Source organism: Aeromonas sp. 5HA1 (assembly GCF_029237245.1).
GTDB classification, from domain to species: Bacteria; Pseudomonadota; Gammaproteobacteria; order Enterobacterales; family Aeromonadaceae; genus Aeromonas; species Aeromonas salmonicida.
In genome coordinates this window covers 1-57,671 of the sequence record NZ_JAACFW010000029.1, presented here as the reverse complement: position 1 = coordinate 57,671, position 57,671 = coordinate 1, and the positions used below count along the sequence as shown (strand labels likewise).

Annotated in this window: 43 protein-coding genes (1 of these 43 running past the window's edge); 29 read left to right on the top strand and 14 right to left on the bottom strand. The window is 61.1% G+C overall.

Annotated features, from left to right (window positions below; translation table 11 throughout):
- The 3 genes in view from GWQ27_RS20170 to GWQ27_RS20160 are tightly spaced (at most 59 nt apart) and all read left to right on the top strand, a layout consistent with a single transcriptional unit that may run on beyond the window.
- Window positions 1-921, top strand: the 3' portion of a protein-coding gene (locus GWQ27_RS20170) for a tripartite tricarboxylate transporter substrate-binding protein (protein WP_021138259.1). It extends 45 nt beyond the left edge of the window; the window shows 921 of its 966 coding nt (coding positions 46-966); its start codon lies off the left edge, out of view; it ends in the stop codon at window positions 919-921.
- A gap of 59 nt (window positions 922-980) precedes the next feature.
- Window positions 981-1,442 (top strand): tripartite tricarboxylate transporter TctB family protein, encoded by a 462-nt coding sequence (locus tag GWQ27_RS20165; RefSeq protein ID WP_059113412.1) that lies wholly within the window; start codon window positions 981-983, stop codon window positions 1,440-1,442.
- A 9-nt stretch (window positions 1,443-1,451) separates the two neighbouring features.
- Window positions 1,452-2,984: a tripartite tricarboxylate transporter permease gene (locus GWQ27_RS20160; RefSeq protein WP_021138257.1), complete on the top strand. Its 1,533-nt coding sequence runs from the start codon at window positions 1,452-1,454 to the stop codon at window positions 2,982-2,984.
- A gap of 81 nt (window positions 2,985-3,065) precedes the next feature.
- On the opposite strand, the gene GWQ27_RS20155 is transcribed toward GWQ27_RS20160, so the two are convergent.
- The 4 genes from GWQ27_RS20155 to GWQ27_RS20140 form a co-directional block, all read right to left on the bottom strand.
- A complete protein-coding gene (locus tag GWQ27_RS20155) occupies window positions 3,066-3,731 on the bottom strand; it encodes a response regulator (RefSeq protein WP_021138256.1) in 666 nt (221 codons plus the stop codon).
- The gene (locus GWQ27_RS20150) at window positions 3,732-5,315 is read right to left on the bottom strand and encodes a sensor histidine kinase (RefSeq protein ID WP_275908177.1); all 1,584 of its coding nucleotides are present in this window, start codon (window positions 5,313-5,315) and stop codon (window positions 3,732-3,734) included.
- The gene (locus GWQ27_RS20145; RefSeq protein ID WP_275908176.1) at window positions 5,312-6,523 is read right to left on the bottom strand and encodes an ROK family transcriptional regulator; all 1,212 of its coding nucleotides are present in this window, start codon (window positions 6,521-6,523) and stop codon (window positions 5,312-5,314) included. Before GWQ27_RS20145 ends, GWQ27_RS20150 begins: the two co-directional genes overlap by 4 nt.
- A gap of 105 nt (window positions 6,524-6,628) precedes the next feature.
- Window positions 6,629-8,296, bottom strand: a complete 1,668-nt coding sequence (locus tag GWQ27_RS20140; RefSeq protein WP_021138253.1) for a methyl-accepting chemotaxis protein — start codon at window positions 8,294-8,296, stop codon at window positions 6,629-6,631.
- 130 nt (window positions 8,297-8,426) lie between these two features.
- Here GWQ27_RS20140 and GWQ27_RS20135 point away from each other — a divergent pair, with 130 nt between their 5' ends.
- The 13 genes from GWQ27_RS20135 (at window position 8,427) to pbpG (ending at window position 23,678) form a co-directional block, all read left to right on the top strand.
- On the top strand, window positions 8,427-8,882 hold the full coding sequence (locus GWQ27_RS20135; RefSeq protein ID WP_234579066.1) for a YchJ family protein: 456 nt from the start codon (window positions 8,427-8,429) through the stop codon (window positions 8,880-8,882).
- Window positions 8,883-9,092: 210 nt separating this feature from the next.
- A complete protein-coding gene (gene glpA / locus GWQ27_RS20130; protein WP_275908175.1) occupies window positions 9,093-10,787 on the top strand; it encodes an anaerobic glycerol-3-phosphate dehydrogenase subunit A in 1,695 nt (564 codons plus the stop codon).
- Window positions 10,784-12,064, top strand: a complete 1,281-nt coding sequence (glpB, locus tag GWQ27_RS20125; protein ID WP_059113407.1) for a glycerol-3-phosphate dehydrogenase subunit GlpB — start codon at window positions 10,784-10,786, stop codon at window positions 12,062-12,064. Before glpA ends, glpB begins: the two co-directional genes overlap by 4 nt.
- 51 nt (window positions 12,065-12,115) lie before the next feature.
- Complete coding sequence (gene glpC, locus GWQ27_RS20120; RefSeq protein ID WP_275908174.1) at window positions 12,116-13,318, top strand: anaerobic glycerol-3-phosphate dehydrogenase subunit GlpC; 1,203 nt, start codon at window positions 12,116-12,118, stop codon at window positions 13,316-13,318.
- Between the two features lie 667 nt (window positions 13,319-13,985).
- Window positions 13,986-15,428 (top strand): ammonia-forming nitrite reductase cytochrome c552 subunit, encoded by a 1,443-nt coding sequence (gene nrfA / locus GWQ27_RS20115; RefSeq protein WP_275908173.1) that lies wholly within the window; start codon window positions 13,986-13,988, stop codon window positions 15,426-15,428.
- Window positions 15,429-15,481: 53 nt separating this feature from the next.
- Window positions 15,482-16,078 (top strand): cytochrome c nitrite reductase pentaheme subunit, encoded by a 597-nt coding sequence (gene nrfB / locus GWQ27_RS20110; protein WP_275908172.1) that lies wholly within the window; start codon window positions 15,482-15,484, stop codon window positions 16,076-16,078.
- The gene (nrfC, locus tag GWQ27_RS20105; protein ID WP_275908171.1) at window positions 16,075-16,767 is read left to right on the top strand and encodes a cytochrome c nitrite reductase Fe-S protein; all 693 of its coding nucleotides are present in this window, start codon (window positions 16,075-16,077) and stop codon (window positions 16,765-16,767) included. The genes nrfB and nrfC overlap by 4 nt, the downstream gene beginning before the upstream one ends.
- Before the next feature lie 36 nt (window positions 16,768-16,803).
- Complete coding sequence (gene nrfD, locus GWQ27_RS20100) at window positions 16,804-17,754, top strand: cytochrome c nitrite reductase subunit NrfD (RefSeq protein WP_275908170.1); 951 nt, start codon at window positions 16,804-16,806, stop codon at window positions 17,752-17,754.
- 292 nt (window positions 17,755-18,046) lie between these two features.
- Window positions 18,047-19,996, top strand: coding sequence for a heme lyase NrfEFG subunit NrfE (nrfE, locus tag GWQ27_RS20095; protein WP_099993502.1), 1,950 nt, complete (start codon window positions 18,047-18,049; stop codon window positions 19,994-19,996).
- On the top strand, window positions 19,993-20,562 hold the full coding sequence (locus GWQ27_RS20090) for a DsbE family thiol:disulfide interchange protein (RefSeq protein ID WP_099993504.1): 570 nt from the start codon (window positions 19,993-19,995) through the stop codon (window positions 20,560-20,562). The genes nrfE and GWQ27_RS20090 overlap by 4 nt, the downstream gene beginning before the upstream one ends.
- Complete coding sequence (gene nrfF, locus GWQ27_RS20085; RefSeq protein WP_275908169.1) at window positions 20,559-21,749, top strand: heme lyase NrfEFG subunit NrfF; 1,191 nt, start codon at window positions 20,559-20,561, stop codon at window positions 21,747-21,749. Before GWQ27_RS20090 ends, nrfF begins: the two co-directional genes overlap by 4 nt.
- Before the next feature lie 123 nt (window positions 21,750-21,872).
- Window positions 21,873-22,328 (top strand): NUDIX domain-containing protein, encoded by a 456-nt coding sequence (locus GWQ27_RS20080; RefSeq protein ID WP_275908168.1) that lies wholly within the window; start codon window positions 21,873-21,875, stop codon window positions 22,326-22,328.
- Between the two features lie 429 nt (window positions 22,329-22,757).
- On the top strand, window positions 22,758-23,678 hold the full coding sequence (gene pbpG, locus GWQ27_RS20075; RefSeq protein WP_059113390.1) for a D-alanyl-D-alanine endopeptidase: 921 nt from the start codon (window positions 22,758-22,760) through the stop codon (window positions 23,676-23,678).
- Between the two features lie 97 nt (window positions 23,679-23,775).
- On the opposite strand, the gene GWQ27_RS20070 is transcribed toward pbpG, so the two are convergent.
- Window positions 23,776-25,161 carry a tryptophanase gene (locus GWQ27_RS20070; protein WP_275908167.1) on the bottom strand — a complete coding sequence of 462 codons (1,386 nt, stop codon included), beginning with the start codon at window positions 25,159-25,161 and terminating at the stop codon, window positions 23,776-23,778.
- A 454-nt stretch (window positions 25,162-25,615) separates the two neighbouring features.
- Between GWQ27_RS20070 and GWQ27_RS20065 the strand changes: the two genes are divergently transcribed.
- From GWQ27_RS20065 to GWQ27_RS20055, 3 genes are all read left to right on the top strand, one after another.
- Entirely contained in the window at window positions 25,616-25,759 is a 144-nt protein-coding gene (locus GWQ27_RS20065; protein WP_017412211.1) for a DUF2256 domain-containing protein, read from the top strand.
- Window positions 25,759-27,279, top strand: a complete 1,521-nt coding sequence (locus tag GWQ27_RS20060; protein ID WP_275908166.1) for a cryptochrome/photolyase family protein — start codon at window positions 25,759-25,761, stop codon at window positions 27,277-27,279. Before GWQ27_RS20065 ends, GWQ27_RS20060 begins: the two co-directional genes overlap by 1 nt.
- 150 nt (window positions 27,280-27,429) lie before the next feature.
- Window positions 27,430-28,683 carry a D-amino acid dehydrogenase gene (locus GWQ27_RS20055; RefSeq protein ID WP_042467647.1) on the top strand — a complete coding sequence of 418 codons (1,254 nt, stop codon included), beginning with the start codon at window positions 27,430-27,432 and terminating at the stop codon, window positions 28,681-28,683.
- Between the two features lie 79 nt (window positions 28,684-28,762).
- On the opposite strand, the gene GWQ27_RS20050 is transcribed toward GWQ27_RS20055, so the two are convergent.
- Complete coding sequence (locus GWQ27_RS20050) at window positions 28,763-29,443, bottom strand: TetR/AcrR family transcriptional regulator (RefSeq protein ID WP_275908165.1); 681 nt, start codon at window positions 29,441-29,443, stop codon at window positions 28,763-28,765.
- A gap of 179 nt (window positions 29,444-29,622) precedes the next feature.
- Here GWQ27_RS20050 and GWQ27_RS20045 point away from each other — a divergent pair, with 179 nt between their 5' ends.
- Both GWQ27_RS20045 and GWQ27_RS20040 read left to right on the top strand, forming a co-directional pair.
- A complete protein-coding gene (locus tag GWQ27_RS20045) occupies window positions 29,623-31,554 on the top strand; it encodes an amidohydrolase family protein (RefSeq protein WP_275908164.1) in 1,932 nt (643 codons plus the stop codon).
- A 215-nt stretch (window positions 31,555-31,769) separates the two neighbouring features.
- Complete coding sequence (locus tag GWQ27_RS20040) at window positions 31,770-32,936, top strand: glycosyltransferase family 9 protein (RefSeq protein ID WP_275908163.1); 1,167 nt, start codon at window positions 31,770-31,772, stop codon at window positions 32,934-32,936.
- Window positions 32,937-33,001: 65 nt separating this feature from the next.
- Here the strand turns inward: GWQ27_RS20040 and GWQ27_RS20035 are convergent, their stop codons facing one another.
- Both GWQ27_RS20035 and metE read right to left on the bottom strand, forming a co-directional pair.
- Window positions 33,002-33,667 carry a transporter substrate-binding domain-containing protein gene (locus GWQ27_RS20035; RefSeq protein WP_275908162.1) on the bottom strand — a complete coding sequence of 222 codons (666 nt, stop codon included), beginning with the start codon at window positions 33,665-33,667 and terminating at the stop codon, window positions 33,002-33,004.
- A 303-nt stretch (window positions 33,668-33,970) separates the two neighbouring features.
- Window positions 33,971-36,235 carry a 5-methyltetrahydropteroyltriglutamate--homocysteine S-methyltransferase gene (gene metE, locus GWQ27_RS20030; protein ID WP_275908161.1) on the bottom strand — a complete coding sequence of 755 codons (2,265 nt, stop codon included), beginning with the start codon at window positions 36,233-36,235 and terminating at the stop codon, window positions 33,971-33,973.
- 230 nt (window positions 36,236-36,465) lie between these two features.
- On the opposite strand from metE, the gene GWQ27_RS20025 reads away from it, so the two are divergent.
- A complete protein-coding gene (locus GWQ27_RS20025; RefSeq protein ID WP_275908160.1) occupies window positions 36,466-37,386 on the top strand; it encodes a LysR substrate-binding domain-containing protein in 921 nt (306 codons plus the stop codon).
- Between the two features lie 47 nt (window positions 37,387-37,433).
- On the opposite strand, the gene GWQ27_RS20020 is transcribed toward GWQ27_RS20025, so the two are convergent.
- From GWQ27_RS20020 to GWQ27_RS20010, 3 genes are all read right to left on the bottom strand, one after another.
- Entirely contained in the window at window positions 37,434-38,204 is a 771-nt protein-coding gene (locus GWQ27_RS20020) for a siderophore ferric iron reductase (protein WP_099993522.1), read from the bottom strand.
- Between the two features lie 89 nt (window positions 38,205-38,293).
- Window positions 38,294-40,429, bottom strand: a complete 2,136-nt coding sequence (locus GWQ27_RS20015) for a TonB-dependent siderophore receptor (RefSeq protein ID WP_275908159.1) — start codon at window positions 40,427-40,429, stop codon at window positions 38,294-38,296.
- Between the two features lie 292 nt (window positions 40,430-40,721).
- Window positions 40,722-41,633 (bottom strand): AraC family transcriptional regulator, encoded by a 912-nt coding sequence (locus GWQ27_RS20010; RefSeq protein WP_192873215.1) that lies wholly within the window; start codon window positions 41,631-41,633, stop codon window positions 40,722-40,724.
- A 291-nt stretch (window positions 41,634-41,924) separates the two neighbouring features.
- On the opposite strand from GWQ27_RS20010, the gene GWQ27_RS20005 reads away from it, so the two are divergent.
- Entirely contained in the window at window positions 41,925-42,665 is a 741-nt protein-coding gene (locus GWQ27_RS20005; RefSeq protein WP_275908158.1) for an SDR family oxidoreductase, read from the top strand.
- 85 nt (window positions 42,666-42,750) lie between these two features.
- Here the strand turns inward: GWQ27_RS20005 and GWQ27_RS20000 are convergent, their stop codons facing one another.
- Window positions 42,751-43,656, bottom strand: coding sequence for a LysR family transcriptional regulator (locus GWQ27_RS20000; protein ID WP_021138227.1), 906 nt, complete (start codon window positions 43,654-43,656; stop codon window positions 42,751-42,753).
- A gap of 101 nt (window positions 43,657-43,757) precedes the next feature.
- On the opposite strand from GWQ27_RS20000, the gene GWQ27_RS19995 reads away from it, so the two are divergent.
- The 3 genes from GWQ27_RS19995 (at window position 43,758) to GWQ27_RS19985 (ending at window position 47,174) form a co-directional block, all read left to right on the top strand.
- Window positions 43,758-44,396 carry an NAD(P)-dependent oxidoreductase gene (locus GWQ27_RS19995; protein ID WP_169046227.1) on the top strand — a complete coding sequence of 213 codons (639 nt, stop codon included), beginning with the start codon at window positions 43,758-43,760 and terminating at the stop codon, window positions 44,394-44,396.
- A gap of 447 nt (window positions 44,397-44,843) precedes the next feature.
- On the top strand, window positions 44,844-45,914 hold the full coding sequence (locus tag GWQ27_RS19990; protein WP_275908157.1) for a 2-oxoglutarate and iron-dependent oxygenase domain-containing protein: 1,071 nt from the start codon (window positions 44,844-44,846) through the stop codon (window positions 45,912-45,914).
- A gap of 96 nt (window positions 45,915-46,010) precedes the next feature.
- Window positions 46,011-47,174 (top strand): PLP-dependent aspartate aminotransferase family protein, encoded by a 1,164-nt coding sequence (locus GWQ27_RS19985; RefSeq protein WP_275908156.1) that lies wholly within the window; start codon window positions 46,011-46,013, stop codon window positions 47,172-47,174.
- Window positions 47,175-47,313: 139 nt separating this feature from the next.
- Here the strand turns inward: GWQ27_RS19985 and GWQ27_RS19980 are convergent, their stop codons facing one another.
- Window positions 47,314-50,094: a pitrilysin family protein gene (locus GWQ27_RS19980; RefSeq protein ID WP_275908155.1), complete on the bottom strand. Its 2,781-nt coding sequence runs from the start codon at window positions 50,092-50,094 to the stop codon at window positions 47,314-47,316.
- Window positions 50,095-50,695: 601 nt separating this feature from the next.
- Window positions 50,696-51,811, bottom strand: a complete 1,116-nt coding sequence (asd, locus tag GWQ27_RS19975; RefSeq protein ID WP_125602200.1) for an aspartate-semialdehyde dehydrogenase — start codon at window positions 51,809-51,811, stop codon at window positions 50,696-50,698.
- Window positions 51,812-52,175: 364 nt separating this feature from the next.
- On the opposite strand from asd, the gene ycaO reads away from it, so the two are divergent.
- The 3 genes from ycaO to pflB all read left to right on the top strand — a co-directional run bounded on the left by ycaO (window position 52,176) and on the right by pflB (window position 57,494).
- Window positions 52,176-53,936 (top strand): 30S ribosomal protein S12 methylthiotransferase accessory factor YcaO, encoded by a 1,761-nt coding sequence (gene ycaO / locus GWQ27_RS19970; RefSeq protein WP_275908154.1) that lies wholly within the window; start codon window positions 52,176-52,178, stop codon window positions 53,934-53,936.
- Between the two features lie 381 nt (window positions 53,937-54,317).
- A complete protein-coding gene (gene focA, locus GWQ27_RS19965) occupies window positions 54,318-55,166 on the top strand; it encodes a formate transporter FocA (RefSeq protein ID WP_005310913.1) in 849 nt (282 codons plus the stop codon).
- Window positions 55,167-55,211: 45 nt separating this feature from the next.
- Window positions 55,212-57,494 carry a formate C-acetyltransferase gene (pflB, locus tag GWQ27_RS19960; RefSeq protein ID WP_005310911.1) on the top strand — a complete coding sequence of 761 codons (2,283 nt, stop codon included), beginning with the start codon at window positions 55,212-55,214 and terminating at the stop codon, window positions 57,492-57,494.
- Window positions 57,495-57,671 lie beyond the last annotated feature (177 nt).

Sequence of the window (57,671 nt, the reverse complement as noted above, 5' to 3'; positions counted from 1 at the left end):
GGCGCCAGCCTCGGCGTACAGGCCAAAATAGATGACATCCACTTTCTGATCCCCGGCGGTGCCGGCGGTGGTTGGGACAACACGGCCCGCGGCACCGGCGAGGCGCTGACCAAATCCGGCCTCATCACCACCGCCTCTTACCAGAACATCTCGGCCGGTGGCGGCGCCAAAGCCATCGCCCATTTGATCGAAACGTCGGCCCAGTCCGACAAGACACTGATGGTCAACTCCACCCCCATCATCGTCAAATCCCTCTCCAAGGAGTTGCCACAATCCTTCCGGGATCTCACCCCGGTCGCCGCCATCATCGCCGATTATCAGGCGCTGGCCGTACCGCTGGACTCCCCCTACCAGGATTGGTCCCAACTGTTGGCGGCCTATGAGGCCAACCCGGCCAAGGTGAAGATAGCCGGCGGCTCCGCCCGTGGCAGCCTGGACCATCTGGTGGCCGCCATGACCTTCAAGAATGGGGGAGCCGATGCCAGCAAGCTGCGCTATGTGGCCTATGATGCGGGCGGCAGCGCCATGGCCGCAGTACTGGCAGGAGAAACCCAGGTGCTCTCCACCGGGTTTGGCGAGGCGATGGAGGCGGTCAAATCGGGCCAGATGCGGATCCTGGGCGTGACTGCCGCCGAGCGGATGCCGGGGGCCAATCAGGTGCCCACCTTCAGTGAGCAAGGCAACCCAACCGTGTTTGCCAACTGGCGCGGTTACTTCGCCTCTCCCGACATCAGCCCGGAGAAATCCGCCGAGTTTGCCGCCCTGCTTAAGCAGATGTATGACAAGCCGGAGTGGGAAGTGGTTCGCGCCCGCAACAGCTGGACCAATCTCTATCAGTCCGGCCCCGACTTTACCGCCTTCCTCAACAGCCAGGAGCAGCAGATCGGCGGCTTGATGCGCGAGCTCGGCTTCATCAAGTAATCCTCGTTGTCACATCACAGGCGGGCCTGGCGCCCGCCGTCCATGCTGGAGAGACAGACATGAATATCACCAAGGAGCGACTGGGAGGCCTGCTGTTTTTGCTGCTCTCCCTCGCCTATGGCTATTACGCCACCAAGATCCCCGGTTACCCCGGTGACGAATATGAACCCTTCACCGCCAGCACCCTGCCCTATGCCCTGGCCGGGCTGGGTGCCCTGTTCTCCCTGCTGCTGGTTCTCTCCCCGGGCGGCGAGCCACTGCGCAGGGAATCCGGTGACTGGCGCCGGGTCTTCATCCTGCTCGGACTCATGGTCATCTATGGCCTGGGATTGACCTGGTTTGGCTTCGTGCTCTCCACCATCGCCTTCCTGACCGTGGGCATACGGGTATTGGGTGAGCCCAGCCTGCGCTATGGCCTGATGATCAGCGTCCCCTTTTCCATCGGTTTCTGGGCACTGCTCACCAAGGGACTCAATGTCTATCTGGAGCCGGGTCGTCTGTTTACCCTGCTCGGGTTTTAAGGAATCACCATGTTAGACGGAATCTTGCAAGGACTCGGCACAGCACTGCTGCCAGTCAACCTCATGATGGTGGTGCTCGGCTGCTTCGTCGGCACCTTTATCGGCATGCTGCCGGGTCTGGGCCCGGTCACTGCCATCGCCCTGATGATCCCCATCACCTACGGGCTGGATCCAGCCTCCGGCATCATATTGATGGCCGGCGTCTATTACGGCGCCATCTTTGGCGGCTCTACCTCCTCCATCCTGATCAACGCCCCCGGCTGCTCGGCCACAGTGGTGACCGCCTTTGACGGCTACCCCCTGGCGTGCAAGGGCCAGGCGGGCAAAGCGCTGGCCATCGCCGCCTACGCCTCCTTCACTGGTGGCACTCTGTCGGCCATCATGCTGATGGTGGCGGCGCCGCTGCTCGCCAAGGTCTCCCTCTCCTTCCAGTCGGCGGACTATTTCGCCCTCATGGTGCTGGGTCTGTCGGCCGTGGCCGCCTTTGCCGGCAAGGGACAGGTACTCAAAGCGCTGATCATGGCGTTGTTTGGCATCATGATCTCCACCATCGGCATCGACCGCAGCGTCGGGGTGGACAGATTCACCTTCGGCCTGCCGGATTTGCGCGATGGCTTCTCCTTCCTGCTGCTGGCCATGGCCACCTTCGCCCTGGCGGAGATACTGATGACGGTCCTGCGTCCGGGCAAGGACAATAGCGAGGAAGAGGCTAGGCAGATGAAGCATCTGGGCAGCCTCAAGCTGAGTCGGGAAGAGATACGCGAGATAGCACCGCCCATTGCCCGCTCCTCCGTACTTGGTTTTCTGATCGGCGTCTTGCCGGGGGCCGGTGCCACCATAGCGGCCTTCATGGCCTATGGTGCCGAGCGCAACATCGCCGGCAAGCAACATCAGGATCAGTTCGGCAAGGGCAGTCTGCGCGGCCTGGCCGCACCGGAAGCCGCCAACAATGCCGCCTCCACCGGCTCCTTCGTGCCACTGCTGACCCTGGGGATCCCGGGGTCCGGTACCACGGCGCTGATCCTGGGCGCCCTGGTTGCCTACGGCATCCAGCCGGGCCCTCGCCTTTTCATGGAACACCCAGAGGTGTTCTGGTCGGTGATCATCTCCATGTATCTGGGCAACGTGGTCCTGCTGGTGCTCAACCTGCCGCTTATTCCTTACCTGGCAAGGGTACTGGCAGTGCCGCGCCCCGTGCTCATTCCCATGGTACTGCTGTTCTCTCTGACCGGCGTCTATCTGGTCTCCTTCAATACCATGGACATTCATGTGATGGCACTGGTGGCGCTGATCGCCATCGGCCTGCGCCTGCTCAACTTCCCCATGGCCCCCATGCTGCTCGGCTTCATTCTGGGTGGCATGCTGGAAGACAACCTGCGCCGCGCCCTGGTCATCAACGACGGCTCCTTGAGTTTTCTGTGGGAGCGCCCCATCACCCTCGGCTTCACGCTGGTGACCCTGATGATGCTGCTGTTGCCGGTGTGGCGGTGGTGGCAAGCGCGCAGGGCGCCTGTGGAGACGCTGCACTCGGAGCTGACCTGATCCCCATGAACCCGCAATGAAAGAGAGCGCCAAAAGGCGCTCTCTTTATGACATCAAGGACGAACACAAGATATTGGCGCGTCAGCATTGACGGTAGCGCCGCTCCGGCCGACCAACTGTGCCGTATTCCAGCTCAGGGCTCGCCAATTGCTGGCCCACCAGAAACTCCAGATAACGGCGCGCCGTGGTACGGCTCACCCCCACCCGGTTGCCTATCTCCTCGGCACTGGCTCCCACCCCCGTCAGCGCCGCCAATACCCGTTGCAGGGTGAGTGCATCTATCCCCTTGGGCAGGCCGCCGGCCGCCACCTGTTGCAGCGGAGTACCGAACAGGGCATCCACCGCCTGCTGATCGATGTCAGCCAGCGCCGCCAGCGCGGCGCGGCTCTGACAATAGTTATCAAGGGTATCGCGCAGCCGTTCGAACACCACGGGTTTGAGGATGAAGTCAACCACCCCGAGCCGCATCGCCTCCTGCAAGGCGTTGGCCTCACGGGCGGCAGTGAGCAGGATGACATCCAGGCTTGCCCCGGCCTGACGCAGCTCACGCAGCAGGGTAAAGCCCTCACCATCGGGCAGCCACACATCCAGCAGCACCAGATCGGGTTTGAGAATGTCTATCTGCTCTCTGGCATCAAACAGGGTGAGCGCCACCCCCAGCACCTCGAAGCCCGCCAGCCGCTGCACAAAGCGACGGTGGATCTCGGCGATGGCCGGATCATCTTCGACGATCAGGATCTTGATCACTCACACCTCCTTGGGAATGTAACAAACGACGCAACTTCCCTGCGTCGTGGCTTCGATGGTAATGGTCCCCTGCAGGGCATCCAGCGTCTTGCGCACCAGCGCCAGCCCGATACCGTGACCGGGCTCGACCTTGCTGCTGACCCCGCGCTCGAACAATCTGTCCGCCAGGGCAGGGTCTATACCACCCGCCCCATCCTCCACCTCCAGGATGAGATCCTGGCCAAGATCGCTCAACGAGACCCGGATCGGCTGGTAAGGCGCGCCGTGGCGACGGGTCGCCTCGAAGGCATTGTCGATGAGATTGCCCAGCAGTGTCACCAGCTGGGAGCCGCTCACACGAAGGGGTATGTCGTGCAGACGGGCGTCTGGGTCCACCACCAATACCAGCCCCAGCTCATGGGCCCTGTGATACTTGCCAAGCAGTAGCCCTGCCACCTTGGGCTTGGCAATGGCCCCCATCAGGAAGCTGAGCAAGGTTTGTTCAGTAGCGGCTTCCCGCCCGATGAAGGCGAGCGCCTCCTGGGTAGCACCCAGTTCTATCATGCCGGCTATGGTACCGAGCTGGTTGTTGTGTTCGTGGGTCTGTACCCGCAACAGGTCACTGTATGCCTGCACCTGGGAGAGCTGGGCGCTGAGCTCGGCCAGCTCATCCTTGCGCCGAAAGCTCGACACGGCGCCGATCAGTTTGCCATCCCGCACCAGCGGCAGCCGGTTGACGATGAGCTGCTGGCCATTGAGCACTATCTCTTCGTCATACTGGGGGCGCGGATCCTGAATGAGGGAGAGCATGCGGCTTTCAGGCAACAGTTGGGTGACGGGTTGGCCGAGGGCCGCCCTCGCCGCCTGCTCATCGAGGCGCAGCAGCCGGATGCCGTTCGGGTTGAGGGAGGTAAGTCGGCCTTGCTCATCTATGGTGAGGATCCCCTCGCGTACCGTGCGCAGGGTGCAATCCAGCTCGGCATAGAGGCGCCCGATCTGCTCGGGTTCGAACCCGAGAATCGCCCGCTTGTAGCGCCGCGCCAGCCAGGCGGCAGCAGCGCTGTTGAGCAAGACGATAATCAGGGTCATTCCCAGACCGAAGCGCAGAAAATCCTGCAGGTCTGCATCTATGTCGCGCACCAGATAACCGACCGACACCACGCCGATGACCTGTCCCATCTCGTTGCGGATCGGCCCCTTGCCGCGCACCGAGACACCGAGCGACCCCTGGGCACGGGAAATATAGGCCTCTCCTTGCAGGGCTCGGGCAGGATCGTCCCCCACCATGGGCTTGCCGATACGTTCCGCATTGGGGTGCACCAGCCGCCGCGCCTCGCTGTCACCGATGACAATGTAACTGGCGCCGACCTCGGCGCGGATCTGCTCAACCAGCACATTGAGCCGGGCTGTGTCGCCCCGCTTCACCCCGGCAATGACGCCGGGCTCACGGGCCACCAGTCGCGCCACGTCAAGGGCCTGATCGCCTACCTCCTGGTAGCGCTGCTCGGAGACGTAGTAGTAACTGGCCCCGCTCAGCAACACCAGTTGCAGCAGACTGACCAGACAGAGCATAAGCAGGAAGCGTCCTTGCAACCCGAGCGTCATGTCTCCTTGTCGCCTCGCAACAAGTCCAGCAGCAGACTGCCATCGCGCAGGGCCTTGTGCACCTGTACCGAGGTGGGCTTGGTGGGATCTTCGTAGAAATGGGTGGATTCGATTTGCAGCCGCACCAGGTATTCGGCTGGCAACTGGCTGGCCAGGGACTGGTGCAGCATGGGGAACAACAAGCGATCGGCGCGGGTTATTTCCCCCCCCAGCAGCAGCTTGCCCGGATTGAGCAGACAGATGAGGTTGGAGAGCACCCGGGAGAGACGACCGGCCGCCTGATGGAGAATGTCCTGACACAGGCTGTTACCCGCCAGCGCCAGCTCGCACAACTCGCGGATGGTGACACTTTCCGGCAAGTCATACTCCTGCATGCGCTCGCGCAGCTCCCGATATTGCGCCTCCAGCGCCTGATTGGTCACCAGGGTACAGGCGCAGCCAAAGCCGCCGCAGTAGCAGCGCTGACCATAGGGTTCGAGCTGCAAGTGGCTGAGATCGCCGAGCAGAGCCGACTCACTCTCGATGAGCTGACCATTGACCACCATGCCGACCCCTATGTCGTTGTGGACGAACACCAGCACGGCATCGGCACAATTTTTCGCCGCGCCCCATTCGCGCTCGGCCTGGATCCAGGTCCGCACATCGCCACTGACCAGCACGGGCACCGCGAACGCCTGCTGCAGGGTCGGGCCAAGGGGCCAGTTGCGCAGATCATAGAAAGGGAAGTGTTTCACCATGCCGGAGTGGCGCTCCACCTGCCCGGGCAGACAGAGGGCGATACAGGCAAGGCGCAACGCCTTCTTTGGCAGGAAACCCTCAATGGCTCGCACCAGGCTGGCCAGCAGATCGGCGCGTTCCGCTTCGCTGAAAGTATGACGATGACGGGCGAGAGAGCGACCGGCCAGATCGAACAGGGCCATGTCCACATAGCCACGGCCGAGGCGCATGGAGAGAAACTGGAAGCGGCGTTCGTTGATGCGCAGCAGGGTCTGACGGCGACCACGTCCCACCGAGCTTTCACCACAGGTCACCACCAGACCGCCATCAAGCAGTTCACGGGTGATCTTGGTGATGCTGGCCGGAGAGAGGCCGGTCAAACGGGACAGATCGGTACGGGACAGCTCCTTGTGCTCCTCCAGGCTGGCGTAGACCAGGCCATAGTTGAGCTGACGGATCAAATCGATACTGCCTTTCACGATCTCATTCATAGGGTACGGGTTAACGAAAGGAACGGATGGCGGCAATTTTCCCACATTCTCTGCCGATCCCCAAATTTGCCGTCTGGAAATGACGTCCAGACGGCAAAAATGCGATCAATAACGGAATTGGGAGACGAGTTTACGCAATTTGTCACCCGTGCTGGCCAGGTCGCGGGTGGTGCTGTTGGACTCCACCGCTGCATCGGTCAGCTCGCTGACGATCTGCTGGATGGCCACCAGGTTCTTGTTGATCTCCTCCGACACCGCATGCTGCTCCTCAGCGGCGGTGGCAATCTGGATATTCATGTCGTTGATGGTGCTGACCGCCATCACCATGCTGTCGAGTGAGGTGGCGATATGGCTTGCCTCCTGTACCGTCTCCTGACTGCGCTCCTCACTGGCCTGCATCACGTCTACCGCCTGTTTGACGCCACTTTGCAGCCGTTGAAGCATCTCGTTGATCTCCTTGGTACTCTGCTGGGTTCGGCCCGCCAGGGAGCGCACCTCGTCCGCAACGACCGCAAAGCCGCGCCCCTGCTCACCGGCCCGGGCTGCTTCGATGGCGGCGTTGAGCGCCAGCAGGTTGGTCTGCTCTGCAATGCCGCGAATGACCTCCACCACAGAGCCAATCTTGCCGGTTTCATGGGCCAGCTGCTCGATGACCCCGGAGGCGGTATGCACCTCCCCCACCAGCCGGTTGATGCTGTTGATGGCGGTGCCCACCACGCCACGGGCGGCGTCGGACTCCCGTGCCGCATCGCTGGTGGCCGTCGCCGCGTTGGAGGCACTGGCCGCCACTTCCTGCGCGGTGGAGCTCATCTCGGTCACGGCGGTGACCACCTGATCCGTCTCTCTGCTGTGGCCCTGCATCTGATGATCATAGTGTTCGCTCAAGCTGTGCAACTTCTCCACGGCACTGAACAGATGGTTGCTGGTTTCCCCCACCTGGCTCACCACCGACTGGATCCGCTCGACGAAGCGGTTGAACGCCGTGGCCAGCTGGCCAATTTCATCATTGCTCTGCACCTTGAGGCGCTGGGTCAAATCCCCCTCACCGTCTGCGATGTCATTAAGTGCCTGAACCGCATCTGCCAGCGGCCGGGTAACCCGGTTGCCTATCACCACTGTCGCCACCAGTGTGATGCCCAGTATCACCAGGATCAGCAGCACACTGCTCTGCAGGGAGTTGTGCATGTTGTTCTCGCGCTCGGTGCGCAGCGCCGCCAGCTCGTTGTCGATGTCGTCGATATAAAAGCCGGTGCCGATAATCCACTCATATTTGTCGAGCACCAGGTTGAAGGAGAGCTTGGGCGCATCCCGCCCGATAGAAGGCTTGGCGGTCCAGTATTCGGAGAAACCATCTCCCTGACGGGCGGCTTTGACGATCTCCTGGATAAGCAGCTTGCCCTTGGCATCCTTGTCCTGCCAACGGTTCTTGCCCTCCATCTCGGGACGGGTCGGCAACAAGACGGTATTGCCCTGAAAGTCGTAAACGAAGAAATAGCCATCGCTGCTGTAGCGCAGCGGCCGCAATATTTCGGCTACCTGCTTGCGCACTTCCGGGGTATCTGGCTGGTTGTAGACAGTGTCGACAGCCGTCTTGGCTAGCATCAGATAGCTGCTGAGCAGCGCCTTGCGCTCCTTGATCGCATTCTCCCGCGCAACGATCAGATCGGCTTCGAGATCGCTCTTGGAGATCATGTAATTGCTGAGGTTGACTACCAGAGCCATCAGGAGCACGGGGACGGCTCCCAACAACAGAATTTTCTGTTTTAGCGTCATTTTTCACATCCTTGCTGCTGTTTTTATTGGTGTTCCGTTCCTACCTGACCAGTATAGGACGCTGGTCGACGGGGACCCGCTTTCGCTACAATCCCCGCACCTTTATCTATCGACCCTGATGGGCTGACACATGAACAAATGTCCTTGCGGTTCCACTCTTTCTCTCGAACTGTGCTGTGGATCACTGCACCAGGGGGCCGAGGCCCAAACACCGGAGCAGCTGATGCGCTCCCGTTACAGTGCCTTCGTGCTGGGGCTGGGCGACTATCTGGTACACAGCTGGCACCCTGATCATCTGGGTGGGTTGACGGCAGATCAACTCTCCCAGACCGACACCCGCTGGGACGGGTTGGATATCCTCGCCGCTCAGGGTGGTCCGCTGGACGACACCGGCATGGTGGAATTCAAGGCCTGGTTCCGGGAGGGAGATGAACGCCACTGCCTGCATGAGCGTTCCCGCTTCGTGCGCCATCAGGGGCGCTGGGTCTATGCCAATGGCGAGCAGGATCCGGCACCGCTGCAGGCAGGGCGCAACGACCCCTGCCCCTGTGGCAGCGGCACAAAGTTCAAGAAGTGCTGCGGTTAAAGGCTCGACCATCCAGCTTTTGGGGCGCTCGGCGCCCTTTTTCTTTGTTCGCCGGTGACGCCTGCGGCTGTCTCTTGTGACTCCCGTCACATAATGCTCATATCCTTGTCACTTATGCGCGTTTACGAACATTAATTTGGCCCATATCAAACATTTCATCCCATGAGTAAGGGACACTGTTCCCATCTGGAAGAGATGAGACGGGCAAGAATGAAAAGAATAACCACACAAGTCGTCATCATAGGGGGTGGCGCAACCGGAGCCGGCATCATGCGCGATTGCGCACTACGCGGCATCGACTGCATCCTGCTGGAGCGCGATGACATCGCCGCCGGCACCACGGGCCGCAACCACGGTTTGCTCCACTCTGGCGCCCGCTATGCGGTGACGGATCCGGAATCCGCCCGCGAGTGCATTCAGGAAAACCGCATCCTCAAGCGGATAGCCAGCCACTGCGTCGAGGACACGGGCGGCCTCTTCGTCACCCTGCCGGAAGATGACATCCATTTTCAAAAAACCTTTATGGATGCCTGCGCCCTGGCGGGTATAGATACACGCCAGCTGGATCCGGCCGATGCGCTGCGCCTCGAGCCCAACGTCAACCCGGCCCTGATAGGGGCTATTCAAGTACCGGACGGCACTGTGGATCCTTTCCGCCTCGCCGCCGCCAACGTACTGGATGCCAAGGAACACGGCGCGCGCATTTTCACCCACAGCAAGGTGCTGGGGCTGCTGCGCAATCAGGACAGAGTCTATGGCGTCAAGGCCATCAACACCCGCACCGGTGAAGCCTTCGAAGTGGAGGCCCAGGAGGTGGTGAACGCTGCCGGGATCTGGGGCCAACAGATCTGCGAGTACGCCGATCTCGGCATCCGCATGTTCCCGGCCAAGGGTTCGTTGCTCATCATGGATTACCGCATCAACCAGATGGTGCTCAACCGCGCTCGCAAACCTGCGGATGCGGACATACTGGTGCCTGGCGATACCATCTCCCTCATCGGCACCACCTCAAGCCGCATCGACTATCACAAGATTGATCAGCTCACAGTGGATCCGGACGAGGTGGAGGTGCTGCTGCGTGAGGGGATCAAGCTCGCCCCCATCATGGCCCGCACCCGTCTGCTGCGCGCCTACGCCGGGGTTCGCCCCCTGGTGGCGGTGGATGGCGACGAGACCGGCCGCAACATCAGCCGCGGCATAGTGCTGCTGGATCATGCCGAGCGCGACGGGCTACAGGGCTTCAATACCATCACCGGCGGTAAGCTGATGACCTACCGGCTGATGGCCGAGTGGGCCACCGACCTTATCGCCAGGAAGATAGGCAACACCAAGCCGTGCCGCACCGCCGAACTCAGCCTGCCCGGCTCGCGGGATCCGGAGAAAGTCTCCGCCCCCGGTCTGTCGGCCCCGACGGTCGGTTCGGCCCAGTATCGCCACGGCGAGCGGGTCATCGCCTTCTTTCGTGACAACCCCAAGGCCAACGCCCTCATCTGCGAATGCGAGATGGTGACAGCCGGCGAAATCGAATACGCCCTGCGGGAGCTGGACGTGGACAACCTGGTGGATCTGCGCCGCCGCACGCGCCTCGGCATGGGCCCCTGTCAGGGAGAGCTGTGCGCCTACCGGGCCGCCGGTCTGATGCAGGAGTATGGCAAGGCCGATGGCCGCGAAGCCTGTGTCATGTTGCGCCAGTTCCTGGAGGAGCGTTACAAGGGCACCCGTCCCGTGCTGTGGGGCGATGCCCTGCGCGAGGCGGAGTTTACCTACTGGATCTACGAAGGGCTGTTTGGTCTGGGAGAGTGGACGGCGCCCCACCTGGTGGCCGAGCCCCCCTTTCCCCTCGACCCCGTGAGCAGGACAGAAGACCACAGCCAGGCCCCATTGACTCAAGGAGTGCAGTCATGAAATTTGACAGTATCGTGATAGGTGGCGGCATGGCGGGCCTCTCGGCGGCGCTGCGCCTCGCCGAAGCGGGTCAGAAGACGCTGCTGATGGCCTCGGGCCAGAGCGCCTTGCACTTCTCCTCCGGCTCCATCGATCTGCTGGAGAGCGAGGGCGATCCCCGCGCCGCCCTGCCCGCCTTCATGGCCGAGCACCCGGATCACCCCTACAGCAAGGTGGGCCTGACCAACATAGAGGCGAGCCTCGCGGATCTGCAGCGCCACTGCCACGAGCAGGGGCTGCCTCTGTTTCGCCAGGAGACCAACCACCAGCGGCTGACCCCCATAGGCACCCTGAAATCCACCTGGCTGTCGCCCCATACCTGCGCCTGCCAGACAGATGCACCCGCCCCCGATGCCATCCTGCTGGCTACCCTGGAAGGGTTTCGCGACTTTCACCCGGCGCTCGCGGCCGCCAACCTGGCGACCCATCCGCGCTTCGCCCACTGCCGCATCATGACGGGTGAAATTCGCCTGCCCCAGCTCGCCGAGTTCAGCCGTAATCCCCACGAGTTTCGCTCCGCCGATATCGCCCGCCTGTTTGACAAACAAAAGGGCGACCAGCCCGATCTGCTGGCAGATCTGGCCCGCGAAATCTGCCGCATGGTGCACGAGAGCAGCGATCCCGGCTGCCGCCATGTGGTGCTGCCCGCCTGCCTGTCACTGGGGCTGGTCGGCCCCCGTCTGGCGGAACTGGAAAAACGCACCGGCTGCACCATCAAGGAGGTGGCGACCATGCCGCCCTCACTCATCGGCATGCGGATGCAAGAGGCGCTCAAGCGTCGCTTCCAGGCCCTGGGCGGTACCTTCCTCACCAGCGAGCGGGTGCTTGGCGCCCGTTACGAGGGGGACAAGGTGCTCGGTGTGCACAGCCAGAACGGCGACGATCAGCTGTTTGAAGCAGATCATTTCGTGCTCGCCTCCGGCAGCTTCTTCAGCCGCGGCCTCGAATCCCGTCTGCGCGGCATTCGCGAGCCCATCTTCGACGCCGATGTGCTGAGTCTGGAGGAGCGCGATGCCTGGGCCGGTCGCCGCCTGTTCGACCACCACCCCTTCATGGGCTTCGGGGTCAAGACCGACGACAAGCTCAGAGTGATGCGCGGCGGCAAACCGCTCACCAACCTCTATGGCGCAGGCAGCGTGCTGGCTCACTATGACCCCATCAAAGAGGGCTCCGGCTCCGGTGTCGCCGTTGCCACCGGCTGGCAAGCCGCCGGCCATATTCTGGGCGCGGCCCAATGATTACTTCGTCCCATATCCCGTGTCTTCATCATCGCCGGGAGGAGAACTGACATGCTACTGGATCACGCCAACCAAACTTTCGATCAGTGCATCAAATGCACCGTCTGCACCGCCTACTGCCCTGTGGCCAAGGCCAACCCCGCCTACCCTGGCCCCAAACAGGCGGGCCCGGATGGCGAGCGGCTGCGCATCAAGAGCCCGGAACTGTTCGACAGCGCCCTCAAATACTGTACCAACTGCAAGCGCTGTGAAGTCGCCTGCCCAAGCGGAGTGCGCATCGGCGACATCATCGCCAAGGCCAAAGACAAGTACAGCGGCTTCAAACCCGGGATCCGCGAGTTCGTGCTCTCCCACACCGACCTGATGGGCAGCATGTCCACCCTGATGGCCCCCGTGGTCAACTTCACCACCGGCCTCAAGCCCATGAAGCTGGTGCTGGACAAGGCGCTGGGGGTCTCCTCCCACCGCGATCTGCCCAAATATTCCCAGGGCACCTTCCGCGGCTGGTACAAGAAGCAGAAGGCCACGCAGGCCCAATATGAGCGCCAGATAGCCTATTTTCACGGCTGCTACGTCAACTACAACCACCCGCAGCTCGGCAAGGAGCTGGTGCAGGTGCTCAACGCCATGAACATAGGCGTGCAACTGCTGGAGCGGGAGAAGTGCTGCGGCGTGCCGCTGATTGCCAACGGCTTCATGGACAAGGCCAAGCAGCAGGCGGCCTTCAACATCAAACAGCTTGAGAACACGCTGCTGGGCAACGAGATGCCGCTGCTGGCCACCTCCTCCACCTGTGGTTTCACCCTGCGGGACGAATATCCTCACCTGCTGGAGCAGGACAATCACAAGGTGCGGGATCGCATCTCGCTGGTGACCCGCTTCCTGTGGAACGAGTTTTACAAGGGCAACAAACCAGCCATGAAGCCGCTCAATCTGCACATCGCCTACCATACCCCTTGCCACATGGAGAAGATGGGGGGCGTCATCTATACCCTCGAATTGCTGCGCGCCATTCCCGGGGTCAAGGTGACGGTACTGGAGTCCCAGTGCTGCGGCATCGCCGGCACCTATGGCTTCAAGTCCGAGAACTACGAAACCAGCCAGGCCATAGGTGAAGGGTTGTTTGATCAGATAAACCGCCTCAAGCCTGATCTGGTCATCACCGACTGCGAGACCTGCAAGTGGCAGATCGAGATGAGCACAGAGTTTCGCTGTGAACATCCCATCCACTTGCTTGCCCAAGCGCTGGCATAAGAGAGCACAGTGACAGGTGGATATAGAGATGAGCACTCCGATTTCCCGCTGTGAACATCCCATCCATCTGCTTGCCCAGGCCCTGGTCTGATCACAGATCACCCAGACAGACACGCAACGAGCCGGCCCATGCCGGCTCTTTCATTTCAGCAAGTCCATCAAACGTCCCGGTGCGAATAAACTGCCGCGAATGACAGGCAGAGGCGAGATGATTGAATCTGGTTCTCCTGTGCCTCTCACCGGGTTCAAAACCCACCCAAATACAGAATAAATATTCACCGACGAATCTATACCCATAAATAGATAAGTCACATGCTCGATTTCAAGCCAACCCTTGCCACATCAGGCATACCAGCCAACATTGCCAACAGGGCGCAACGACATGCTGGCAAAGCGCGTCAATAAGTTGAGTTTTCTCATTATTTAACCGGGATCTCATTTCCGGCACTTGCTCCCCCGGGCAATTGATCTAGCGCAAGCTCAGTCCTGATAAATCATCATCCATTTTACCCATTTGGTAATATCCAACCCGAGCAATCGCATAATTACATGGGTTTTATTCACTAATAACAATTAATCGGCCTGCCTGCTCCTGCCTAGTGCGGGGGCTGATGCCCACATCCAGGATGGAACGGTCAGGCTTGGCAATGAGATCGATTCGGGAGTGATGATCGTGAGTTCACACAACAGACTGACCAGACTGGGCCTCACCGCCCTGCTGCTGACCACCTGCTTTGGCGCCAGCGGCTTGGCACAGGCCGATGAGGCAACCCCCAAGGGCAAGATAGAGGCACGCAGCGAGCTGTTCGCCAAGGATCACGTCGACCAGTTCAGCAGCTGGAAAGAGACCAGCGAGAGCAAGGAGCGCACCGATGCCCTGGCCGAAGATCCGCAGATGGTGGTGCTCTGGGGGGGTTATCCCTTCTCCAAGGATTACAACAAGCCCCGCGGCCATTTCTATGCCCTGACCGACGTACGGGAAACCCTGCGCACCGGCGCTCCCAAGACCGCCGAGGATGGCCCCCTGCCCATGGCCTGCTGGAGCTGCAAAGGCCCGGATGTGGCCCGCGTCATCGATGAAAAAGGCGAAGATGGCTACTTCAAGGGCATGTGGGCCAAGGGTGGCCCGGAAATAGTCAACACCATAGGCTGCGCCGACTGCCACGACACGGCGTCGAAAGAGTTCAAGGAGGGTAAACCCGCCCTGCACCTCTCCCGTCCCTATGCCGACCGCGCCATGACCGCCATCGGCAAGCCGTTCAAGGAGCAGGGTCGTTTCGATCAGCAATCCCAGGTGTGTGGCCAGTGCCACGTGGAGTACTACTTCAGCGGCCCCACCAAGGCGGTGAAATTTCCCTGGGACAAGGGCACCACGGTTGAGCAGATGGAGCAGTACTACGACGAGAACGGTTTCGCCGACTGGACCCACGCTCTCTCCAAGACCCCCATGCTCAAGGCACAGCACCCTGAATACGAGACCTGGCGCGCCGGCATTCACGGCCAGAACAATGTCGCCTGTGTCGACTGCCACATGCCCAAGGTGCAAAACGAGCAGGGCAAGGTCTACACGGATCACAAGGTCGGCAACCCCTTCGATCGCTTCGAGCAGACCTGCCGCAACTGCCATACCCAGAGCAAGGAGATGCTGCAAGGCATAGTCCAGCAGCGCAAGGATGCGGTGACCGAGATCAAGCTCAAAGTCGAGAAGCAGCTGGTGCACGCCCACTTCGAGGCCAAGGCGGCCTGGGATGCAGGCGCCACCGAGGCGCAGATGAAAGACATACTGCAAGACATCCGTCACGCCCAATGGCGCTGGGACTTCTCCATCGCTTCCCACGGGGTGCAGATGCACGCCCCGGAAGTGGCACTGCGCATGCTGGGTACAGCTCTGGATAAAGCCGCCGATGCCCGCACCAAGCTGGCACGCCTCTTGGCGACCAAGGGGATAAGCCACGAGATCGCCCTGCCGGACATCTCCACCAAGGAGAAGGCGCAAGCCGCCCTTGGCATGGACATGAAACAGATGAACTCAGACAAGGCCCAGTTCCTCAAGACCACAGTTCCCGCCTGGGATGCCGAGGCCAAGGCGGCCGGACGGCTGGCACAGTAACGGCGACTGCGGGCCCGGCCCCAAGTCGGGCCCGCAGCTGATGGAGGCTTCCTATGGGTGATTTAACAATGGATTTTTTACGACTGATGCTGATGGCAGCCATGCTGCTCACCAGCCTGCAGGGACAGACGGGCGACGCCGCGAGCGCGCCCGCCGCCATGCCCGCGACGCATGAAGTGGAATTTTTACGCAGCCCCGACAAGGCCTGCACCGACTGCCACAAAGAGCAGGCAAGCGGCATGCACGGCAAACATGGCCAGGCAACCAACCCCAACAACCTGGCGCCGGTCACCTGCACCAACTGCCACGGCCAGCCCTCCCCCCAGCACAGGGAAGGGGTCAAGGATGTGATGCGCTTCAGTGACAGCTTCAACCCTCCGCAAGGCAAGGAAGCTTACCCCATCGCCGAGCAGAACGGGGTATGCATGAGCTGCCACGAACCCAAGCCATTGCGCGAGGCGCTTTGGGCCCACGACGTACACGCCACCAGGCTCACCTGCACCAGCTGCCATGCGCTGCACCCGGTCAAGGAGCCCATGGTGGGCATACCGGAAAAGTCCCGCATCAAGCTCTGCGTCGATTGCCACAGCAAGCAGCATGAGGCCAAGGCAACCGCTCAGCAGGCGAGCGTGAGCAAGGAGGCACAATGAGCTGCTCTCGTCGTGACTTTATGGCGGGCATGGGAGCAGGGGCCCTCATCATGATGACGGGGACTGTTCGTGCCAACACCCGCGCCGGGGCAGCCACCCTAGCCCACAGCCAGACCATAGACGGGGTACGCTACGGCATGATCCATGACGAGGCGGCCTGCATCGGCTGTACCGCCTGCATGGATGCCTGCCGGGAGGTGAACCAGGTGCCGGAAGGGGTCTCGCGGCTCGAGATCATCCGCTCCGGCCCCATAGGCACATTCCCCGATGCCGAGTACCACTTCTTTCGCAAGTCCTGCCAGCACTGCGACAACGCACCCTGCGTGCATGTCTGCCCGACCGGTGCCTCCCATATCCGCAAGGAGGATGGCATCGTCGATGTGGACCCGGACTTGTGCGTCGGCTGCATGTACTGTCTGGCCGCCTGCCCCTATCAGGTGCGCTTTATCAACCCTGTGACCAAGGTCGCGGACAAGTGCGACTTTTGCCGCAAGACCAATCTGGCGGCGGGCAAGGAGCCGGCGTGTGTAGAGTCCTGCCCCACCAAGGCGCTGGTATTCGGCAATCTGGATGACCCAAATAGCCCCATCGCCAAACGACTGGTGAAGGAGACCACCTATCGCTACAAGCAGGCGCTCGGCACCTCGCCCAAGATGTACCGTGTGCCCAAAGGGGAGATAACGTCATGACCATGCAAGCGGCAGTAACCCAGGGAGGGAATGACCATGTGGCATGACGCATTTCATTTTCCTTCCCTTGTCTGGGACTGGCCCATCGCCATCTACCTCTTTCTGCTCGGCATCTCCGCCGGGGCCACCAGCCTCTCGGTGTTGTTGCGCCGCAAAGGGGCTGGCAGCGAGAGCGGCATCATCAAGGCGACCGCCATTCTGGCACCGCTAAGCGTGATATTGGGGCTCTTGATCCTCATCTTCCACCTAGCCCGTCCCTGGACCTTCTGGAAGCTGATGTTCCACTACCAGTTCGACTCAGTGATGTCGATGGGGGTCATGCTGTTTCAAGTCTATATGGCGGTGCTGTTTGCCTGGCTGGCAGTGGTGTTCAGAGCCGACATTGAGGCGGTGCGCCGTCGCCTGCTCAAGGAGAGGTTCGCCTTTGTGGATGGGCTGATTGCTTGGCTTGCCCGCTTCGAGACACTGTTGGCGCCACTGCTGTTGCTGCTCGCCGTGCTGCTGGGGGCCTACACCGGCTTTTTGCTCTCGGCGCTCAAGACCTATCCGCTGCTCAACAACCCTGTGCTGCCGGTGCTGTTTCTGGTCTCCGGCATCAGTTCAGGCATTGCCTCCACCATCCTGCTGGCTGTCACCCTGTTCAAAGAGAACCACCACAGCCAGGGGGTGAGCTTTGTGCACGGCTTCGAGCGACCCGTGCTGGTGGTGGAGGTGCTGCTGCTGGTCTGCTTCTTTACCGGTCTCTATTTCGGTGGCGGCCAGAAGGAGGTGGCCATGTGGGCGGCCATCGGCAGCGGCTTCTGGGCCCAGGTGTTCTGGCTTGGTGTGGTGGGCATCGGCATGCTGCTGCCCCAGTTGCTCTCCCTGCTACCAGCACAAATACGCCAGCGCAACGGTCATCTGGTGCTGGTGTGCTGCCTGACCCTGATGGGCATACTGCTGCTGCGTTACTTCGTGCTTTATGCCGGACAGATGACGGTCGTATAACAACCCGTTCACGCTCCTGCTGCGAGGCCGTGATCAAGGCTCATGTGCTGCTCGGAATCCTCATGTATTCACATACACTCCGGTTCCTGCGCTGCTCTTTACCTTGCTGACAACCTCTCGCGACGGATCGTGGACAGGTTATAAAAATGGGGGACAAGCGCCAGCCGCCCTCGGGCTACTGGCGCTTATTTGTTGCGATGAGTTGTTGCTAGCAATGTGGATGTTATCCCACAGCGCCAGTACGGTGCAGACGCTGCGGTATAACATAGACGAATGATTGACTGGAGGTTGTGTGCTGGCGGAGTTCGGCTATCTCTCACTGTTGCTGGCAACGGCGCTCTCTCTGGCGCAAGGCACCCTGCCCTGGCTGGGCCTGAGGCTGGCATCGCCCCCTCTGCTGGGCTGTGCCAAGCCGCTGGCACTGCTCAATGCCGCCCTGCTGGGGGCTGCCCTGCTGCTGCTCGCCAGCTGCTTTGCCCGGGATGATTTTACCGTCAGCTATGTGGCCCAGCACGCCAACAGCGCCCTGCCCATGGGCTTCAAGCTGGCGGCGGTCTGGGGCGGCCATGAAGGCTCCATGCTCTTCTTCGTGTTTGCGCTGGCGCTCTGGGGCGCCCTGGTGGCGCTCTGCTCGCAGCGGGTCGACTCGCTGATCCGTGCCCGTGTGCTCGCCATCATGGGGCTGATAGTGGGGCTGTTTGGACTCTATACCCTTGTCTTCTCCAGCCCGTTTGACCGGCAGTTCCCTGGGCCCCAGGAGGGACGCGATCTCAATCCCATGTTGCAGGACATAGGCCTCATCATTCACCCGCCCCTGCTCTATCTCGGCTACGTGGGCTTTGCAGTCAACTTCGCCTTCGCCATGGCGGCGCTGCACTCGGGCAGGCTGGACGGCGCCGTGGCCCACTGGAGCCGCCCCTGGGCACTGGGCTCCTGGGTGTTTCTCACCGCCGGTATCCTGCTCGGCTCCTGGTGGGCCTATTACGAGCTCGGCTGGGGTGGCTGGTGGTTCTGGGATCCGGTGGAAAACGCCTCCCTGCTGCCCTGGCTGCTCGGCACCGCCCTGCTGCATGCCCTTATCGTCTGCGAGAAGCGCGGCGCTTACGGCCACGGCGTGCTGCTGCTCTCCATCTTCACCTTCGCCCTGAGCCTGCTCGGCACCTTCGTGGTGCGCTCCGGCGTGCTCACCTCGGTGCACGCCTTCGCGGTGGATCCCAATCGCGGCCTCACCCTCTTGCTGCTGCTCGGCCTGTTATTGACCACGGCGCTCACCCTGTTTGCGCTGCGGGCCGATACCCGCGCCCCCTACGCCCGCTTCAGCTTCTGGTCAAAAGAGGGACTCTTGGGCGCCGCCATACTGCTGCTCAGCGTGGCCTGCGCCTGCGTGTTGCTCGGCACCTTCTACCCCATGGTGTTCCAGTCCCTGCACCTGGGCTCGCTCTCGGTCGGTGCGCCTTATTTCAACGCTGTTTTCGTGCCGCTGGCCCTGGTGCTGATGGCACTGATGACCCAGATCCCGCGCCTGCGCTGGCAATGTCTTGCGGCCAGCCCCCCCATCAAGCGGAGAGTGCCGCCTCTGCTCGGCCTGCTCGGGGGCGGCCTGCTCAGCCTGGGGTATCGCGATCTTGGCGCCCTCAGTTGGGTTGGCCTTGTCGCCAACGTGCTGAGTCTCTGGCTGGTGGCAAGCCTGCTGCTCAATTTCTCATTCAAGACCCATGGCCTGAGTGCCAACCGGCTGGGGAGTGTGCTCGCCCACCTGGGAGTCGCCATATGTGCCCTTGGCATCAATCAGGTGAGCCACTACAGCCAGGAGGGGGGCACAGTATTAAAAGCGGGCAGCCCCTACCAGCTTGGCGCCTATACCTTTCGCTATGAGGGGAACGAGCCCCTCCTCGGCCCCAACTACACTGCCGAGCGCATTACGCTGAGCGTGCACAAAGGCGCCAAGGAGGTGGCGCGGCTGATGCCGGAGCGGCGCCACTACAGCGTGCGCACCATGAACATGAATGAACCGGGCATCGCGTGGGGGCTGTTTGGGGATCTCTACGTGGTGCTCGGCGAGAAGATGGGGCCGGACGCCTACGCCATGCGCCTTCACTACAAGCCACTGGTGCGCTGGATCTGGCTGGGGGGCATGCTGATGATGGCGGGAGGTGCCCTGCGTTTGCTGGGGCGCAAGCCGTTGCTGGCATCCCGTCCAGCCAAGATCCCGCAGCCCCTGCGCGAACAGGAGGCACCATGAGCCCGCGCCTGCGCCTTTTTATCCCCTTGCTGCTGACCCTGGGCCTCGGCACCCTGCTTTGGCTGGGGCTTGCCAACAATCCCTACCGCCAGGACGAGGCGACCCTGGGGCGTACCCTGCCCCAGTGGCAGAGCGAAAACCTGCTGGATGGGGGGCTTGTCCACACCGATCAACTCAAGGGTGAGCCCTTTGTGCTCAACGTCTGGGCTAGCTGGTGCCCCAACTGCCGCGCCGAGCACCCGCTGCTCGCCGAGCTGGCCAAGACAGTGCCCCTCTACGGCCTCAACTACAGAGACAAGGGCGAAGCGGCACGTGCCTGGCTTGAGGAGGCAGGCAACCCCTATCGCGCCGTGCTGGCGGACTCGGACGGCAAGCTGGCGCTGGAGCTCGGCGTCTACGGCACGCCGGAGACTTATCTGTTTGCCGCCGACGGCACCCTGCTCACCCGCCACACGGGCGAGCTGACTGCCGATATCTGGCAGCGCCAGTTTGTGCCAAAGCTCAAGGCCGCCCGCGCCACGACCCTGACATCCTCAACGACCACCCGGCAGGAGGGCAAACCATGAAGACCCCTGTCATCCTCTGCACCCTGCTGCTTGTACTCGGTATGAGCGTGGGCGCCCTGGCCAGCGGGGTCGATACCTATCAGTTCCAGCACCCGGAGCGACAGAGCCGCGCCCAGGATCTCGCACGCGCCCTGCGCTGCCCCCAATGCCAGAACCAGAACCTGGTGGAGTCCAACTCCCCCATCGCCCGGGATCTGCGGCTCGAGGTCTACCACTGGGTGGACGAGGGGCAGAGCGACGAGCAGGTGATCGCCCGCATGACCAGCCGATTTGGCGACTTCGTGCGCTACGATCCCCCCTTCAAGGCCAGCACCCTGCTGCTCTGGGCTGGTCCCCTCCTCCTGCTGGGACTGGCACTGACCACACTGGGACGCCGTCTGAAAGCCAAAGGGGATCAGGCCGTCCCGCTCAACGGCTCTGCCAGCAGGCAAACCGCCGACCCGCGCAGTGAGTTGAATCGCCTGATCATGCTCAGGGAGCAGACCTGTCTCCCCCCAGAACATCCCCTCTATCAGGAGCTGACCGCAGCCAACCTTGACAATGCCACGCCGGCGGCGGAGCTGGCCCTGCGCGAGCGGCTGACCCATCGATCTGGCAACTGCGGCAGCCACACGCAGCACAAGGGCGTCCTTCTGCTGCTCGGAATCGTGATGGTCGGCGGGCTCGCCACCTTTTATGCCGGCAGCGGCCGCTATCAGGCATGGCAGGCTTATCAGTCACGCCCCGATCCGCTGGCGAGGCTGAGTCCGCGGGATCTGCAGGACAAGGAGCTGGGGGATCTGCATCAAACCCTGCAGCGCAATCCGCAAGACCTCGACAGTTGGGCAGCGCTGGGGCAGCTCTATCTCTATCGGGATGAATACGAGAACGCCTGGCTCGCCTATCAGCGCCTCGCCCTGCTTGAAGGGGGCGCCAGTGCCGCCACCCTGGCCGCCCAGGCGACTGTGCGCTACTACCAGGCAGGCCAGCAGATCACCCCAGAGGCGCGCCACTTGCTCGATAGCGCCCTCAAGCAGGATAAAGGGGAAGTGAGCGCCCTGATGCTGCTCGCCTCCGATCACTTCCTGCACGGCCGCTACCGCCAGGCCATCGCCCTGTGGCAACAACTGCTGGATAGCGAGCGCCCTCGTATCAACCGTGCAGCGCTGATTGAGGCGATCCAGACGGCAAAAATGATGGGAGGCTGACGGGTTGGAGGATCCATCCTTCACCCTGTTGCCCAGGCCAATATCAACAGGAAATGACTTGCCATCACGCCAATCCAGGACAAACAATACGAGCCCCTTTATTCCACCGCAGGAGCCTTCCCCATGATCCCCATTCGCTGTCACGCCGTCTCCGGTGTGGCGTTATCGGAAATCGATGGCCAAACCAAAATACTGCTGATGAAGCGGGTCAAGGGCGGCTTCTGGTGCCATGTGGCGGGCACGGTGGAGGCGGGTGAAACCGGCTGGCAGACCATTATTCGCGAGATGGGTGAAGAGACAGGCATCGCCGTCACAGCGCTATACAGCGGCGAATACCTTGAGCAGTTTTACGAATCGGCCTCGAATACCGTGATGGTGGTGCCGGTCTTTGTGGTCTATTGCCCACCCAATCAAGCGGTCACCCTCAACGACGAGCACACCGAATATCGCTGGTGTTCGCTCACCGAAGCCAAGGCGCTGGTGAGCTTTCCCGGGCAGAAGGCGCTCTATGACCACATCTGGCACTATTTTGTCGAAAACAGCCCCTCGGCACTGATGCAAATGACTATCCCTTCGTAACCGCAGAGGGGGCTCTTCTCGTCTGCGCCATCATACAACTTCGACGATAAGATGCCGCCCCTCTCCGAAGGGGCGCCCTGTCTGTTCAGGGTTGCCCTCTGGTACCGTTTTACCCGGCGCCAGGGTGATAAACAGGCTGTCGAGAGCGACAGCCTCCTCCAGGGCACAAAAAAGTGGTAACGAATGGCCATAACAGGCATATAGTGCGCCACCATAGCACGTCACAATGACAGCGGGTTCTGACGACCATCAGACCCATACATGGCTCGATACTTCATGGAACTGGTCGCCATATAGCCCCGAACGTGGGTATATCAAGGCACAAGGCCCCATAAAAATGAAATATCGGGCCGTTAAACGTTGTGAAGCGTCAATTACCGTCATATAACTAGCCAAATACCCCTGTCAGTCGTACGGAAGCGTCAAATCATGATTATTCGCCCTTTTCTTACCCTGTTGCTCGGTGCCTTCCTCATTCCCGTCAGCATGGAGAGCGTCCAGGCCAACCCGTTTTCAGCAGCATCTCCCTCCCCCAATCGCTTTCTCGAACAACGCAGCGATCTGGCCCTGAGTTCGGCCTCCTTCGTGGTCGCCAACCCGCGCACCGGCGAGGTACTCTCCGAGCGCAACGCCAACCGTGTGATGCCGATTGCCTCCATCACCAAATTGATGACGGCGCTGGTAGTGCTCGATGCCAATCAGCGTCTCTCCGAGACGCTCACCGTTACCATGGCCGACGTGGATCGCCTCAAGGGCACGGGTTCACGGTTGGCGGTAGGTTCACGCCTCAGCCGCGCCGACATGCTGCATATTGCCTTGATGTCGTCGGAAAATCGCGCCGCCTCGGCCCTAGCAAGACACTACCCGGGGGGGCAACGCGCCTTTATCGAAGCGATGAATGCCAAGGCCAGCATGCTTGGCATGTGGAGCACCCAGTTTGCAGACAGCACTGGCCTCAATCCGCGCAATGTCTCCAGCGCCCATGATCTGGCCAAGCTGGTGGCGGCCGCTTCGGCCTACCCGCTGATCCGGCAATACTCCGCCACAGAGCAGCGCATGGTACGCAATGGCAAGCGCCAGCTGCACTATCTCAACTCCAACCGACTGGTGCGCGAAGGCAGCTGGCTGGTCACCCTCTCCAAGACGGGCTACATCCGCGAGGCGGGTCGCTGTCTGGTGATGGCAACCCAGATCAACCGCGAACCGGTGATCCTGGTGCTGCTCAATGCCGATACCCCCAATGCCAGGGTGGCGGATGCCAAGCGTATCAAGTCCTGGCTGGAGAGCTCGGGTCGCACCAGCCTGACGGCTCAATCCAGCCCCCAGACCAAGTTGTTCAGCAGCCAGTAATCCGCGTCCATCCCAAAATGTAAAAAGCCCCCGCACCACTGGTGCGGGGGCTTTGCTGTTGCGTGGCCAATGGTGCCGGTCAAGAAACCGGCCCTGTTTAGACCGGCTTGAGCCGGGCTGTGAAGTGGCGCAGCAGCGGCGGTTCATAGTCGAAGGTGAGACCGCGGATCTCGCTGGCCCTCGTCTTGACCGCAATTAGGCAATCAGCCACATAGTCCATGTGATCCCGGGTATAGACCCGGCGCGGAATGGTGAGACGCAATAGCTCGAAGTCCGCCGCCTCCTGCTTGCCGGTGGCCGGATCGCGCCCCAGCAGCAGTGAGCCTATCTCCACCCCGCGCACACCCCCCTCCAAATAGAGGGCGCAGGCCAGGGCATGGGCCGGGAACTGCTCCCCCGGTATATGGGGCAGCAGCTTCTTGGCATCCACAAAGACCGCATGACCGCCGGTTGGCGTCTGGATTGGGATGCCCGCCTCGGCCAGCCGCTCGCCGAGATAAGCCACCTGACCGATGCGATAGGTCAGATACTCCTCGTCCATCCCTTCCCGCAGGCCGATGGCCAGCGCCGCCATGTCACGGCCGGCAAGACCACCGTAGGTAACGAACCCCTCCATCGCCACGCAGCGCACTTGCACCGAGCGGAACAGGTCGAGATCCTCCTTGAAGCAGCAAAGACCGCCGATATTGACCAGCCCGTCCTTTTTGGCCGACATGGTGAACATGTCCCCCAGGTCAAACATCTGGCGCACTATCTCCTTGATGCTGCTCTTGGCGTAATCCGGGTCGCGCTCCTTGATAAACCAGGCGTTTTCGGCAAAGCGGGCGGCATCGATCACCACAGGAATATGGTGACGACGTGCAAGCTCGGAAACAGCCTGCATATTGCCCATGGAGACCGGCTGACCGCCAGCACTGTTGCAGGTGACAGTGATGATGACAGCGGCCACATTGTCGGCCCCCAGCGTCTCTATGGTGTCGGTCAGGCGACCGAGATCGAAATCCCCCTTCCAGGCATAAGGGGCCGTGGTGTCGAGGGCCTTCGGTGTGAGCAGGTTGATGGCCCGCGCGCCCGCCAACTCTACATGGGCCTTGGTGGTGTCGAAGTGGTAGTTGGAGATGAAGACCGGCGCCTTGCCCTTGCAACGCTTGACCAGCTCGGGAAAGAGGATCTGCTCGGCCCCTCGCCCCTGGTGGGTGGGCATCACATGCTGGTAGCCAAACAACTCGCGCACGGTACGCTCCAGCTCGACGAAGTTGCGGCTGCCCGCATAGGCTTCATCCCCCATCATGATGCCGGCCCACTGGCGATCGGACATGGCGCCCGTGCCGCTGTCGGTCAGCAGATCGATATAGACATCTTCGGCCAGCAGCAGGAAGGGATTCCAGCCTGCGGCCTCAAGGGCGGCGCGGCGCTCGGCGCCAGTGGTCTGTTTGATGGGCTCGACCATCTTGATACGAAAGGGTTCGGGTATACGACGCATATAAGACTCCTCACCGGCGCGAGGCCAGTGTTGCAGACACATTGAAGTTCAAGAGGTTGTCAGAGGCGAGCTGGGCTCGCGCCAGGCACGGCAGGGTGTCAGCGGTGAGGAAAATCGAAGGTGAGAATGGGATCTCGGGTATACCAGTGGGCGAGCAGGCAAGCTGCCCGGGGCCTAGCTGTCATGACAGGCATCACTCCCCTCCGTATTGGTTGCAAACTGTGTCGGTGGCAAACCATCTTGATTGCCAAGCAGTGCTGCCAACTGGCAGCCTCGCCACGTTAACGGCTGGTTAACCCGCAGACAACGGGTATGCTGACACGCTGTGCGCCTGCTCACAAAGTACGCATGCGTGCGGCAAGCCAGGGTTGTAGATGATCCGCCCACCCTCCTTGTTCGTTAAGCTCCCTACGCGCAACCCATATCAGTCATTACCCAAGGCCCGGAAGCCATCATGCATCGCAAACCCCATCTGCCCGAGAAAATATGCCCCGTCTGCCTGCGGCCTTTCGCCTGGCGACGCAAGTGGGCCCGCAACTGGCAGGAGGTTCGCTATTGCAGCGAGCGCTGTCGCCACCAGAAAGGAGCCAGAACCTGATGGAACTGCGTTTAATCCTCGGCGATCAACTCAACGCCAGTCACAGCTGGTTTCGTACCCCGGATCCCGACGTCTGCTATCTGCTGGCGGAGCTGCGCCAGGAGACCGACTACTGCCACCACCATCGTCAGAAGGTGCTGGCCTTTTTCGCCGCCATGCGCGCCTTCGCCGCGGCCCTCACCAAGGCGGGTCACAGAGTCTGCTATCTCACCCTGGATGAAACCAGGCACTGGCCGAACCTGCCGGCCCTGCTCGATGCCCAGATTATCCACCACCAGGCCAGCCGCTTTGCCTGGCAGAGCCCGGATGAGTGGCGGCTGGCCACGCAGCTTGAACAGTGGGCCGCGGGGCTCGCCATGCCTGCCCATCAGGTCGACAGCGAACATTTCCTCACACCGAGGGATGGCTGGCAGCGCTATCCCCACAGCCGGATGGAGTTTTTCTACCGCGCTCTGCGCAAGCAATATGGTGTGTTGCTCGATGAAGGGGGCAAGCCCCTTGGCGGGCGCTGGAACTTTGACAGCGAAAACCGGGCCAAACTGCCCGAGCGCCAGCCCATCCCGGCCCCGCTCTTGTTTGCCAACGATGTGCAGGATATCGATGCAATGCTGTTGCATCACGGGGTGAACACATTGGGCTCGGCCGATGCCGGCGCCCTCCCCTGGCCCATCACCCGACGCCAGAGCCGGGAACTGCTCGATCACTTTCTGACCCACTGCCTGCCCTACTTTGGCCGCTATCAGGATGCCCTGAGCGAGCGGGGCTGGAGCCTGTTTCACAGCCGCTTGTCGTTCTCCCTGAACAGCAAGATGCTCCACCCCCTCGAGGTGATCCGTGCAGCCGAAACCCACTGGCAGGCCAATCAGGGCACCATCACGCTGGCACAGGTCGAAGGGTTTATCCGCCAGATCCTCGGCTGGCGCGAGTTTGTCCGCGCCCTCTACTGGGAGCGGATGCCCGAGCTTGGCGACACCAATTTTCTGGCAGCCAGCCGGCCACTGCCCGCCTACTTCTGGAGCGGAGCAACCCGCATGGCCTGCATGGGGCACGCTATCCGGCAATCTCTGGAACACGGCTACGCCCATCATATCCAGCGGCTCATGGTGACAGGCAACTTTGCCCTGCTGGCGGGGATCAATCCGGACGAGGTCGATGAGTGGTATTTGGGGATCTACGTGGATGCCATCGAGTGGGTGGAACTGCCCAACACCCGAGGCATGAGCCAGTTTGCCGATGGCGGCCTGATGGGCAGCAAGCCCTACGCCAGCAGCGGCGCTTATCTGGATCGGATGGGTCACTACTGCAAAGGGTGTCACTATGACGTCAAGGCCCGCAGCGGTGACACCAGTTGCCCGTTCAATAGCCTCTACTGGCACTTTTTATGGCGCAATCGGGACAAGCTTGGCAACAATCCTCGCCTCGCTCTCCCTTATGCCAACTGGGATGGTCAAACGGAAGTGCAGCAGCAGGCCACCCTGACAACCGCGGCCCATCATCTGATCCATATCGAACAGCTTTGATGCCACAGTTAATGCCATCAAACCAGCCAATTCCGACATTGAAAACCAGTTAAATAATTGTAACCAGATGTATATTCCGATTATATCTATACCAGTTGAATATCCTGTGGCGGCTGATTATGGTGATGGCCCCAGTCAAGGAGAGACAAGATGGACATAGTGGTACTCGGTGGTGGCGTGGTCGGTGTGACCAGCGCCTGGTATCTGGCCAAAGCGGGCCACAAGGTGACCCTGCTGGAGCGACGGGATGGGGTGGCGCTGGAGACCAGCCATGCCAACGCCGGCCAGATCTCCCCCGGCTATGCGGCACCCTGGGCGGCGCCCGGCATTCCCCTCAAGGCCGCCAAATGGCTGCTGCAAAAACATGCGCCTTTCACGGTGCGCCCGACCTCGGATCCTTTCCAGCTGCGCTGGATGCTGAAGATGTTCGCCAACTGCACCCCGGCAGCCTATGCCACCAACAAGGGACGCATGGTACGCCTTGCCGAATACAGCCGCGACTGCATGAAGACGCTGCGGGACGAGTTGGCACTGGACTACGAAGGACGCCAGCTCGGCACCTTGCAGCTGTTTCGAAGCCAGGCCCAGCTCGATGCCAGCAAACGGGATATCGAGGTGCTGGAAGAGTATGGCGTCCCCTATCAGTCACTGGATGCCAGTGGTTGTGAAGGGGTTGAACCGGCATTGGCACGGGTACGTGGCAAGATAGTGGGCGGCCTGCGCCTGCCGGGAGATGAAACCGGCGACTGCTTCCGCTTCACCAAGGCACTGGCCGCCGAGGCGCAAAAGCTCGGGGTGGAATTTGTCTTCAACTGCGCCATCGACGAGATTGAGCTCTCTTTGGGGCGCGCCGTGGCGGTGCGGGCCGGTGAGCAGCGTTTCAAGGCCGATGCCATCGTCTGCGCGCTGGGCAGCTATGCTACCGGCTTCCTTCGTCCGCTTGGGATCGATCTGCCCGTCTATCCGGTCAAAGGTTACTCCCTGACCCTGCCCATGACAGATGCCGATGCGGCGCCCCGCAGTACAGTGCTGGATGAAACCTACAAGGTGGCCATCACCCGCTTTAACGAGCGGATCCGGGTCGGTGGCATGGCGGAGCTGTCGGGCTTCAATCTGGCACTCAATCCCAAGCGTTATGACACCCTGGCCATGGTGGTGGGGGATCTTTTCCCAGAAGGGGGCGATATCAGCCGCGCCGAGTTCTGGACAGGACTGCGACCCATGACACCGGACGGCACTCCCCTGGTGGGGCCAAGCCCGGTGCCCGGACTCTGGCTCAATACAGGCCACGGCACCCTGGGCTGGACCATGGCAGCCGGCTCGGGTCAGCTGCTGAGCGATCTGATCAGCGGCAGCTCGACGGCCATCAGCGACGAGGGGCTGACCCTGGCCCGCTACGGGTAACCCTGCGTCCGTCACGACCGTCGGCCAGACACACAAAAGAGGGAGTGCATGGTCACTCCCTCTTTGCATTTAGCCACTATCAGTCAGCAGCCTTGACCATCAAACCCGGCATGGCCTGCCACACCCTGGCGGGGTCTGGCTCGGCAATGGCCGTCGCCACCAGCTGTTCCAGCCACTGGCGATGCAATAGCCACATCTGCGGCCCCTCTCTTCCCTGCTCCTTGGCACACTGCTTCACCACATCTGCCGTCAGGTAGAGGTATCGCACCAGAGCGGTCAATTCGGGCTCGGGCCAACGGCAACCGAAATGGCTCAGCCGCTCGGACCAGAATGCCACCTGACCTCGTTCATGCTCACGCTCCAGCTCATGCAGTGCCGGTACCAGGTCCATCGCTTGCCACAAGGCGCCATAGCCGACGAAGCGGGTATCCAGCTCATCCAGCGCCTGATCCAGCAGTTGCAAGGTTTGTGGCCAGCTGCTGGCCTCCTGGCGGATCACTTCCTGCGCCGCGCATACGGCCGCCAGCCAGTCCATGGCCAACCGGCAGATGATGGCCTCCTTGTTGGGAAAGAGATGATAGAGCGACTTGATCCCTACCCCGGCTCGCGCCGCTATGGCGTTGGTATTGATTGCCAGAAATCCCTGCTCCTGCAACAGCGCCAGAGTGGCCTGCTCTATCCGGGTCACCGTCTCCTGACTGCGCTGCTGTCTGGGCTGGCGCCGCATACAGAGATCGGTGGGCAATAGCGGTTCTGACATGGGTACTCCCTCACCTTGGTCACCAAGCATGATTTTATAACTGCATGATGAAACAAGGAAAATATAAGTCAAAAAGAATATTTTCAGTAATTGCTGGCATTTATCCCGGAAGCTGCAATAAACAGAGGTGCTCATATTTGCAGTAAAAACTGCATTCTAACCAGGGAGAGCAATCGCATATGGATGGCAAGCAACAAGGTTTTACACTGAGCGCGGCGCTGCTGCTGATGGCCGGACTGCTGACCGGCTGCAACCAGGAGAGCACGGAGCCAACAGCGCAACGAACCCTCTATCTCAACGGCAAGATCCACACTCAGGATGGGCAACGCAGGGTCACCGAGGCCATGGTGGTTGCCGATGGCAAGTTTCTCTATGTGGGCACACTGCAAGGGGCCAAGGCCTATCAGACGGTCGGCAGTCAGTCGGTGGATCTGAAAGGCCGGATGGTATTGCCCGGTCTGCACGACAACCATATCCATCTGCTCGGCACAGTGGCACTGGACATGTGCGATCTCGATGGCCAGAGCGTCACGCTGGATCAGCTGGCGGACAAGATAAAAACATGTCTGCCCCGTTATGCCCCGGGCAAGGGAAGCTGGCTGGTGGTCAATCAGTGGTCCCCCTACGACGGCAATACGCCGACGGCGACCCATGCCACCCTGCTGGCCGCGCTGGATGTCGCGGCGCCAGACAATCCGGTGGTGCTCTTTGGGGTCGATGGTCATGCCAGTGCCTACAACTCGCAAGCGCTGGCCAATGCGCAGGATCAGGATGGCAATACAGTGGGTTTCAACGATGTGACCCTGGCACCGGGGGGCGTGTTTGCACATTTTCAGCCCTACGTTGACCTGACCAGTGGCGTGATCAGGGAGGGGGCTCGCAGCGCCATTCCGGTGCCGGAAACCACAGTGCTCAACGCCAGCGATGAACAGGCGGCAGCAGAGTATGACAAGATATTGCCTGCGGTCTCTTCCTTGATGGCTTCCCGTGGCATAACCGGGATCCAGGATGCCTGCGCCACCGATTTCATCCGCCAGCGCCTGCTCAACATGCAGAAACGTGGATTGCTGCACATGCGCGTCACTGCCGCCACCTGTTTTCACCAGGATGACTACAGCGGCAAGCTGGATATCGCCGGCCACCTCGCCAAGGCCAGCCAGGTCAGGAGCGCCTTTGCCGACAATCCGCTGATCAAGGCCGATGCCGTGAAGGTCTTCCTCGATGGCGTGCTGGAAGGAGATCCCTTCACCACACCGCCCTTTCTGCCCAATGCAGGCATGCTGGAAAACTACCAGCACCCCCATCTGACCATGGATCTTGCCACCGAGCAGGTGACCATCACCGCCAACAGCGAGGATGCTGGCAGCAACGGCATCGTCAATTACCGGGATGCCGACCTCAAGGACTATGTCACCGCACTCGATAACGCGGGTTTCAGCATTCATATGCACAGCATCGGCGATCGCAGCACCCGGGTCGGACTGGATGCCTTGCAGGCCGCCCGTACCAGCAATGGTGACAAGGGGATCCCCCATACCCTGGCCCATCTGCAGGTTGTCCACCCTGACGATCAGAAAAGGCTGGGGGAGCTGGGGCTGTATCTCACCTTCACCTACGCCTGGACCACGCCCCAGATAGCCTATGACATGCTGGTCACCCCCTTCATCCAGCCGACCAGAGCAGGACAATCCTTGAGCGAGGCACTGTATGACCCCCTCGGCTACCTGCACGATGCGCTCTATCCGGTCGAGAATGCTCGCAAGGCGGGCGCCATCCTGGTGGCAGGCAGCGATGCACCTGTGGATAGCCGGGACCCCCGCCCCTTCGTCAACATGGCAGCAGGGATCGCCAAAGCGGCGGGCGATGGCGAGGATTACCGCCCCCATCAGCGCACCTCCCTCGCCGAAATACTGGCGGCCTATACCATCAATGGGGCCAAGGCAGTACGCCAGCAAGCCGTCACAGGATCCATCGAGACAGGCAAGTCCGCCGATTTCATCGTGCTGGACAGGGATCTGTTCGCCCTGGTCGAGGCCGGAACACCGGCCAAGATAGCCGAGACCGAGGTCGAGCTGACTGTCTTCAAGGGGGAAACCGTCTACTCTCGCTGAGCCATCAAGACCCCTGCCGTGAACCATGCAGGCGGCAGGCCTTTCCAACGCCAGAAAGCAGGAGCAGCCCAGGCTGCTCTTTTTATTGCGTCAGATTAACGTCTCTTTGGCTCGCGAGATACCGCCCTTTTTCTTCCTCTTTTCCTCCTCTCTTAACACTGGCTTAAGGATCCCCTGTCACCTTGCAGCCATTGTCATGAACGGAGCCACCCTGTATGAGCACCCTCAGAGATGCCCTGCGTCGTTTCGACGGTCAGCGCCGTTGCTGGACGGCCGGGCTTGAGCGATCCCTCCTCGCCTGGCTTGCCAGACGAGGCAAGCTGCCGGCCTCAAACCAGCCACCCCAACGGATCCTCATCATCCGCAGCACCAACCGGATCGGCAACAATCTGTTCCTGCTGCCGTTTTTGCAACAGGTACGCCGCGCCCATCCTTTTGCCGAGATAGAACTGGTGTGCAGCGGTGGACAACTGCTTCCCTTTCTTGGCGACAAGCAGTTGCAGCGCATCCATCAGGTCAGGTTGCAGGGCAAGCACCTTATCCCGGCACTGCCCCGGTTGTGGCATCTGCGTCGCCAACATTATGACAGTGTCTATGTGCCTTTTGCCTCCAGCACGGATCACCTGATCGCCGCCTGGGTACGGGCCAGCGAGAAGGTGGGTTTTGACGATGCCAGAGGCGATGCGTTGTTTGACCGGTTGATCGCACCCGACACTCACTGCCACTACGCTCACCAACCGCTGCAGCTGCTGGGCATGCACGCCAGCCAGGCCGATCAGATTGAACTGGGTAGCCAGCTACATGCCGCCTGCCCCCACCTGACCGCGCTGGCACAGGCTCATTCCGGCCGCCCCCTCATCGGCTTTTTCACCGGCGCACGCAAGGGCAAGGGGCTCTCCCTTCCACAATGGCAGCGACTGCTCGGGGATCTGCGCCGCCACAGCCCGGATGCCCTGCTGATCCAGCTCACGGATCCTGCCTCCCCTTTGTCCCCCCTTGGCGACATGCAGGTATCCCTTCACACCTTAAGCGAACTGACCCGCTTCACCGGCGGCCTCACCCTCTTTGTCAGCTGCGACACTGGCCCCCTTCATCTGGCTGCCGCCAGCGGTGTGCCCTGCCTCGGGCTCTTTACCCAGACAGATCCCGCGCGCTACGGCTGCCTCGGGGCCCAGCACCTCAACCAAGTGGTCGACGATCGCAATGCCATTGCCCTCGATGCCCACTGGCTTGCCGAGACGCTGGCGCGCCAGCAAACACCTAGGGAGCGGCAAGCCCCTCTCTCCCACGTGCAGTACCAGCAAGCATCCGGGGCTCTCTTGCTGGACGGTACCGGGTTGCCCCTTGGCGTCAAAACGGGCGGCCAAAGCCAGCCGTTTTAACGCCAGGACCCAGAGAACATGAAGAGAAACAATGACTCGGCGGGGTATTTCCCCGTTATGATGCCTTATCGATAGCGGGCTTCGATGAGGGCCAGCTGGCCACTCTGGCGCAGCATGACCAGGACGCGGGAGAACTCGGCGGCCCGGCGGTGGAAAGGAGACGTGTTGGCGATGCAGAGGGTCAGCGGGGTCAATCCCAGCTGGAGCGGCACCTCGACTATCTGCCCGGTCAGCCCCAGCTGGCTGAGCTTGAAGTTGGCCACTATGGAGTCGGTGAACATCAGATCGCCCCGACCGGCCGAGAGCATCTTGAAGACGTTATCCACATTCATGGTCAGATGGACCTTGAATCCCACCAGATTCTCCTTGCCCCAGCCATTGCCGATATAGTCGAGAATGGTAAACCCTTTGAGATCGGCCAGGGATTTTGCCTGCTGGATCTGCACCATCCCCGGGTGTCCTGCCTCGGTGAACACCGTCAGTGCAGAGAAGGCGATCGGCTCTTCGACTATCCGGGTATAACCCCGTCGATCCAGGGTCGGCACAGTGACAAAACCGTCGGCCTGGCCGGAACGCACCCGCTTCTGGGCCCGTAGCCAGGGATACCCCTCGTGGCTCACCTTGATATCCAGTTCGCTGGCGACCCTGTCCATCACATCCACCATGATGCCCCGCATCTTGCCCTGCTCGTCCCGCCAGGAGTAGGGGGCAAAATCATCGAAATAGACCATTTTGAGCACAGGAACAGGCGCTGCCTGCGAGCAGGTCGTCAACAACAGCGCCCATAGACACCCGATCCAGACTCCTGGTTTCATCTTTTCCAGCCCCATCGACATCAGCCTGACCTGAGCCTAGTGCAAGCAGGTCGGGTGCGGGCAAGCGGCAACAAAAACAGAGGGAAGGCTTGCGCCTTCCCTCTTTCGTTATGCCCGTTCTCTTTGGTTATGTGCAGCGCTGCTCTTTGGTCTGCACGCTAGATTTTCACTCTAGATTTCCACTCTAGATTCCCACTCTGATTTGCACGCTTGCCGGGATCAGGCCAGCTCGGTCCGCAGCGCCTTGGTGGCATTGACCATCACCTTGAGTGCGGCTTCAGTCTCTTCCCAGCCCCGTGTCTTGAGGCCGCAATCCGGGTTGACCCAGAGCCGATCCGCCGGGATCTGCTTGGCTGCCTTGCGGATCAGATCCTCAATCCAGCTCTGGCTCGGCACGTTCGGCGAGTGGATGTCATACACGCCAGGCCCGATCTCGTTGGGGTAGTTGAAGCGCTCGAACGCTTCAAGCAACTGCATCTGGCTGCGGCTGGTCTCTATGGTGATCACGTCCGCATCCAACGCCGCCACCGCCTCTATGATGAGGTTGAAATCGCTATAACACATGTGGGTGTGGATCTGGGTGCTGTCCACCACCGGGCTTGCGCTCAGGCGGAAGGCGCGCACCGCCCAGTCCAGATAGGCCTGGTGATCCTGCTTGCGCAGGGGCAGCCCTTCACGGATCGCAGGCTCGTCGATCTGGATGATCTTGATACCGGCGGCTTCCAGATCCGCCACCTCGTCACGAATGGCCAGACCAATCTGCAGAGCAGACTGCTCGCGGCTCACGTCTTCCCGCGGGAAGGACCAGCAGAGAATGGTCACGGGCCCGGTCAGCATCCCCTTGACCGGCTTGTCGGTCAGGCTCTGGGCAAACTTGGTCCATTCGAGGGTCATGGGGGTCGGGCGGTCGATATCCGTGGTGATCACCGGCGGCTTGACGCAGCGGGAGCCATAGCTCTGTACCCAGCCGAAGCGGGTGATGGCAAAGCCGTCCAGCAGCTCGCCGAAGTACTCCACCATATCGTTGCGCTCGGCCTCGCCGTGCACCAGCACGTCCAGCCCGATGGCTTCCTGGCGCTCGATGGCATCCTTGATCTGGGCCTGAATGCCCGCCTCATAGGCGCTATCGTCGATACGACCGGCCCGCCACTCCTGACGCAACACCCGAATTTCCGAGGTCTGCGGGAATGAGCCGATGGTGGTGGTAGGCAGCAGCGGCAGCTTGAGATCATTGCGCTGGGCCTGCGCCCTCACCGGATAGGCACTCTGGCGGTCGAAGTCGCTGTTGGTCAGGCTGGCCAGACGAGACTGCACCGCTTTCTTGTGGACCCGGCTGTCGGACTCCCGATCCACGATGGGCTGACTGTAAGCGGTGATCTTGTCCAGATCCCCTCCGTCCAGGTAGTCGGAGAGCAGCCCCAGCTCGTAGCACTTTTGCAGGGCGAAGGCGAACCAGCTGCGGGTCTGGGGATCCAGCTCGTGCTCCAGGGTCAAGTCCACCGGGCTGTGCAGCAGGGAACAGGAAGAGGCAACCCAGAGCCGCTCGCCGAGCTTCTCTTTCAGTGCTTTCAGCGTCGGCGCCAGCTTGGCCAGGTTGGCACGCCAGACGTTGCGACCATTGATCACCCCGGCCGAGAGGACCCACTGGGCCGGCAAGTGCGGGACCAGGGTCTCCAGCTGCTCGGGGGCGGCCACCAGATCCAGGTGCAGGCCATCCACCTTCAGGCTGGTGATGATGTCGCGCTGATGGGCCACTGAGCCGAAATAGGTGGTGAGCAGCAGCTTGCAGGGGCCGCTCAGGCGCTCATAGGCGTTGAGGTAGGCCAGGCGCCACTCGTCCGGCAGGTCCAGCGCCAGGGCCGGCTCGTCGATCTGCACCCACTCCACCCCTTGCGCGGCCAGCTTGGCCAGTATCTCCTGATAGACGATCAGCAGGCGGTCGAGCAGTTCGAGACGGGAGAAGCCGCTCTCTTTCTCCTTGCCAAGCCACAGATAGGAGACGGGCCCCAGCAGCACCGCCTTGACCGGCAGCCCCAGCGCCTTAGCCTCTTCCACTTCGTCAAACAGTTGGCTCCAGCCCAGCTTGAAGCGCTGATCACGGCTGAACTCGGGTACCAGGTAGTGGTAGTTGGTATTGAACCACTTGGTCATCTCGGCGGCGGCGGCAGACGGGCCGGTCGGCGCACGGCCACGGGCCACCCGGAACAGGGTGTCGAGATCGGTATCCCCATGGCGGTGGCGGGCAGGCACAGCATCCACCAGCAAACTGGTGCCGAGCACTTGGTCGTACCAGGCAAAATCCCCCACCGGCAGCAGGTTGACCCCGGCGGTGCGCTGGGCTTGCCAGTGGCGATCACGCAGGCTCTTGCCGGTGGCGATGAGTTCTGCCTGAGTGGTCTCGCCACGCCAGTAGGATTCGAGGGCAAATTTCAGCTCGCGCTTGGCGCCGATACGGGGGAAGCCCAGTGTGTGTGCTCGTGTCATAGGTCCAATTCCTTATGCTCATTCATCTGATGGGAAACTGGATGATTTGGCCATCCAGATGTTTACACATCCAAAATGACAAGATAAGGTGGCCTTGGCTATTGAATACTCTTCAACTGGCTCTCAAATAATCCGCAACTAACGTGCAAGAGCGTCTTCAACGGACATGTAAGAGAGCGTTCAACGGATATGCAAGAAAGCCTTCAACTGATGCAACAAGGAGCCACGTCATGGCAGTGCCAAGCAATTCAGGCCTGGAAATCAAACACTTGAGAACCCTGACCGCATTGGCCGAGCAAGGGTCGCTGGCCGGCGCGGCGCAGAGCCTGAATCTGACCCAGTCGGCCCTCTCCCATCAGCTCAAAGAGCTGGAGACCCGTCTTGGCCTGGAGCTTTTCCTTCGCAAGAGCCGCCCCCTGGTGCTGACGGCGGCGGGCCAGCAGTTGCTGGCTCTTGCGCGCCAGGTGCTGCCCGCCCTGGCACAGACCGAGAAACAGCTGCAGGCCCTGCACAGCGGTGACGCGGGCCGGTTGCATCTGGCGCTGGACTGCCACAGCTGCATTCAGTGGCTGCTGCCGCTCTTGCCCGATTTTCGTCGCCAGTGGCCCGGGGTGGATCTGGAGGTGGAATCGGTGCCCGGCTTTGATGCCATCAATGCCCTGCTCGGCGGTCAGCTCGACTTGCTGCTCACCTCGGACGTACAGGCCCGCGGGGATCTCCACTTCGAGCCGCTGTTCGCCTTCGATCTCACCCTGGTAATGGCGCCGGATCACCCTCTATGCCACCAGAGCCGGATCACCCCGGAGGATCTCAAGCAGGAGGTGCTGCTGGTCTACCCGGTGGAGCGGGCCCGCATGGACGTGTTCAGCCGCTTCCTGCAACCGGCCGGGGTCGAGCCCGCCCGCTGCAAGCTGGTGGACAATACTTCCGTCATGCTGCAGATGGCCGCCGCCGGGCTCGGCGTCGCTGCCCTGCCGCGCTGGGCCAGCGAGGAGTTTGTGCGTCAGGGACTGCTTGAGGCCAGGCCACTCGGCAACGGTGTGCGCCGCCACATGTATGGGGCCGTGCGCGCCGCCGACAAGGATCAGCCCTGTTTGCAGAGCCTGTTCGAGCGCATTCGCAGCAAGATGGGTGAGCAGAAAGAGGCGTAAAAAAGCCGCCCCTGGGGCGGCTTGCGATGAGTCGGGAGCCAGCGCCCTCAGGGTTCGTCCTGGCAGTGGGTGGCACCATCTCGCCTCGGGCAGTTGGCGCAGAGCTCGCCATCGCGGCGCTTGTAGTGCAGGCAGCAGCGCTGGCGCACATAACCGGGGGACAGCGTATCGGCCGGGATCGATGCCGGACGCCACCCCGCCAGATGCTCGGCCGGCAGGCCACAGGCGGCGAGCCAGCGCGGCGCATGTTCGCTCACCTGCTCACGGCTGACATGGGTGAAAAAGTCTGGCACCCGCACCAGGGCCGCCAGCAGATCATCGGCCAGCAGCGGGCGCACGAAACCCGGTCTGAGTCGCTGCACCCCGCCCAGCAGCGCGAACAGCGCCTGCCAGTGGGCTTGCAGCCGCTCGCCCGCCACCTTGATCAACAGACTGACGTCCCCCTTGATCATGGGGTCGGCCGGCAGGGTAAAACCGGATACCACGCCATCCTGATAGTCCTGCCCCATGCGATCGACGGCGGGGACGGCGCCCAACCGATAAACAGCCGCCATGGTCAGATAGAGGGATTGCCAGCAGAGCATGCCCCAGCTGCGGGTCAGCCAGTAGGCCGGCCCCGCCTCAGGGTGCGCCAGCCGCCAGTGATCATATAGCGCCGCCGCCACCTCGGCCGGGGTTGAATGGGGGGGAGCCGCCAGCAGATGAGGCCTGTCCCCCACTCCCGCCAGCCGCCCCTTGAGCGAAGGAATAACCCCGGCCGCGACGGCAAACAGGGCCCCATGATCCGCAAGCGCACTAGCCTGTGTATCCGTGGTCAGTTCCTCAAGCCCACCGGCCCCGGTGAACTGGCGATTATCGCGGACTGCCAGTGGTGCAGCGGGCCCCGGGACTGGCCCGGGGCGCAGGGTCAGAATACGTATTTGAGTCGCGCCTCCACATTGCGCTCTGCCCCGAACCAGCAGTTGTTCTGGTCATAGCAGGAGTAGTAGGTCTTGTTAAAGAGGTTGCTGGCACTCACCGAGGCCTCCACCCCCTTCAGACGCTGGCTGAGTTGGGCCAGATCGTAGGACGCCGCCATGTCCATCAGCAGGTAATCCGGTACCCTGTCCGTGTTGGCGGCATCAAGCTGTGCCTCCCCCACGTAACGCAGACCCGCCCCCAGCCGTAAACCGTTATCCAGCTGGTAGTTGCTCCAGAGGGATGCCATCTGTTTGGGCACCCAGACCGGGGTCTTGCCCTGCAGGCTGGTGGTATCGCGGGTGATCTCCATGTCCTGGCGGGTATAACTCAGCGCCAGATCCAGCTGGCTGGTGAGATCGACTCGTCCCTCCAGCTCGACGCCCCTGGAGACCATCTCTCCGGTCTGCAGCTTGGGCCCATAGACGTTGTCCGGATCCGTCACCAGCGCATTTTGCTTGGTGATGTGGAAGACCGAGGCGGTAAAGGTCTTGCTCATGTCCTCGGAAAGATACTTGAGCCCACCCTCCCACTGATGGCCTGTGGCAGGGTCAAAAGCCTTGCCGCTCTTGTCCGCCCCCGCTACCGGCTCGAAGCTCTCGGCATAGCTCACATAGGGCGAGAGGCCATGATCCAGCTCGTACAAGGCGCCGAGGCGGAAGGAGAGGTTGTCCTGATCAATCTGGGCCAGGGTGTTGCTCGCCGCTCCCTGATAGAGGGTCTGGCTGTCGGTGTCCATCCGGTAGCTGTCGTAGCGGGCACCGCCTATGGCCACCAGCCTGTTCAGTCGCACCTGATCCTGCAGATAGACGCCGGTCTGGGACTGGCGGATGGTCTTGCTGTCCTGATAGTTGAAGGTGAGGGCCGCCGGCACTATCTGGCTGTGGTTCGGGTTGAAGATGTCGATGGCGGGGGCGGAATAGTCGAGGGTGTCCCGGTAGAGAATGCGGGCATCCAGATACTGGTAATCGACCCCGAGCAACAGGTTGTGCCGGGCGCTGCCAGTCATCACCTTGCCTGCCAGCTGGTTGTCGATGACAAAGCCTCTGGACTCTTCATCGGTCAGATAGGCATTGCGGGCCAGAGTGCGGTGGTCCGCCGCCAGCGCCGCATTGTAGGTGTTCTGCTGGTTAGCCGAGGCGTCCATGTAGCGGGCGTTTTGCAGCAGTTGCCAGTTGTCGTTGAAGTCGTGGCTCAGCTTGTAGCCAAGCAGGGTCACCTCCCGGCTGTAGTGGTTCCAATTCTCGTCGCCGAGGAAGCTATCGCTGCCAAGCTGGCCCAGGGGATTGGACTTGACCGAGCCGCTGGCCGGCACTGTGGTGTAGATGCCCGCTTGCGGGTCTTTCTGGTAGTAGAGGTTCAGGTTGAGCAGGGTACGATCACTCAACTGCCAGTCCAGCGATGGCGCGAACACATAGCGCTCCTCCTGTGAAGTCACCGCCTGCCCCTCCTTCTGGCGGGCCAGTCCCACCAGCCGATAGGCAAGTTGCTCATTGATGGCGCCCGTGCTGTCGAGGGTCAGCTCCTTGAGGATGCCGGTGCCCGTCGCCACGCTGAGGCTGTGTCTGGCCTCACGTTGCGGCCGCTTGGCAATGAGGTTGACCATGCCCCCCGGCGGCATGCTGCCGTAGAGCACCGAGGTCGGCCCCTTGAACACCTCCAGCTGCTCTATGGCCACCGGATCTATCTGGGGTTGCAGGTTCCAGTCGTTGTATTGCAGCAAGAGGCCGTCGTAGAAGTTCTGGTAGTTGTCAAAGCCACGGATATTGAACAGGTCCAGCCGGTTGACCGCCCCGCCGCGCAGCTCGGTATTGACGCCGGGCACGTAGCGCAGCGCCTCGCTCACCGAGCTCACACCACGCTGCTCCAGGGTCTCGCCGTCCACCACTGAGATGGCCTGGGGCGTCTCCATGGGGTCGAGCCGGGTCTTGGTCGCCGTGTTGCGATAGGTCTGGCCCAGTACCGTCAGGGTTTCATCGGCCACCGCGCCTTGCGCATTGGACGTGGGGGCGGCCAGCACGGGGCCGGCCAACAGGGCGGAGATGGTCGCGGCGACCAGGGTCAATGGGGGGTGAACAAGTTGCATCTGATCCTCGACTGCTTGGCACAAGTTAATGGTAACAAATCTCATTTGCATTTTATTGTGCTAATTTGCTCTCGAATTAACAATTTGGGGCATGTCGGCAGGAAGAAGGGCAAAAGAGGGGCAAGAAAAGCCCCATTCGAAGACCGGTCATGTCAGTGGAGAAAGACCTTGAATTCAAATGGCTATCTTTTCTAAAGGCAGGCTTTAATGAGATGGCTGCCAATGGCGGGGTGCCACTGCACTTGATACAGGCCGGACGATGGGCGCCCTGCCGCTAAACGACTCACTGGGTTCAGCCCTGGCGGGGGGCTATGGGCAACCAGTACTCCATGTGGGCATCGGGTTGCAGACCATCGAAGCCTAAGGCGTAACGCTCCAGCTCGAAACCATCCAGCCCCCGATAACCCGAGGCTGGCAGCCAGTGCAAGATGAACCAGTTGAGGGTCTGCCCCAGCTGGCTGATGGGGCCGACGTGGGTAAGCACGGCGTACTCCTGGGGCGGAATGGCCAGACGAGCCAGCCCGTTCGGCGGCTCGCTCCCCTCCTCTGCCGCCACGCCCGCCCAGTAGGCCAGCTGCTCCCCCGCCCCTGACACATCCACCACGCCGATCAGATCGCAGGCCCTGTCCAGGCCGCCGGCACTGCGCAAGGCACGCCAGATGGCGGGCACCGTCTGCTGAAAATCGGGCGAGCTGGCAAAGAGCCCGCGGATCAGTCCCCTGACCCCCTGCAGCATGAAACCCGACTGGCTCTCGACCCTTACCTGCACCAATCGGGGAGTATTGGCAAGCGGCATAGGCGCTCGCACCAGCGGGGTGCGCAATCCCAGCCGCAGACCCCGTTTGCGATAGGCCAGCGGCGAGCAGCCGAACTGCTGCTTGAAGGCACGGCTGAAGCTCACCTCGGAACCAAATCCGTAGTTCAGCGCCAGATCCAGCACCCGCTGGCGGCTCGTGAGCAGCGCCTCCGCCGCCAGGCTCAGCTTGAGCTCGCGCACATAGTGGGCCACCGTCAGCCCTGTCTCGTGCAGGAAGACCCGCTGCAACTGCCAGCGCGACCAGCAGCTCTGCTCGGCCAGCTGCTCCAGCGACAATGGCTGATCCAGATGCCCGTGGATGTAGTCGAGCACCCGCTCGATGCGGGTGAAATGGGCGCTCGCCTGTGGCACAGGGCCAGGGGATGCGAGGGGGAAGGTCGGTGTCATCGGGTGGTCGGGATCGCTGCCAACAGAGGGGCACGCTCGCCCAAGTGGCCACATTAAACATGGCCGCTGCCCCGGCGGCAAGTGGTCTGCGGCCACCGGCGAACAGCGCACGCCCCGTTTGTGGCTCAACCCCCCGCGCTCACCTAAGCCCTCAACAAGGCCGTCAAGCCAGGTTGTCAGACTGTCACAAAAGTGACGCGTTTCCCTGTCAGATTGTTTGAAAACAAATATATCAATTAGATTTGAAAGCCCATAAAGTCCTCGTTCGAATCTTTTTCAGGGAGAGCCAAGATGAAGAAAATTGCCTTGATCACCGGAGCCCGTGGCGGCATCGGATCCGCCATCACCACTGCCTTGCTGGCCCAGGGGTATCGCATCATCGCCACCCACTCCAGCGGCAACAGTGCGGCGGCCCACGACTGGTACGGGGAGCAGGGCTATCGGCCGGATCAGGTGCGGCTGCTGCCGCTGGACGTGGCCGACACCGCCATGTGCCGCGAGACCCTGGGTCGCCTGTTGCAAGACGAGGGCCGGGTGGACGTGCTGGTCAACAACGCCGGCATCACCCGGGATGGCGCCTTCAAGCGCATGGCGCCAGAGCAGTGGTTCGAGGTGATCCACACCAATCTGTGCAGCCTCTACAACGTGACCCAGCCGCTGTTCGACGCCATGTGCGAGCAGCGCGATGCCCGCATCATCAACATCTCCTCGGTCAACGGCCAGAAGGGACAGTTCGGTCAGGTCAACTACTCGGCGGCCAAGGCGGGCATGCTGGGCTTTACCAAGGCGCTGGCGGCGGAAGGAGCCCGCTTCGGGGTCACGGTCAACGCCATCGCCCCCGGTTACACAGCCACCCCCATGGTGGAGGCGATCCGCAGCGATATCCTCGACAGCATCAAGGCCGACATTCCGCTGCGCCGCCTCGCCAAGCCGGAGGAGATCGCCGCCGCCGTGGCCTTCCTCGCGAGCGAAGCGGGCGCCTATATCACGGGGGAAACCCTGGCCATCAACGGCGGCCTTTATATGAAATAGCGCCGGAGTCAAGGCGAACGACAGAGGGCAGCCAACAGGCTGCCCTCTGTGTTTGCAAGTCGGGACGAGCAGGTTGCCACCCGGCTCAGGGGCGCGCCGGCACGGCCCCCGAGGGCTCGGCGAAGTGGCTGCGCAGGGCCGTGATCACCCGCCGCACCTTCTCCGGGATCTCCCGCTGCGGGGTGATGGCATGGATCTCCATGGGCGGCACCCGAAATCCCGGCAGCAACTCCAGCAGCCGACCCTGGGCGAGATCCTCGGCGATCTCCCCCTCGGGTTGCAGCGAGACCCCCTGCCCCGCCAGGGTGAACTGGCGCAGCGGCAGCACGTTGTTGCACACCACCCTGGGCTTGGGTTTGACCTTGTGACCCTGCCCCTTGTCGTCGAAGAAGGTCAGGCCCCCGCTCAGCATGTCCGCCGCCAGCCAGTCGTGTTCCAGCAGATCTGCCGGACTGCGCGGGGTGCCCTTGCGCGCCAGATAGGCGGGCGAGGCACACAGCAGCATCCGGGTCTGACCCAGCTTGCGCGCCACCAGGCTGGAGTCGGACAGGGTACCGACCCGCAGCGCCACGTCGATGCGCTCGGCGATGAGATCCCGCTTCTCGTCGTCGGCGATGATCTGGATGCACAGGCCGGGATGGGCCTGCAACAGGGGCGACAAGGCCCGCGCCAGCGGCTGGCCCGCCATCCCCACGGGCGCCGTGATCCGCACTTCGCCGAGCAGGCTGTCGCGCACCTCGGAAAGGCGCAGCTCGGTCTGGTTCAGCGTCTGTTGCAGCGACTGGCACCCCTGCCACACCACTTCCCCCGCCTCGGTCAGGTTGAGGCGACGGGTGGAACGGTGCAGCAGGGTGAGGCCCAGCAGGCTCTCCAATTGGCTGATATGCTGACTGACGGCGGAGGGGGTCATGCCAAGGGCCTTGGCGGCGCCCGTCATGCTGCCCGCCTCCACCACGGCGGCAAAGATGGCGTAACGTCTGAGCTGTTCCATTATTAAATCCAGCTTACAAGTTAATCAATTTTACAGTCGATTATTAAATCACATTTGACGGAGTAGGATAGCCCCATTCCAACAGTGAAGGAGAATCACCCATGAAAATTGCCCTGATCGGTGCCAGCGGTTTTGTCGGTACAGCCATCCTCAATGAAGCCGTCAGCCGCGGCCATCACGTCACCGCCATCGTCCGCGATGTCAGCAAGGTGGCTGCCCACCCGCAGGTCACCGCCGTGGCGGTAGATGCCCAGAACCCACAGGCACTGGCCGAGGTGCTCAAGGGGCACGACAGGGTGATCAGCGCCTACAACCCGGGCTGGAGTGCACCGGACATCTACGACCAGTACCTCAAAGGGGCCAAGGCCATCGTCGCGGCGGCTGTGACCGCCCGCAGCTGGTTGCTGGTGGTCGGTGGTGCCGGCAGCCTGGAAATCGCCCCCGGCGTACAGCTGGTAGATACCCCGGACTTCCCGGCCGAGTGGAAGCAGGGCGCACTGGCGGCCCGCGACGGTCTCACCGCCCTGCGCCGTGAAACCACCCTCGACTGGCGTTTCGTCTCCCCGCCAGTGTTCCTGGAACCGGGCGACAAGCGCGGTGGCTATCACCTCGGTGGCGATCAGGTGCTCTTCAGCGGTGACAAGCCTGCCGGGATCACGGTCGGCGATCTGGCCGATGGCGTGCTGAACGAGGTGGAAAAACCGGCCCACCTGCGCCAGCGCTTTACTCTGGGCTACTGAGTGGGCAACCGAGTGAGCGCGCTCACCGATCAGGCCCTTGCCTGATCCCTGCTCAAAGCACACAGCAAGAAGGGAGGCATCAGCCTCCCTTCTTGTTTCGCGTTTCCGATAGTCCAGGCTCAATCCCGCCAGTGAACGCTATGCCAGCCAGCCGCGTGCTCTCGCAATAGCCGGGAGCCCGCTGTGCTGATGGGACAGTCGGAACACAGCCCCGTTAACCGCTCAATAAACACCCACCCGAATGGGTGTCGAATTCTATTTCGATTTTTGTATATAACTAAGAATAATTTGTTGTTTCCGTCTTATAACGCCGAACAGTAGCATCACCCTCAATCCAAATGGCGCCATCTTTACCGGTCGGCCCGGTGTGTCACCACCGACCCGCGCTGTCATGTTTGCACTGAGTCGTCGGGAAAGCCCCGGCACTCAGAAAATGAGGAGGTGCACATGGAACATTCACCACTGCCAATCATCGATCTCGCCGCCCTTGGTGGCGCCCCTGCGACTCGTCGCCAGATGCTGGCCAAGCTTGGCCGGGCGGCCCGCGACATCGGCTTTTTCTATCTGACAGGCCATGGCCTGAGCGAGGCGCAGCAGCAAGAGACCCTGGCGCTGGCGGCCCGCTTCTTCGCCCTGCCGGAGCAGGAAAAACGTGCGGTGCAGATGGTACACTCCCCCCATTTTCGCGGTTACAACCAGGTGGGCGCCGAACTCACCCGCCAGCGGCCGGACCGGCGGGAGCAGTTCGACATCATGAATGAGACGCCTGCGCTGGCAGAGGACGAGATCCATGCCCCCTGGCAGCGGCTGATAGGCCCCAACCAGTGGCCTGCCGCCCTGCCCGAGATGAAAGCGCATCTGCTGGCCTGGCAGGATCGCCTCAGCGACATCACCCTCACCCTGCTCGACGCCTTCGCCGAGGTGCTGGCGCAGCCGCAGGGAGTGTTCGATGCCAGCATTCGCGGCAAGCCCTATCAGCACATGAAGCTCATCCACTATCCGGGACGCGAAGCAGGTAGCAGCAGCCAGGGAGTGGGCGCCCACAAGGATCCCGGCTACCTGACCCTGGTGATGCAGGACGATCACTCCGGGCTTGAGGTAGAGACGGCGGCAGGCTGGACCCCGGCGCCGCCCCTGCCGGGGGCGCTGGTGGTCAATATCGGCGAGTTGCTTGAGCTGGCCTCCAACGGCTACCTCAAGGCCACCCTGCACAGGGTGGTGAGCCCGCCGCCGGGGGTATCGCGCCTCTCCTGCGCCTTCTTTATGGCGGCGCGGCTCGATGCCACAGTGCCGCTGCTGACCCTGTCGCCGAGTCTGGCGGCGCAGGCGCAAGGCCCCGAGAGCGACCCCGCCAACCCGCTCTTCTATCAGGTGGGGGAAAACGTGCTGAAAGGACGGTTGCGCTCCCACCCGGATGTAGCGGCGCGCCACTATACCGCCGACCCGGCTTCAGCCAACGAACAGATGGCAAGCGGGCAGACAACAAGCAGCGAGCGGCGCGAACCGCAGCCAGCCTGACTCTGCCATACCTATTAAACGGGGGACGCCGTGGCGTCCCGCCACCCGGATAACACAAGCAGTTAAGCCACAGCCTGGCAATGACGGAGTAATAGAATGAAATTCAAGACAATGAGCGTGCACAGCGGCCAACGGATCGATCCCCAGACCGGCGCCCTCACCACACCGCTTTACCAGAGCAGCACCTTCAGCTACTTCAATGCCCAGGCGGGCAAGGAGCGTTTCGCGGGTCAAGCCCCCGGCTTTATCTACAGCCGCTTTGGCAATCCCACCACAGCCGAGCTGGAGCAAAAACTGGCGGCCCTTGAGGGCGCCGACGAGGCGCTGGTGGTGGCGAGCGGCATGGCGGCGGTGAGCGCCATCATGTATGCCCTGGCCGACAGCGGCGATGAAGTGGCCTACATAGGTCCGCTCTACGGCGGCACCGATGCGTTTCTCAAGCAGACCTTCAGCCGCGCCGGCATCAAGGTCACCGCCTATGAGAGCGATCAGGATCTGCTGGCCAACATTCGTCCCGCCACCAAGGTGGTACTGTTCGAAACCCTGACCAACCCCACCCTCAAAGTGGTGGATCCACGCATCGTGGTGCAGGCGGCCCGCAAGGTGGGCGCCATCACCGTGTGTGACAACACCTTCCTCACTCCCTATCTGTTGCGCCCGCTCGAGCTTGGTATCGACATAGTGATGCACAGCGGTACCAAATATCTGGGCGGCCACGGCGACATCATCGCCGGGGTAGTGGCCGGCTCCCACGCGCTGATGAAATCCATCCGCACCGTGGCGCTCAAGCACATCGGCTCCCCCATAGGCCCGCAGGAGGCCTACCTGCTGCAACGGGGAGTCAAGACCCTGCCCCTGCGCATGGATGCCCACCTGCACAACGCGCAGAAAGTGGCCGAGTTCCTGGCCGTTCACCCGGCGGTGAAGAAGGTGATCTACCCGGGCCTCGTCAGCCACCCGGGCCACGATGCCCTCGGCGCCTTCGCCAGCGGCTTTGGCGGCATGGTGAGCATAGAGCTTGAAGGGGGCTTTGCGCGCTGCGCCACCCTGCTCGACAACCTGCAACTGTTCGTGCAGGCGGTGAGCCTTGGCGATCTCGAGAGCCTGGCCTGCCATCCGGCCAGCACCACCCACGCCGCCATGGACGAAGCGAGCCGTCTCGCCGCCGGAGTGAATGACGATCTCATTCGCTTCAGCATTGGCGTGGAGGACGCCGACGATCTGATCGCCGATCTGGCAGCGGCGCTGGCCCTCGTCTGACGGACAAAGGCTAACCTTTACGGCTGGCAGACAATCTGACGTACAAAGAGCCCGCCCCATCGCTGTGATGGGGCGGGCTCTTTTATGGCTGCCTTACCTGCCGGCACGAGGTGATGGCGTGGCGAGCCAACAGTCGATGTCAGAAACCGAGCGCCACCCGCTTCACCGGCCAGCCCAAGGTCGCCAGTTCAGGGGCCAGTATCTTGGCATCCCCCACGACCACTATCACCATGTCATCGGGATCGAGCCAGCGCCGGGCAAGGTCTCTCAGGGTCAACGCCGACAGCTGGCTGACCGCCTGCACCCGCTGCTCCACGTAATTTTGCGGCCACTTATCCAGCAAGATGGGCAACATGTAATCCACCTCCTGGGGCAGTGTCTCGTAATCCAGCGCCTGGCGGTTGAGCACACCTTCACGCAGGGTTCTCACCTCCAGCCGGGTGGGGCCCTGCCGCTGGTATTTATCGAGCTCCTGCAAGATCTGCTGCAAGGCGGCCCGGGTGACGTCGGTGCGCACACTGCTCTCCAGCAAGAAATGACCCGCCTTGCTGTTGCCATTGAATGAGGGGTGGATGCCATAGGTATACCCCAGCTCTTCCCTCAGCCGAATATGAAGACGATCCGTCAAGGAAGCATTCATCAACCGGGCCAGAAACTGCTCACCAACCGCATCGCTCGCCATGGCACGACGGCCCATGCGAACAAGGCTCTGGCTGGCACCGGGATTGTCCACCAGATAGATGGCGCGTCTGGCCTGCTGGCCGGTAAACCCGAGAGGCTGCAAGGTGGGTGACTGCCCCTCTGGCTCAACCAGAAAAGAGAGTGCACTCATCACCTTCTCCTGCGCCAGATCGCCGCTCACTACGACCCGGGCCTCACCGCTGCGATACACGGAGTGATAGAAGGCTCGCACGTCATCCAGGGTCAGCGTCTGCCACTGGGCCTGCGGATCCGGCACCCTGGCCAGTCCGTCGATCAGCGCATAAAACTGCTGGTCGGCCTGCCACTGCGGATCCCTTGCCTGTTGTTTCAGCCATTGCCGGGTCTCGAGCTTGATGCGCTGGAAGTCCGTCGGGCGCAAGGCCGGCTGAAGCAGCAGCTCCCGCACCAGGGCCAGCGTCTCGTCAAAGTGGGAGGTCACGCCCTGTATCCAGACAGTGCTGTGGCTACCGTCATGACCAAAACTGAGTCTGGCGCCCAACTGACGCACTCGCTCCTCAATGGAGGCCAGCTGCCAACGCTCGCTGCCCTGGAAGAGCATGCCGGCTGTCAGCTCCGCCAGTCCGGCCTTGCCATCCGGCTCGGCCATCCGTCCGCCGGGCCAATGTATGCTCATGGCAAAGGCCGGCACCTCGTCGCTGTAGTGACCGAGCAGTGAGACCCTATCCCCCAGGCTGGCTTGCCACAGGGTCGGTATGGGCACCGCCAGAGCACCGCCACTTGCGGGCATCTTGCTCCTGTCGAGGGTTTCCTTGACAAGGCGGGGGACTAGCCGGGTGTGGGACAAGCTCGGTGGCAAGGGGGGCGGCTCGACAAAATTGGCAGGATCTGCCTGCCATTCGAGGTGATCCCCGGGCACGACGCTCAGCACCACCCTGGGTTTTTGCAGTACATAACGTTGCAGCACCCGCTGCAGATCGGCGGGGGTTACCCTCGCTATTCGCTCGAGATAGCGATGAAAATAATTGGGATCCTGAAACAGGCTATGCCCGGTACTCAACTGCTCGGCCTTGCCAGCCACGCTGTCGAGCGACCAGATGAGATCGGCACGCAAGGCATTGGCCGAGTGGTCGATCTGGGCTTTGGAGGCCCCATCCCGAGCAAAACGGGCGATGACATTGTCTATTTCGTTCTTGATGGGCCCAAGCTCCGCCCCCTGCGCCAGATTGGGGATCGCCCTGATCACCAGCATGCAGGCGAGCACACCGCACTCATGGTTGGCAAAGACAGACACCAGCTTGCCACTTTGTTGCAGCTGCTGTTGCAGCACGCCACTGGCTGAGCCACCCAATTGGTCGGCCAGCAGGTCCAGGGCTTCAAAGCCGGGTTCCCGGGCAGAGACGGTGGGATAGGCCAGCACCAGCATAGGCTCAGCGACCTGATCAACCAGAGTGCGGTAGCGGCTCTTTTTCAGGGCAACAGGCCGGGTCACTGAACGGGACAGCTTGGGGCCTGCAGGCAGGGTGCCGAAATACCGTTCGACCCAGGCCAGGGTTTGCGCCGGCTGGATATCGCCACCTATCACCAGAGTGGCGTTGTTGGGGCCATACCAGCGCAGGAAGAACTGGCGTACATCCTCCAGAGTGAGACGATCCAGATCCTCGACTCGCCCGAATGGCGTATTGAAGTAGGGGTGATTGGGTGGGTAGAGGGTACGATTCAGCACCTCCGGCACCCGACCATAGGCTGGCCCGTCGACAAACTCGGCGCGCTCGTTTTTGGCGACGTCACGCTTGGCATCAAACTTCTGCTGATAGAGGCTATCGAGCAGGAATCCCATCCGATCCGACTCCAGCCAGAGCACTTTTTCCAACTGGTTGGCCGGCACCGTCTGGTAATAGCGGGTCTGATCCCGCGTCGTCAGCCCGTTGATGCCACGCCCCCCCACCTGTTGCAACAGACGGGTATGCCCCAGCTTCCCCACGTGGGCCGAGCCCTGGAACATCATGTGTTCAAAGAGGTGGGCCATACCGGACTGACCCGGCGCCTCTTCGGCCAACCCGACCCGATAATTCATCTCTACATAGACCAGAGGATCGGAGTGATCCTGCGTCAGGATCACCGTCAGGCCATTATCCAGCCGATATTGCTGATAGGGCACCATCAGCGGATTGCTGCCCTTTTTCTGCTCCTTGACCAGCACTGGACCAGCGAGGGCAACAACACTGAAGAAATACAATACACTCCACACGACTCTCATGTTATGTCCCAATTCTCAAGCCTGAACATTATTATTGTTTTCTGTTGTTGCACTTATTTCATATTCATATCAGTCGCCAGCTGCACAGCAATTTGCCTGCCTATCCGCAGGGATATGTGGCCATGGCCCTCGCCTCACTGACAGCCACATGGATGCCACATGGATACATAGTTTCGTGGTGACATATCGGCATACAGGCGGGCACGAGGGGCCAAGGCCGCCAGTGTAATCAATCGGAGTCTTGAGGGATATCCTGCAGACTCCTTCATTTGTAACAAACCATAAGATAACAAGGGCAGCAGCTTAATAGCGGCCAGCCCGTACATTATTTCAAATAAAGATGAATCATCCCTGCTTTCGGCAACTCAGACCGTGAACGGATACTGCATGAAAATAGTGAAACATGGCTATTGAGCCAGAGAAAAATAATGGGTTGCGAAGTGATGCTACCCGTTCACTTAATAACAAAACTGTCGGTGTCAATACAAAGGGCAACACAGCCGACATAGCCCTGGCTGGCACACAGCGTAGATATCAAAAAGAGGCAAAAAAACAGGGGGCCTGAGCCCCCTGTCCTTTCGTTATCCATTGTCTATCAACTTCAGCCACGGGCTAGCAGTATGTTGAGCATGCGGCGCAGGGGCTCGGCGGCGCCCCACAGCAGCTGGTCACCCACGGTGAAGGCGGCCAGGTATTCCGGACCCATGTTGAGCTTGCGCAGACGCCCCACCGGTATGCTGAGGGTACCGGTGACGGCGGCCGGTGTCAGCTCGCGGGCGGTTATGTCGCGATCGTTGGGGATCACTTTCACCCAGTCATTGTGGGCAGCCAGCAGGGCTTCGATCTCCGCCAGCGGCACGTCTTTTTTGAGTTTGATGGTGAATGCCTGGCTGTGGCAGCGCAGGGCACCGATCCGCACGCACAGACCATCCACCGGAATGGCGGCATCTTCGATCCCCAGGATCTTGTTGGTCTCGGCCTGGCCCTTCCACTCTTCGCGGCTCTGGCCGTTGTCGAGCTTGGTGTCAATCCAGGGGATGAGGCCACCGGCCAGCGGCACGCCGAAGTTGTCCACCGGCAAGGTGCCGGAGCGGGTCTTCTCGGTGATCTTGCGCTCTATGTCGAGGATGGCAGAGGCGGGATCCGCCAGCTCCACCGCCACTTCGTCGCGCAGCAGGCCCATTTGGGTGACCAGCTCGCGCATGTGACGCGCGCCACCGCCCGATGCAGCCTGATAGGTCGCCACACTGACCCACTCCACCAGATCGGCCTTGAACAGGCCACCCAGGGCCAGCAGCATCAGGCTGACGGTGCAGTTGCCACCGACGAAGGTCTTGAGCCCCTTGTCCAGCGCCTGTTCGATGACGTCACCGTTGACCGGATCCAGTATGATGACGGCGTCTTTTTCCATCCGCAGGGAGGAGGCGGCGTCAATCCAGTAACCTTGCCAGCCAGCGGCCTTCAGGCGGGGATAGACATCCTTGGTGTAGTCGCCGCCTTGCGCCGTGATGATGATATCCTGCTTGGCCAGCGCCGCGATATCGAAGGCATCCTGCAAGGTACCGGCATCCACGCCGAAGTTGGGGGCGGCCTCACCGGCCTGGGAGGTGGTGAAGAAGGTGGGTTGAATACGGGCAAAATCCTTCTCTTCCTGCATCCGGCTCATCAATACCGAGCCCACCATGCCACGCCAACCGACCAAACCTACTTTTTTCATAATGTCCTACCCTGGATAGCTGTTATAGAAACTGTGTATTGAAACCCGTAACCCCTTGTCCGACGCGGGCCGTTCACAAGTAGATTACAAAATACGTGTTGCGAAAAATGCGTCTGTCCACATTACGGATTGTGACGGCAGGTGCAAGTCGAATTGCGCAATATTCTGTGCCGTTCGCTGCAATATCCGCCAGCCCGCCGCTGCCTTGGCCGCCAAGCGGGTATCCCCCAGCGTCTTGCGCAAGGTTGGCGCAGGATCAACGCTGGGGCTCCCGGGTTCCAATCCTGTTTTTTGCCTGCCAAACGGGCTGACCCCTGCTATTATCTGCGGCCAAACATGAGCCAATAAAAATCAGGATATTGTGATGACCGACCACACTTTTATTCCCGGCAAGGACGCGGCACTGGAAGACTCCATCGACCGTTTCCAGACCAAGCTGCAAGCCCTGGGGTTTGATATTGAAGAGGCCTCCTGGCTCAACCCTGTGCCCAACGTCTGGTCCGTACACATCCGGGACAAGGAGTGCGCCCTCTGTTTCACCAACGGCAAGGGTGCCAGCAAGAAGGCGGCCCTCGCCTCGGCCCTTGGCGAATATTTCGAACGCCTCTCCACCAACTACTTCTTCGCCGACTTCTATCTGGGCGAGCAGGTGGCGAACGGTGATTTCGTTCACTACCCGAACGAGAAGTGGTTCCCCATCGAGGGTGACCAGTTCCCGGCCGGTCTGCTCGACCCCTTCACTCGCAAGTTCTACAACCCGGACGGTGAAGTGACCGCCGACATGCTGGTGGATCTGCAGTCGAACAACGAGGAGCTCGGCATCGTCGCCCTGCCCTTCGAGCGTCAGTCTGACCACGAGACCGTCTATATCCCGATGAACATCATCGGCAACCTCTATGTTTCCAACGGCATGAGCGCCGGCAACACCCGCACCGAGGCGCGCACTCAGGCGCTCTCCGAGGTGTTCGAGCGCCACGTGAAGAACAAGATCATCGCCGAGGCCCTGAGCCTGCCGCTGATCCCGAGTGAGGTGATTGCCCGTTACCCCGGGATTGCCGCCTCCATCGCCGCACTCGAGGCCGAAGGCTTCCCCATCTACAGCTTCGATGCCTCCCTGGGCGGCCGCTATCCGGTCATCTGCGTGGTGCTGCTCAATCCGAGCAACGGCACCTGCTTTGCCTCCTTCGGCGCCCACCCGCGCTTCGAAGTGGCCTTTGAGCGAACCGTCACCGAGCTGCTGCAAGGCCGTGGCTTGAAGGATCTGGACGTGTTCGTGCCGCCGTCATTCGACAATGAGCAGGTGGCGGATCACCATAATCTGGAAACCCACTTCATCGACTCCTCCGGCCTCATCAGCTGGGATCTGTTCAAGCAGGATACGGATTTCGAGTTTGCTGACTGGGATTTCCGCGGCACCTCCCAGGAGGAGTTCGACCACCTGATCGGCATCTTCCACGAGCTGGAGCAGCCGGTCTACATCGCCGACTATGAGCATCTGGGCGTCTACGCCTGCCGTATTCTGGTGCCCGGCATGTCCGACATCTACCCGGCCGAAGACTTGCTGCTGGCCAACAACAACATGGGTGCCAACCTGCGGGAAGTGATCCTGGCGCTGCCGTCCCTGGAGTGGGAAAGCGATCAGTACATGGCGTTGTTCGATCAACTGGACGAAGAAGGGCATGATGAACGTACCCGGGTGCGCGAACTGCTCGGCATCGCCGCCGCCAAGGGCACAGCCCTGCACACCCTGCGGGTGGGCGAGCTCAAAGCCATGCTGGCACTGGCCGCCGGTGAGCTGGAGACGGCGCTGGATCTCATCGACTGGACCATGGAGTTCAACCAGTCCGTGTTCCCGGCTGATCGCGCCAACTATTACCGTGCGCTGCGCGCCTGTGTCGAGCTGTTCATCGACGAGGAGCGTGATCCTGAGCAGTACCGCGCCGTCTTTACCCGCATGTACGGGGAAGAGACCCTGGCCCATGCCTGGGCCAACGCCCGCGGTGAAGCCCGCTTCCACGGACTGGAGGCGGCGGATCTGTCGCTCGCCCAGTTCCCGCTGCACCAGAAGCTGCTGGCCGCTTACGAGAAACTGCAAAAAGCCAAACGAGCCCATAGCTGGGCCTGATGTGATAGTCTGTTGAAGGGGCCTTGATGGCCCCTTCTGTTATATGGCGTCCTGGCGAGAGGTTTGTTATTCAAAGATGAAATAAAAAACAAAAAATACCCCTAAGGGGATTGGCAGCCCAGGGGGCATGATGCGGAACGGATGCAAAGATGCCTTGCCAGTGCCTGTTTTATGACTTGACAAAGAAATTCTTTAAAATCATTGCATTAAAAAAGCACTATTTCTGTTTCAGCTGAAACCTGGTGTAAAGAACGGCTTCCAGAGGACTCAAATATTTGTAGTAAAATTACATTCACAATCTGCAATTCTTGATCGGAGTCAATTTTGACGATCTGGCCCTTTGTTATGATTTCCACAGGCAAAACAGCAGGTACATGAGAATTGAAAGCAGAATCTCCCTTTGATTGTCTCAAGCCAGAAGCCATCGCTGCACTGGCAGAAGATATAACCTATGCCAAGGCAACCAAGCCGGCACATAAGGTCATCCCCCTGGCCATCACAGCAGGCGCTTTCATCGCCATCGCTTTTGTCTTTTTCATCACTGTCACCACGGGTGCCGGCGATGTGGCCTGGGGCCTCAGCAAACTGGTCGGCGGCCTTTGTTTCTCCCTCGGTCTTATTCTGTGTGTGCTGCTCGGCGCCGAGCTGTTCACCTCCACGACCCTGACGCTGGTGGCCAAGGCTGCCAACCGCATCACCTGGGGTCAACTGCTCAAGAACTGGGGGCTGGTCTACTTCGGCAACCTCATCGGCGGTCTCATCATAGTCGCGCTCATCATCATGTCGGCCGAGTACACGGCGGCAAATGGCCAATGGGGCCTCAATGCCCTGAAAGTGGCTCAGCACAAGATCCACCACACCTTCTTCGAGGCCCTCGCCCTCGGTATTCTCTGCAACCTCATGGTGTGTCTCGCCGTGTGGATGGCCTTCGGTGCCCGCAGTGCAACCGACAAGGTGATGGTCATGCTGCTCCCGGTGGCCATGTTCGTGGCATCCGGTTTCGAGCACAGCATTGCAAACATGTTTATGATCCCGGTCGGTATCGCTATCCATAGCGTCGCAGGCCCGGAATTTTGGCAGGCCATCGGCCAGGATCCGGCGACCTTTGCCGATCTGACCGTATCCAACTTCGTCCTTCACAACCTCATTCCTGTCACCATAGGTAATATCATTGGTGGTGGCGTCATGGTTGGTCTGACTTACTGGTTTATCTTCCGTCGTCATCATTAAGGATGATTGCGGGATACTACATCAATACCGTGTGAGGTAATGAAAATGGCAGAACTTAACGAACAGTTCCAAAAAGCATGGGAAGGCTTCGCGGCCGGTGAATGGCAGACCTCTGTCAACACCCGTGACTTCATCCAGAAGAACTACACCCCGTATGAAGGTGACGAGTCCTTCCTGGCTGGCGCGACCGAAGCTACCACCAAGCTGTGGGACAAGGTCATGGAAGGCATCAAGATCGAGAACCGCACCCATGCGCCGGTCGATTTTGATACCGACCTGCCCTCCACCATTACCGCTCACGATGCCGGCTATATCGATCAGAGCCTGGAGCAAATTGTAGGTCTGCAGACCGACAAGCCTCTCAAGCGCGCCATCATCGCCAACGGCGGTATCAAGATGGTCAAGACCTCTTGCGAAGTGTACGGTCGTCAACTTGACCCCATGGTCGAGAAGATCTTCACCGAGTACCGCAAGACTCACAACCAGGGCGTGTTCGACGTTTACACCAAGGACATCCTGAACTGCCGCAAGTCCGGCGTCATCACCGGTCTGCCGGATGCCTACGGTCGTGGCCGTATCATCGGTGACTACCGTCGTGTTGCCCTGTACGGCATCGACTTCCTGATGGCCGACAAACTGGCCCAGTTCAAGTCCCTGCAGGCTGATCTGGAAAACGGCGTCAACCTGGAAGCCACCATCCGTCTGCGCGAAGAGATCTCCGAGCAGCACCGTGCCCTGGCACAGATGAAGGTCATGGCTGCCAAATATGGCTGCGATATCTCAGTACCGGCCAAGAACGCCAAAGAAGCCGTACAGTGGACCTACTTCGCCTATCTGGCGGCAGTCAAGTCCCAGAACGGTGCCGCCATGTCCTTCGGTCGTACCTCCAGCTTCCTGGACGTCTACATCGAACGTGACCTGAAAAAAGGCGTGCTCACCGAGCAAGAAGCCCAGGAGCTGATGGACCACATGGTCATGAAGCTGCGTATGGTTCGCTTCCTGCGTACTCCCGAATACGATTCACTGTTCTCCGGCGACCCCATGTGGGCAACCGAGACCCTGGCTGGTATGGGCGTTGATGGCCGTACCCTGGTCACCAAGAACAGCTTCCGTATGCTGAACACCCTGTACACCATGGGCCCGTCCCCTGAGCCGAACCTGACCATACTGTGGTCCGAGCAGCTGCCAATCGGGTTCAAGAAGTACTGCGCCAAGGTATCTATCGAGACCTCTTCCGTTCAGTACGAGAACGATGACCTGATGCGTCCGGACTTCAACAACGATGACTACGCCATCGCTTGCTGTGTGTCCCCGATGATCGTCGGCAAACAGATGCAGTTCTTCGGTGCCCGTGCCAACCTGGCCAAGACCATGCTGTATGCAATCAACGGCGGTATGGACGAGAAACTCAAAATCCAGATCGGTCCCAAGACCGAAATGGTCAAGAGCGAGTACCTCGACTACAACGACGTGATGGATCGTCTGGATCACTTCATGGACTGGCTGGCCAAGCAGTACGTGGCTGCCCTGAACATCATCCATTACATGCACGACAAGTACAGCTACGAAGCCTCCCTGATGGCGCTGCACGACCGTGATGTCTATCGCACCATGGCTTGCGGTATCGCCGGTCTGTCCGTTGCGGCTGACTCCCTGTCTGCCATCAAGTATGCCAAGGTCAAGCCGGTTCGTGACGAAGATGGCGTTGCCATCGACTTCGAAATCGACGGCGAATACCCGCAGTTCGGTAACAACGACGCTCGTGTCGATGACATCGCCTGTGACCTGGTTGAACGCTTCATGAAGAAAATTCAGAAGCTGAACACCTACCGTGGCGCCGTTGCAACCCAGTCCGTACTGACCATCACCTCCAACGTCGTGTATGGCAAGAAGACCGGTAACACCCCGGATGGTCGTCGCTCAGGCGCGCCGTTTGGCCCGGGTGCCAACCCGATGCACGGTCGTGACCAGAAGGGTGCCGTTGCTTCCCTGACGTCCGTTGCCAAGCTGCCGTTCGCTTACGCCAAAGATGGTATCTCCTATACCTTCTCCATCGTGCCGAACGCCCTGGGTAAAGACATGGAATCCCAGAAAGCCAACCTGGCTGGCCTGATGGACGGTTACTTCCATCACGAGTCCAACCTGGAAGGTGGTCAGCACCTGAACGTGAACGTGATGAACCGTGAAATGCTACTGGACGCCATGGAAAACCCGGAGAAATATCCGCAGTTGACCATCCGCGTATCCGGTTATGCCGTTCGCTTCAACTCTTTGACCAAAGAGCAACAGCAAGACGTCATCACCCGTACTTTCACCGCTTCTCTGTAATCGCTTATTGGTAAGCAAGAGTCGCAGTGACTAAAAACCGGCGCCCAGGCGCTAATGCCGATCAGTTAAGGATCCATTGACCGATCCTGCTGATGTGTAAAAATCCGAAACCTGTTGATTTGGTTTCGGATTTTTTATGCGTATCGAACAGGCCCTCGACTTCCTTCACGCCAGCAA

Bases quoted from the DNA above. Each gene is read 5' to 3' on its own strand.
- GWQ27_RS20165 (WP_059113412.1), top strand. From the start codon at position 981: ATGAATATCACCAAGGAGCGACTGGGAGGCCTGCTGTTTTTGCTGCTC.
- GWQ27_RS20160 (WP_021138257.1), top strand. From the start codon at position 1,452: ATGTTAGACGGAATCTTGCAAGGACTCGGCACAGCACTGCTGCCAGTC.
- GWQ27_RS20150 (WP_275908177.1), bottom strand. From the start codon at position 5,315: ATGACGCTCGGGTTGCAAGGACGCTTCCTGCTTATGCTCTGTCTGGTC.
- GWQ27_RS20145 (WP_275908176.1), bottom strand. From the start codon at position 6,523: ATGAATGAGATCGTGAAAGGCAGTATCGATTTGATCCGTCAGCTCAAC.
- GWQ27_RS20140 (WP_021138253.1), bottom strand. From the start codon at position 8,296: ATGACGCTAAAACAGAAAATTCTGTTGTTGGGAGCCGTCCCCGTGCTC.
- GWQ27_RS20135 (WP_234579066.1), top strand. From the start codon at position 8,427: ATGAACAAATGTCCTTGCGGTTCCACTCTTTCTCTCGAACTGTGCTGT.
- glpA (WP_275908175.1), top strand. From the start codon at position 9,093: ATGAAAAGAATAACCACACAAGTCGTCATCATAGGGGGTGGCGCAACC.
- glpB (WP_059113407.1), top strand. From the start codon at position 10,784: ATGAAATTTGACAGTATCGTGATAGGTGGCGGCATGGCGGGCCTCTCG.
- glpC (WP_275908174.1), top strand. From the start codon at position 12,116: ATGCTACTGGATCACGCCAACCAAACTTTCGATCAGTGCATCAAATGC.
- nrfA (WP_275908173.1), top strand. From the start codon at position 13,986: ATGATCGTGAGTTCACACAACAGACTGACCAGACTGGGCCTCACCGCC.
- nrfB (WP_275908172.1), top strand. From the start codon at position 15,482: ATGGGTGATTTAACAATGGATTTTTTACGACTGATGCTGATGGCAGCC.
- nrfC (WP_275908171.1), top strand. From the start codon at position 16,075: ATGAGCTGCTCTCGTCGTGACTTTATGGCGGGCATGGGAGCAGGGGCC.
- nrfD (WP_275908170.1), top strand. From the start codon at position 16,804: ATGTGGCATGACGCATTTCATTTTCCTTCCCTTGTCTGGGACTGGCCC.
- GWQ27_RS20090 (WP_099993504.1), top strand. From the start codon at position 19,993: ATGAGCCCGCGCCTGCGCCTTTTTATCCCCTTGCTGCTGACCCTGGGC.
- nrfF (WP_275908169.1), top strand. From the start codon at position 20,559: ATGAAGACCCCTGTCATCCTCTGCACCCTGCTGCTTGTACTCGGTATG.
- GWQ27_RS20080 (WP_275908168.1), top strand. From the start codon at position 21,873: ATGATCCCCATTCGCTGTCACGCCGTCTCCGGTGTGGCGTTATCGGAA.
- pbpG (WP_059113390.1), top strand. From the start codon at position 22,758: ATGATTATTCGCCCTTTTCTTACCCTGTTGCTCGGTGCCTTCCTCATT.
- GWQ27_RS20070 (WP_275908167.1), bottom strand. From the start codon at position 25,161: ATGCGTCGTATACCCGAACCCTTTCGTATCAAGATGGTCGAGCCCATC.
- GWQ27_RS20065 (WP_017412211.1), top strand. From the start codon at position 25,616: ATGCATCGCAAACCCCATCTGCCCGAGAAAATATGCCCCGTCTGCCTG.
- GWQ27_RS20060 (WP_275908166.1), top strand. From the start codon at position 25,759: ATGGAACTGCGTTTAATCCTCGGCGATCAACTCAACGCCAGTCACAGC.
- GWQ27_RS20055 (WP_042467647.1), top strand. From the start codon at position 27,430: ATGGACATAGTGGTACTCGGTGGTGGCGTGGTCGGTGTGACCAGCGCC.
- GWQ27_RS20050 (WP_275908165.1), bottom strand. From the start codon at position 29,443: ATGTCAGAACCGCTATTGCCCACCGATCTCTGTATGCGGCGCCAGCCC.
- GWQ27_RS20045 (WP_275908164.1), top strand. From the start codon at position 29,623: ATGGATGGCAAGCAACAAGGTTTTACACTGAGCGCGGCGCTGCTGCTG.
- GWQ27_RS20040 (WP_275908163.1), top strand. From the start codon at position 31,770: ATGAGCACCCTCAGAGATGCCCTGCGTCGTTTCGACGGTCAGCGCCGT.
- GWQ27_RS20035 (WP_275908162.1), bottom strand. From the start codon at position 33,667: ATGGTCTATTTCGATGATTTTGCCCCCTACTCCTGGCGGGACGAGCAG.
- metE (WP_275908161.1), bottom strand. From the start codon at position 36,235: ATGACACGAGCACACACACTGGGCTTCCCCCGTATCGGCGCCAAGCGC.
- GWQ27_RS20025 (WP_275908160.1), top strand. From the start codon at position 36,466: ATGGCAGTGCCAAGCAATTCAGGCCTGGAAATCAAACACTTGAGAACC.
- GWQ27_RS20015 (WP_275908159.1), bottom strand. From the start codon at position 40,429: ATGCAACTTGTTCACCCCCCATTGACCCTGGTCGCCGCGACCATCTCC.
- GWQ27_RS20010 (WP_192873215.1), bottom strand. From the start codon at position 41,633: ATGACACCGACCTTCCCCCTCGCATCCCCTGGCCCTGTGCCACAGGCG.
- GWQ27_RS20005 (WP_275908158.1), top strand. From the start codon at position 41,925: ATGAAGAAAATTGCCTTGATCACCGGAGCCCGTGGCGGCATCGGATCC.
- GWQ27_RS20000 (WP_021138227.1), bottom strand. From the start codon at position 43,656: ATGGAACAGCTCAGACGTTACGCCATCTTTGCCGCCGTGGTGGAGGCG.
- GWQ27_RS19995 (WP_169046227.1), top strand. From the start codon at position 43,758: ATGAAAATTGCCCTGATCGGTGCCAGCGGTTTTGTCGGTACAGCCATC.
- GWQ27_RS19990 (WP_275908157.1), top strand. From the start codon at position 44,844: ATGGAACATTCACCACTGCCAATCATCGATCTCGCCGCCCTTGGTGGC.
- GWQ27_RS19985 (WP_275908156.1), top strand. From the start codon at position 46,011: ATGAAATTCAAGACAATGAGCGTGCACAGCGGCCAACGGATCGATCCC.
- GWQ27_RS19980 (WP_275908155.1), bottom strand. From the start codon at position 50,094: ATGAGAGTCGTGTGGAGTGTATTGTATTTCTTCAGTGTTGTTGCCCTC.
- asd (WP_125602200.1), bottom strand. From the start codon at position 51,811: ATGAAAAAAGTAGGTTTGGTCGGTTGGCGTGGCATGGTGGGCTCGGTA.
- ycaO (WP_275908154.1), top strand. From the start codon at position 52,176: ATGACCGACCACACTTTTATTCCCGGCAAGGACGCGGCACTGGAAGAC.
- pflB (WP_005310911.1), top strand. From the start codon at position 55,212: ATGGCAGAACTTAACGAACAGTTCCAAAAAGCATGGGAAGGCTTCGCG.